The sequence below is a fragment of the Salipiger marinus genome (assembly GCF_900100085.1).
Classification (GTDB): domain Bacteria; phylum Pseudomonadota; class Alphaproteobacteria; order Rhodobacterales; family Rhodobacteraceae; genus Salipiger; species Salipiger marinus.
Map to the genome: position 1 here is coordinate 56,898 of NZ_FNEJ01000008.1, position 55,336 is coordinate 112,233.

A 55,336-nucleotide genomic window follows, 5' to 3' on the forward strand; every position below is an offset into this window, starting at 1 on the left:
AAGCGGGGGCAGGGGACGATCCCGCCGCCGCCATCACCTATCTGGGCCATGGCACCACGGTGGCCACCAATGCGCTCATCACCCATCGCGGCGCCAAGGTCGGGCTGCTGACCACCGGCGGCTTCCGCGACCTGCTGGAAATCGGGCGGCAGAAGCGCCCCGATCTTTATGATCTGTTTGCCGCCAAGCCGCCGGTGCTGGTGCCGCGTGACCTGCGCTTCGAGGTGGCCGAACGGCTGAGCCATGACGGCGCCGTGGTCACGCCGCTGGACGAGGACGCGGTGCGCCGCGCCGCCCGTGCGCTGGCAGAGGCGGGGGTGCAGGCGGTGGCGGTCTGTTTCCTGTATGCCTTCGTCAATCCGGCCCATGAACAGGCGGCCAAGCGCATTCTGGCAGAGGAACTGCCGGGCGTGTTCCTGTGCGCCAGCCACGAGATCGCGCCGGAATTCCGCGAATTCGAACGGCTGTCGACCGCCACGGTCAATGCCTATCTTGGCCCGATCATGCACCGCTACATCAGCCGCCTGTCGCCGCGCCTTGCCGATCTGGGCCTGCCGGTGGCGCCGCATCTGACCCAGTCCAATGGCGGGGTGGTGCGGTTCGAGGTGGCGGCGGAAACCCCTGTGCGCGCGGTGCTCTCCGGCCCCTCCACCGGGGTGGTGGCGGCGCAGGCCATCGGGCAGCGCTCGGGCTTTCCCGACATCATCACCTTCGACATGGGCGGCACCTCGTCGGATGTGGCGCTGATGGCGGGCGGGCAGACCGCGCAGACCAATGAAAGCGTGGTGCATGGCTACCCGATCAAGGCGCCGATGCTCGACATTCACACCGTGGGGGCGGGGGGCGGCTCCATCGCGTCGATCGACAGTGGCGGGCTGCTGAAGGTCGGACCCGAAAGCGCCGGTGCCGATCCGGGGCCGGTCTGTTACGGGCGTGGCGCGACCGAGCCCACCGTGACCGATGCCAATATCGTGCTGCAGGTGCTGAACCCCACCCATCTGCTCAATGGCCGGATGAAGGTGAACCGCGATCTGGCGGTGGCCGCCATCGGCCAGATGGCCGACCGGCTGGAGATGGGCGCCATGGACGTGGCGCAGGGCATCATCTCCGTCGTCACCGCCAACATGGCCAAGGCGATCCGGGTGATCTCGGTCCAGCGTGGCCATGATCCGCGCGATTACGCGCTGATGGCCTTTGGCGGGGCGGGGCCGCTGCATGCGGTGCGGCTGGCGCAGGAACTGGGCATGTCCACCGTGATCGTGCCGCGCAGCCCCGGCATCCTCTGCGCCATGGGCCTGCTGCTGACCGACCTGCGCGCCGATTTCGCCACCACGCGGCTCGCCCCGCTGGAAAGCGCAGAGCGCGCCACGCTGGCCGAGACGCTGGCCCGGGTCGAGGCCGAGGCGAATGGCTGGTTCGAAGCCGAAGCCATCGCCGCCGACCAGCGCCGCCTGACCCGCCGCATCGACATGCGCTACGAGGGGCAGAATTACGAACTGTCCATCCCGGTGCCCGAGGGCCCGGTGACCGAGACGACGCTGGAGACCCTGCGCGCCGGCTTCACCGAGGCGCACCGCCGCATGTATGGCTTTGCCGTCCCCGAGGAACGCATCCTCTGTGTCACCTTCCGGGCCGAGGCACTGGGGCTGGTGCAGAAGGCCGAACTGCCCGAACGCCCGCTAGGGGCAGAGGACGCGTCAGGCGCCATCACCGGCAGCCGCGAGGTCTGGTTCCCCGAAACCCGCGCCTTCACCGAAACGCAGCTTTACGCCCGCGACCTGCTGGCACCGGGCATGCGCTTTGCCGGGCCTGCCATCGTCGAACAGATGGACACCACCACGCTGATCCCGCCCGGCGTCACCGCCCGGGTGGACGAGATCGACACCCTGATTCTGGAGCTGCCGCGATGACCCGACCCGCCCTTGACCCGATCACGGTGGAGGTGATCGGCGCCGCCCTGTCCTCGATCGTCGAGGAGACCGGCGAGGCGCTGGTGCGCGCCTCCTATTCCACCAACATCAAGGAACGCCGCGACTGTTCCACGGCGCTGTTCGACCGCGAGGGCCGGACGCTGTGTCAGGCCGAACATATCCCGGTGCATCTGGGCAGCTTTCTGGATTTCATCCCCTTCGTGCTGGCCAGCCACGATCCCGCCGACATGCGCCCCGGCGACGTGTTTGTGGGCAATGACGCCTATTGCGGCGGCGGCACCCATCTGCCCGACATCGTGCTGGCCGAGCCGATCTTTGTCGACGGCACGCTGGCCGCATGGACGGTGAACCTTGCGCATCATTCGGATTTTGTCGACCGCGCCCATGCCCATATCTACCAGGAGGGGCTGCGCATCCCGCCGATCCGGCTCTATCGGGCGGGGGAGCTGCAGAAGGACGTGCAGGATCTGATCCTGCTCAACTGTCAGGTGCCGCGCGAGCGTTTGTCCGACCTGCGCGCGCAGATGGCGGCGAACCGGGTGGGGGTGCAGCGGTTTCAGGATCTCTGCGCGCGGCACGGGGTCGACACGGTGCTGGCCTCGGGCGAGGCGCTGCTGGATTATGCCGAACGCAAGATGCGCGCGGGGCTTGCAGCACTGCCGGACGGGTGCTGGCGGTTCGAGGACGTGTTCGACACGCTGGATTTTGACGAGCCCATCCCGCTGGCCGTCACTGTGACCATCACCGGCGAGGACATCGCGCTGGATTTCGAAGCACCGCCGCAGGTGCGCTCCGGCATCAACATGACGCGCACAGCACTGCTGGCCACCGCCTATTACATCGTGAAATCCGTGGTCGATCCCAGCGTGCTGCCCAATGCGGGGCTGGCGCGGCCCATCACCGTGACCGCCCCGGACGGATCCATCGTCAGCTGCGCCCATCCGGCGGCGGTCAATGGCCGGGTGCAGACCTGCCAGCGCGTCGCCGACCTGATCCTTGGCGCGCTGGCGCAGGCGGTGCCTGACCGTGTCTCGGCCTGCACCAATTCCACCTGCACCGTGGCGCTGTTTTCCGGCACGCGGCAGAGCGGCCCGCAGAAGGGGCTTTACTGGGTCTATCTGGAAACCATCGGCGGCGGCGGCGGCGCGCGCCCCGATGCCGACGGGCTCGACGGCATCCATGTTCATGCCACCAACACCTCCAACCTGCCGGTGGAGGCGCTGGAGGTGGAATATCCGCTGATCCTTGAACGCTACGAACTGGTGGACGGATCGGCAGGGGCGGGGCGGTTCCGCGGCGGCATGGGCCTGCGCCGGGTCTATCGCGCCACCGAAGAGTGCATGGTCCGCGTCGACATCTCGCGCAACCTGTCGCGGTCCTGGGGCCTTTTGGGCGGCGGTCCGGGCGGGCATGGCGGCTTTGTCACCAGCCCCGGCACCGCCCCGTTCCATCGTGGCCATGGCAGCCTGCGCCCCGGCGAATGGCTGGAGGTCATCACCCCCGGTGGCGGCGGCTACGGCCCCGCCGAGGAGGACCCGTCAAAAGAGACAGCGCTGGCCGCCGAATAGCCGCCCGCCGCATCCCATTCCCCCGCAAGGGCCGACAAGAGCCCCCACCCAGCAAGGAGACATCACATGACCAATGGACTGAACCGCCGGGGCTTTCTGGCCTCCACCGCCGCCGCCGCGGGCACGCTGGCCTTTCTGGGGCCGCGCAGGCTTCATGCGCAGGAGGGCGGCACGCTGCGCTTTGCGCTCTCCGCCTATCCGCCCAGCTTTGACGCATGGGCCTCGACCGGCACGGCGGCGGGCACCATCAAGCTCATGATGCATCGCGGGCTGGTCAGCTACGGCCCCGATGGCGCGCTGCGCGGCGAACTGGCCGAAAGCTGGGAAGCCGATGACGAGGGCGCATGGGTGTTCAAGCTGCGCGAGGCCACATGGCACGATGGCAGCCCGGTGACCGCCGCCGATGTGGCATGGACCGTGGCCGAGGTGGCCAAGCCCGACAGCGCCGCCTTCCGTCAGGGCCAGCTGTCGCTGATCACCGCCGTGGAAACCCCTGACGACCGCACCGTGCGCATGGTCACCGCCGAACCGCTGGCGGTGCTGCCCGGCTGGTTCGCCCATTACCACATGCCCATCCTCAAGGAGGGAGAGCCGCGCGACACCACCATCGGCGCGGGCCCCTTCACGCTGGAGTCCACCGAACGCGGCGTGTCGCTGAGCCTCAAGGCCTTTGACGGCTATTACAAGGAAGGCCTGCCCAAGCTCGCCGGGATCGAGGCCACGGTCTATGCCGATGAGAACCTGCGCGTCGCCGCGCTGGAAGCCGGCGATGTGGATCTGTCGGAATATGTGCCGTGGCAGGCCATGGCGCAGGTGGAAGAGAGTGACGCGCTGAAACTCGACAGCGTGGACGGTCCCTTCATGTATCTGACCTTCAACGCCAGCCGCCCGCCCTTCGACAACCCGCTGGTGCGCCGCGCCGTGGCCCATGCCATCAAGCGCGAGGATATCGTGGCCGCCGCCTTCTACAACCGGGGCGGCGCGCTGGCGCATCTGCCCATTGCCGAGGAGTCGGAATTCTACAATCCCGAATTCGCCGATGCATGGGCCTATGATCCCGAAAAGGCGCAGGCGCTGCTGGCCGAGGCGGGCTATCCCGACGGGTTTGACTGCACGCTGCTGTCGACCGCGCAATACGGCATGCACCAGTCCACCGCCGAGGTCTGTCAGGCCTATCTGTCCATGGTGGGCATCAACGCGCAGCTTGACCTGCCGGAATGGTCGAGCCGGGTGCAGAAGGGCAACGAGGGCAGCTATGATCTGGCGGTCATGGGCACCACCGCCGACAACAATGACCCCGACGGGCTGGTCAATGTGCTCGACGGCTCGCTGCCCGAAAGTTTCGTGCGCAGCTACGGCATCGACACGCCGGAGATCAGCGCGCTTTTCGCCAAGGGCCGCGCCACCTTCGATCCCGAGGAACGCCGCGCCATCTACCGCGAAATGGAACAGGTGGCCATCGACACCGCCCCCATCGCCGGGCTTGCATGGCGCGCGCAGGGCTATGGCATGAAGTCCAATGTCGAGGGCTTCACCAACATGCCCGGCCAGCTGACCTTCTATTCCGGCATCACGCTGGAAGAGACGTTCTTCGGCTGATCCGGTCCAGACATGCTCAGATACATCGCATACCGGAGCCTGATCGCGCTCTTTCTGGTCTGGCTCGTCGTCAGTCTGGTGTTCCTGCTGCTGCACCTGATCCCCGGCGATCCGGCGGAACTGCTGCTCAGTCAGGGCAACATCGCCGCCGATCCGCAGGCGGTGGCGGCGCTGCGCGAGAAGATGGGGCTGAACGCGCCGCTCTGGCAGCAATATATCGAGCATGTCACCGGGGTTCTGACCGGGGATCTGGGCGCGTCGTTCCGCGACCGCGCGCCCGTGATGGAACAGATCCTGCTGCGCCTGCCGCGCACGCTGGAGGTGATCCTTGCCGCCGCCTTCCTTGCCGCGCTGTTCGGCGTGCCCTTGGGCACCTATGCGGCGATCCGCGCCGACGGCAAGATCGATGCCTTTGTCTCGCTCCTGTCCTCGGTGGCGCTGTCCACCCCGGTCTTCGTCGTGGGCTCGGTGGTCATCCTGATCTTCGCGCAGCAGCTGCAATGGCTGCCCGCAGGCGGCTTCGTGCCGTTTTCCGAGGATCCGGTGCAGCATCTGAAGCTGCTGATCCTGCCGGCGGGGGCGGTGGGGCTCAGCGTCTGGGCGGTCATCACCCGCATGACCCGCGCCTCCGTGCTGGAGGTGCTGCAACGCGACTATGTGCGCACCGCCCGGGCCAAGGGCCTGCCCCGCGGGCCGATCCTGCGCCGCCATGTGGTGCGCAACGCGCTGATCCCGGTGCTGACCGTGCTGGGGCTGGAAATGGGCACGCTGATCGGCGGCACGGTGCTGGTGGAATTCGTGTTCAACTGGCCGGGCCTGTCGGGCTATCTGGTCGCCGCCGTCGATGCCCGCGACTACCCCGAGGTGGTGGGCATCGTCATGGTCATCTCCGTGCTCTTCGTCTTTCTCAACCTGCTGGTCGATGTGGTGAACGCGCTGCTTGACCCGCGCATCTCGCTGGGGGCGTCATGAGCCGGGCCGCGCGCAAGCTGATCCTGCCGGGGATCCTCGTGGGGCTTCTGGTGGCGGTGGTGCTGCTGGCCCCGGTGCTGCCCTTGGCCGATGTCCGGATGATGGATGTGCCGGGGCGCTTTTCCGGCCCCTCGGCAGAGCACTGGCTGGGGCAGGACGAATTTGGCCGCGACGTGCTGGCGCGGCTGATCTGGGGCGGGCGCGCCTCGCTGTTCATCGCGGTGGGATCGGCGCTGGCCGCCGCCGTGCTGGGCACCACGCTGGGCCTGCTGGGCGGCTATTTCCGCGGCGTGGTGGAACTGGTCACCGTCCGCGCCTCCGAAGTGATCCTGTGCCTGCCGCCGCTCCTGCTGGCGCTGCTGGTGGTCACCCTGCTGGGCGCGGGGACCGGGCCGCTGATCCTTGCGCTGACGCTGCTTTACACGCCCAACTATGCCCGCGTGGTCTATGCCGCCACGCTGCAGGTCCGCTCTCTGGATTTTGTCACCGCGCAGCGCGCCATGGGGGCGCATCCGCTGGCGATCCTGACCCGCACCATCCTGCCCAACGTGCTGCCGCCGCTTCTGGTGCAGATGTCGCTGGTGGTGGCCTCGGCCATGGTGATCGAAAGCGGGCTCAGCTTTCTGGGGCTGGGCGTGGTGCCGCCCACGCCGTCCTGGGGCCTGATGATCCGCGCCGCGCGCGGTGCGATGGAGGTGGCGCCGATGCTGCTGGTCTGGCCGTCGCTGGCGCTGGCGGGCACCATCCTGTCGTTCAACCTGCTGTGTGACCGGCTGCAGTCGGTGCTGGATCCGCGCCAGATCACGGCGGGCGGCGCGCTGTGGCTGCACCGCCCCGCGCGGAAAGCGGCCGCCGCGCCGCAGCCTGCCGCCCCCGACGCGCCGCTGCTGCGGATCCGCGATCTGGCCATCGCGGTCGAAGGGCCGCGCCACGGGCTTGATCTGGTGCGCCGCGCCGATGTCACCGTGCTGCCCGGGCAGACCGTGGCGCTGGTGGGGGAATCCGGCTCCGGCAAGACCCTGACCAGCCTCGCGCTGATGGGGCTGCTGCCCGACCGGCTGGCGGTCACCGGCGGAGAGGCGCTTTACACCACGCGCGAGGGCACCACCGTCGATCTGGCGCAGCTCGATGACGAAGGCTTCCGCCGCCTGCGCAGCACCGAGATCTCCATGGTGTTTCAGGATGCCGCCGCCGCGCTGAACCCGGTGCTGCGCATCGGCGACCAGCTGGCCGAAACCCTGCGCGTGGCGGGCACGCCCGAGGCGGGCATCCCCGCGCGCGTCGTCGATCTTCTGCGGCAGGTGGGCATCCCCGACCCCGAGCGCCGCTGCCGCGCCTATCCGCATGAACTGTCGGGCGGGCAGCGCCAGCGCGCGATGATCGCGCTGGCGGTCGCCAACAGCCCCCGGCTGCTGCTGGCGGACGAGCCGACCACCGCGCTCGATCCCACCATTCAGGCGCAGATCCTGCAGCTGTTCCTGCAACTGAAACGCGACACGCCCGGCATGGGGCTGGTGTTCGTCACCCATGATCTGGCGGTGGTGGCGGAAATCGCCGACCGCGTCGTGGTGATGTATGCGGGCGAGGTGGTGGAACAGGGCCCGGTGGCCGAGGTGTTCGCCCGCCCGCGCCATCCCTATACCGCCGCGCTCATCGCCTCGGTCCCCGAAGGCGGGGCGGAGCGGCTGGTGGCGATCCCCGGTTCGGTGCCGCCGCCTCATGCCATGCCGCCCGGCTGCCGTTTCGCGCCGCGCTGCGATTTTGCCCGCCCGCTCTGCGAGGCAGCAGCCCCCGTGGCCAGCGCCCCCGCAGAGGGCCGCAGCACCCGCTGCATCCGCTGGAAGGAGGTCACCTGATGTTCGATCTGGGCACATCCCCCGCCCCGCTGGTGGAGGCGCAGGCCCTTGGCCGCAACTTCCCGCAGCGGCAGGGGCTTCTGGGACGGGCGCGCGACATCTGGGCGGTGCGCGACGTGACGCTGGCCATCGCGCGCGGCGAAACCGTGGGCGTTGTTGGGGAATCGGGCTGCGGCAAGTCCACGCTGGGCCGCATGATGATGGGGCTTGATGCGCCCACCACCGGCGCCGTGCGCTTTGACGGGCGCGACCTTGATACGGTGCGCGGGCCGGACCGGCGCAGGCTGGCGCGGCGGATGCAGATGGTGTTTCAGGATCCCTTCGGCTCGCTTGATCCGCGCCGCAGCGTCGGCGCGCAGGTGGGCGACGGGCTGCGCATCCATGGCATCGTCCCGCCCGCCGACATCGGTGCCGAGGTGGCGCGGCTGCTGGATCAGGTCGGTCTGCCCGCCAGCGCTGCGTCGCGCCGTCCGCATGAATTTTCCGGCGGCCAGCGCCAGCGCGTCGCCGTGGCCCGTGCCCTGTCGACCCGCCCGGATTTTATCGTGGCCGACGAGCCGGTTTCGGCGCTGGACGTCTCCATTCAGGCGCAGGTGGTGAACCTGCTGATGGATCTGCGCCGCGATCTGGATCTTGCCATGCTGTTCATCAGCCATGACCTGCATGTGGTGCGCCATCTCTGCACCCGCATCGTGGTCATGTATCTGGGCCGCATCGTCGAGGAAGGCCCCGCCGCGCAGGTGTTCGGCACGCCCGCCCATCCCTATACCCGTGCGCTGCTGACCGCCACGCCCTCGCTGCAGCCGCGCAGGCGCGAGGCGGGGTTCGACGTGCTGCCCGGCGAACTGCCCAGCCCCGCCAATCCGCCCTCGGGCTGTCCGTTCCGCACCCGCTGTCCGCTGGCCGAAGCCGCCTGCGCCGAGGCCGTGCCCGAGTTCCGCCAGACCGGGCCGGGCTGGCAGGCCGCCTGCATCAAGGCCCGCCCGGAGTCCGTGGCATGACCGCCCCCGTCGCCGTCCTGACCGGGGCAAGCCGGGGCATCGGCGCCGCCATCGCGCGCGAGCTTGCGGCGCGGGGGCATCAGCTGGTGCTGGGGCTGCGCGATCCCGACGCGCTGCCCGGGGATCTGGCGGCGCTGGATCCGCTGGTGGTGCGGTATGATGCGACCGACCCCGCCGCCGCCCGGGCGCTGGCCGGGGCCGCAGAGCAGCGGTTTGGCCGCCTCGACGTGCTGGTGCTGAGCGCGGGCATCAGCGGCCCGCTGGAACTGCGCCCCGATCCGCCACAGCCCGATGCCGAGATGGAGGAGATGCTGGAGCAGCTTCTGGCCGTCAACGTCAAGGCGCCGTTCCGGCTGGTGCGCGCGGCGCTGCCCGCGCTCTGCCGCTCGGGGCGGGGGCGGGTGGTGGTGCTGGCCTCGCTGTCGGGCAAGCGGGTGCTGGGGCTGAACGCGGGCTATCAGATGACCAAACATGCCGCCGTGGCGCTGGCCCATGCGGCGCGGCGCGCGGGCTGGGAGGAGGGCCTGCGCGCCTGCGCCGTCTGCCCCGGCTTTGTCGCCACCGACATGACGCTGCACCACGACCTGCCGCGCAGCGAAATCACCCAGCCAGAGGATCTGGCGCATCTGGTGGCCGAGGTGGTGGCGCTGCCCAACACCGCCAGCGTGCCGGAACTGCTGGTCAACTGGCGTTACGAGGCGGGCGCATGACCCGGCCTGTCGTGCAGGAGGTGGCGGGGGATGCCAGCCTGCCACGTGCGGTGGATCTGGTGGTGATCGGCGGCGGCATCCTTGGCGTGTCGGCGGCACTTTGGGCCGCCGAGCAGGGCCACAGCGTCGCCCTGCTGGAAAAGGGCCGGATCGCGGGCGAACAGTCCAGCCGCAACTGGGGCTGGGTGCGGCGCATGGGCCGGGCGGTGGCGGAATATCCGCTTGGCATCGAAAGCCTGCGGATCTGGCAGGGGCTCAACACGCGCATCGGGCAGGAGACCGGCTTTCGCCGCAGCGGCATCGTGTATTCCGGGCAGAGCGCGCGGCAGCTGGCATGGCTGGCGACTGTCGAACGGGACGCCGCGCAGTTCGGCCTTGCGGTGCGGCGGCTCAGCCGGGCCGAGCTTGCAGAGCAGTTTCCCGGCGCCCGCCTGCGCGACACCGAGGCCGTGATGACCGAGGAAGACGGGCGCGCCGAACCCGCCCTTGCCGCCCCCGCGCTGGCCGAGGCGGCGCGCCGCGCGGGGGCGCATGTGCTGACGGGCTGCGCCGCGCGGGCGCTTGATCTGTCCGCCGGGCGCGTCAGCGGGGTTGTCACCGAACGCGGGCGTATCGCCTGCGATGCGGTGATCCTTGCAGGCGGGGCATGGTCGCGGCTTTTTGCCGGCAATCACGGGCTTGATCTGCCGCAGCTCAGGGTGCGCAGTTCGGTGCTGGCCACGCGGCCACTGCCGGGCGGGCCCCGTCATGCCTTGGGCAATGGCGCGTTCGGCCTGCGGCCCCGGCTCGATGGCGGCTATACGCTCGCGCGGCGGGGCAGGGCGGCGGTGCAGATCACGCCCGACGCCTTTCGCCTGCTGCCCGATTTCCTGCCCGGCCTGCGCCGCAACCGGCACGAACTGGCGCTGACGCTGGATCACGGGCTGTGGCAGGGCGCCACCACCCCGCGCCGCTGGAGCGCGGAGGCGGTCACCCCCTTCGAGCGTTGCCGGGTGCTGGATCCCGAACCGCAGCAGCACGCGCTGGGGCAGGCGATGCGCGAGGTGCGCGCGGTCTTTCCGGTTTTTGCGCAGGCGCGGGTGGCGCAAAGCTGGGGCGGCATCATCGACGTGACCCCGGATGGCGTGCCGATCCTTGACCACGCCCCCGGCCTGCCCGGTCTGGTCATCGCCACCGGCTGTTCGGGGCACGGGTTCGGCATCGGCCCCGGCGCGGGGCAGCTTGCGGCGGAACTGGCCACCGGCGCCGCGCCGCTGGTCGATCCGGCGCCATTCCGGCTCGCCCGCTTCGGGCGCGGTGCCCCTGCCGGATGAGGGGGGCAAATTTTCTCTATCGCGGCACAAGCCGTTTGAATTGGACGCCCCCCGCCATGGCGCGCTTCACTGACCGCCACGACCGATACAGCAGGAGCGCGACATGACCCCCAAAATCCGCATGGCCGAACTGACCTCCGAAGAGGCCCGCCAGCATCTGACCTCTGACGCGGTGGTGCTGCTGCCCATGGGCTCGCTGGAGGATCAGGGCATCCATGCGCCCATGGGCGATTACATGGCCGCCGACCTGATGGCGCTGGAAATCGCCAAGGCGGCCCGCGCCCAAGGTGTTGCCACCTTCGTGGCGCCGGTCATTCCCTTTGGCGGCAAGGATTATTTCGACAGCAGCCATGGCGGCATCTCGATCAGCCATGCCACGCTCTGCGGCATTCTGGATGACATGTTCGGCTGTCTTGACCGTCACGGCATCCGCAAGCTGATGATCGTCAACGGCCATGGCGGCAACGTGCCCGCCATTACCGAGGTGGCGCTGCGCTGGCGGCAGAAGGCGGGGCTGTTCGTGCCGTCCATGTATCTGTGGCAGGTGGCCTATGGCGAGCTGCCGGGGCTGATCGGCGCCGACAAGGCCAAGGCCAGCTCTGGCCATGGCGGCGACCCGCTGACCTCGGTCGGCCTGCATTTCTATCCCGACCTGCTGCGCGCCGATCTGGTGCGCCCCGCCCCCACCGGCAGCACCGTGAAGGGGCTGAGCATTTCGGGCTTTTCCAGCATCACCTTTGACGGGGCCAAGATTCAGGTGCCGATCGAGGCGCTGGAGGCGACCGAAACCGGCGCCTATGGCTGCGATCCCACGCTCTGCTCTGCCGAAACCGGCGCCGTGCTGGTCGACCGGCTGGCCGCCATCGGCGCCGGGCTGGTGGTCGAACATGTGGCGCGCGGCCTGCACGACTGATCCTCACAGAACCGGAAAATCCGGCACCTCACCTCCATCAGGGAGACACCCCATGACCACGATGACCCGACTGACCCTTGCCACCGCCATGGCGCTTGCGCTTGGCAGCGCGGCGCAGGCCGAAACCACATGGCGCATGGCCACCAAGATGCCGGTGGACAGCCCCGAGGGGCAGGTCTTTGAAAAATTCGCCGATCTGACCGAAGAATACACCAACGGCGAGCTGAAGATCGACGTCTATCCCAACGAACAGCTGGGCAAGGAGGATGCCGTCCTTGAACAGCTTCAGGCCAATATCGTGCAGGTCTATGCCGAAGGCTTCGGCTATCTGAAGAAGTGGGAGCCGGCGCTGGCATGGGTCGCGGCGGCCTTCGCCTTTGACGATTTCGACCACTGGCAGCGCTTCATGACTTCGGACACGGTCAGCGGCTGGTTCGACACCGCCGCCGAACAGTCCGGCGTGCGCCCGCTTGGCGATCCCACGCAGGTGCTGCGGGGGCCGTTCCGGGTGATGGTGTCCAACGTGCCCGTCGAGACGGCGGCGGATATCGAGGGCATCAAGATCCGCATGCATGAAAACAAGGTCGCCATCGAGACATGGGACCATCTGGGCGCCGAGGTCATCACCCTACCATGGACCGAGGTCTATCAGGGCATTTCCAAGGGCATCGTCGAGGCGGTGAATTCCCCCGTGGCGCTGGTGGAATCCATGCGTTTCAACGAGGTGGCCCCCTACATCACCCGCCATGACGAATACTGGCAGTCCATCGGCTTCATGGTCAACGAAGAGGCGCTGGCGGCGCTGGACGAGGACACCCGCGCGGGCCTTTTGCGCGCCTATGAAGACACCGGCGCCTATTCGCAGGAGGTGATGTTCGGCGTGGCCGAAGAAAGCATCGCGCGGATGGAAGAGGCGGGCGCCACCTATACCGTGCTCGACACCGCGCCGCTGGTGGAAAAGATGCAGGGCTTCTACGAGGCGATGGCAGCATCGGGCGAGCTGCCCGAAGGCTTTATCGACGCCATCGAGGCCAGCCGGACGGCCAGCCAGTGACACCGCAGGACTATCACCCCCAGAGCCCGCTGACGCGGGCTCTGAACCGGCTGGACCGGGCAAGCTGGAGCTTGGGCGGCGCCTTCCTGTGGCTGTCCAATCTCTGCCTGCTGATCATGCTGGCGCTGACGGCGGCCACCATCGTGCTGCGGCCCTTGGGGCTTGCCGCCTACTGGATGTGGCCATGGACCATGGTGTTTTTCATCTGGCTCAGCTTTTTCGGCTTTTTCGCGCTGTATGCCCGGCTGAAGGACGTGCGCGTGGATTTTATCGCGGGGCTGTTCGGGCCCATGGGCATGGCCGTCACGCGGCTGGTCAGCGATCTGGCCACGCTGTCGGTGACCGGCGTGCTGCTGTGGCAGCTGCCCCGGGTCATCGCCACCTCACGCGGGGTCTATGACGGCGCGATCCTGCCCGCCGGGCTGGAACTGCCGCGGCTTGCGCTGTCGGTGCCGCTGTTCGTCTCGGCGGCGCTGATCCTGCTGACCGCGCTGCTCGATCTGGCCAAGATGGCCGCCGGCATGCCGGAAAACGTCACCGACCATCACCCGGAGATCTGACCTTGGCCTGGATCCTCATCGGCAGCTTCATCGCGCTGATCCTGCTGCGCGTGCCCATCTCCATCGCCATCGGCATGGCGACGGTGCTGACCTTTCTCACCTCGGATTTCTCCAACGCCCTGCAGATCATCCCCCAGCAGATGCTGGAGGGGGTCAACAAGGCCTCGCTGACCGCCGTGCCGTTTTTCATCATGGCGGGCAACCTGATGAACGTCACCGGCGTGACCGAACGCATCTTCGCCTTCGCCAACGCGCTGGTCGGGCATCTGAAGGCGGGGCTGGCGCAGGTCAACATCCTGTCGTCGATGATCTTCGCGGGCATTTCCGGCGCCGCCGTGGCCGATTGCGCAGGCCTTGGCGCCATCGAGATCAAGGCCATGCGCGAGGCGGGCTACAAGCCCGACTTCGCCGCCGCGATCACCGTCGCCTCCTCGGTGATCGGGCCGCTGATCCCGCCCTCCATCGGGCTGGTGATCTATGCCTTCCTTGCCCAGCAGTCGATCGAACGGATGTTCCTTGCCGGGCTGGTGCCCGGGATCCTCGTGGGGCTGGCGCTGATGATCTATGTGCGCCTGCGCGCCGGATTTCAGGATTTCCCGACCCAGCCGCGCGCCACGGTGCGCGAGGTGGCCCATACCGCGCAGCATGGCTTTGCCGCGCTGATGGCGCCCGCGATCATCCTTGGCTCCATCATGTTCGGCTTTGTCACCGCCACCGAAGCCGGGGTGCTGGCCTGTCTTTACTGCATCTTCCTTGGGGTGTGGTATCGCGAGCTGACGCTGGGCAAGTTCTTCAGCGCGTTGTCGGACACCGCGATGATGACGGCGGTCATCATGATCATCATCGCCTTTTCCATCGCCATGGGCTGGCTTCTGGCCATCGACCAGACGCCGCAGAAACTGGCCGACTGGACCTTCTCGCTGACCGAAAACCGCAACGTGTTTCTGGCCCTGCTGCTGGTCTTCATCATCCTTGTCGGCTGCGTGGTCGAAGGCGTGCCCGCCAAGCTGATCCTCGTGCCGACGCTGCTGCCGCTCATCGACGCCTATGGCATCGACCGGGTGCATTTCGGCATCATCATCCAGCTGGGCCTGCTGATCGGCATCGCGACCCCGCCCATGGGCATCGGCCTTTACATCGTGGCCGAGGTGGGCCGCGTGCGGTTCGAAAAGGTCACGCTGGCGGTGCTGCCGATGCTGCTGCCGCTTTTTGCGGTGCTGATCCTGCTCACCTACGTGCCGCAGACCGTGACCTTCCTTCCCGATCTCATCCTTGGCAAGCAATAAGGGGGACAGATGTCCAACCTCATCTACAAGCTGAACCCGATGCCCGCGCGCATCCCGCAGGACAAGCTGGACCGTCTGGCAAAGCTCGAAACCGCGACCATCGGGCATTTCTACCATTTCGGCTTTGCCGCGCCCGCGATCCAGCCGGTGCTGACCGGCAAGGTCGTGGCCTCGACCGTGGCGACGCTGGCCATTCCGGGGCTCGATTCCACCCTGCTGCACCACTGCCTCAGCTCGGTGGGTCCGGGCTATTTCCTCGCCGTCGACCGGCTGGGCGACACCAAATATGCCTGCTGGGGCGGCGGCGTCACCCGCATGGCGGCGATGATGGGGCTGGATGGCGGCTGCGTTGACGGCCCGCATACCGACACCGCCGAGATCGCCGAACAGGATTTCGCCATGTGGTCGCGCGGCGCCTCGCCGGTGACGACGCGGCTTTACAATTCCGGCGGCGGTTTCAACGTGCCGGTCAGCATCGGCGGCGCTGCGGTGCTGCCGGGCTATGCGGTGCTGGCCGATGACAGCGGCGTGCTGTTCATCGCCCCCGAGGATCTGGACGAGGTGCTGGCCGAGGGCGAGACCAAGACCGAACGCGGCCGCGTCAACGAGGCCAAGATCACCGGCGGCACCCATCTGGGCCAGATGTCCGGCGCCACCAAGATGGTGGAGGCCAAGCTGGGGCAGTAGCCTCAGCCGCCGTCGTGAAAGGAGGTATAGGCCGGATGCGCCGCGCACCAGTCCCGCGCCACCTCGCGCGCCAGTTCAAGCACAAGGCTGACCTGCTGGCGCCGGGCGCGGTTCACATGGGTGCAGGCCACGTCCAGCGGCGCGATCTGCTCGGTCACGGGGATCTGCATCAGGCGGCCTTCGGTGATGTCACGTTCCAGCGCGGTCAGCGACAGCGCCGAGGCGCCATAGCCCAGCCGGAGCATCTCGCAGATGGTGGCCAGCGAATTGCCGTAATGGCGCGGCGCGGGCTGGCTGCGCATCTCGTCGACATATTCGGCCACCGGATTGAACATCGGCGAGGTCTTTGGATACAGCACCAGCGGCAGGCGGCGCAGCGCCTCGGGGGTCATCGGCAGCGGCAGGCCTTTCACCACGTCGGGCCGTGCCACCCAGCCCACCTGATAGCGCGTGGTGAAGGCGGGCGCGCCCACCCGGTCGCCGCTGGCGGTAAAGGCCAGATCCAGCGTGCCCGCCTCGACAAAACGGCGCAATTGCAGGTCGGACCCGGCATAGATGTCCAGCATGATCTCGGGCTGTTCCGCCCGCATCCGGCCCAGCAGATCCGGCCCCCATGTGATCGCGGCCATGCCCGCCAGCCCCAGCGACAGGCGCTGCTTCTGCTTGTCCAGCAGGCGGGCATTCATCGTTTCGCGCAGGTTCAGGAACTGCAGCGCGAATTCCGCCACCTCCATCCCCTGATCGGTCAGCCGGAATCCCGGCGCGTCGCGGTCGATCAGGACCTTGCCCAGATCGTTTTCCAGCGACTGGATCCGCGCCGACACCGCAGGCTGCGTCAGTCCCAGCCGTTCGGCGGTCTGGCGGTAGTTCTGGATCTGGCTCAGCCAGTAAAACGCCTCCAGCTGCTTGAAATTCATCGCCTTCCCTGTCTCTTACTGTCTAAAAAGGATGCCCCATGACCGTTGCCGTTTACCTGCCCGCCGAGGACAAGACCCGCTGGTGGGTCGACATGCTGCAGGATCTGCTGCCCGGCTGGCAGGTCCAGTCCTTTGCCGAGGCCGCAGCCGATCCGGACGCGGTCGAGCATGCCGTGGTCTGGCGTCCGCGCAGCGGCGATCTGGCGCGGTTTCCGAACCTGCGCGCCATCGTCTCCATCGGCGCGGGCATCGACCATGTGCTGGAGGATGACCAGCTGCCGCAGGGCGTGCCGATCATCCGCACCGTGGGGCAGGATCTGACCCAGCGGATGCGCGAATATGTGGCGCTGCACGTGCTGCGCCATCACCGCGACATGCCGCGCCAGCTGCAGGCGCAGCGCGATCACGACTGGCACGCCATCGTGGTGCCGGTGGCGCCGAACCGGGTGGTGGGCGTGATGGGTCTGGGCAATCTTGGCGCCGAGGCCGCGCGCACGCTGGCGGGTCTGGGCTTTGCCACGCGCGGCTGGTCGAAATCCGAAAAGCAGGTCGAGGGGGTGGCGTGTTTTGCCGGGGCCGAGGGGCTGCCGGGCTTTCTGGACGGTTGCGAGATCCTCGTGAACCTGCTGCCCTTGACCGACAGCACCCGCGGCATCCTGAATGCCGGGCTGTTCGCGCGGCTGGCGCCCGGTGCCTGCGTCATCAACTGCGCGCGCGGCGCGCATCTGGTGGAGGAGGATCTGCTGGCCGCACTGGAGTCGGGGCAGATCAAGCAGGCGACGCTGGACGTGTTCCACATCGAACCGCTGCCCGCCGATCATGGTTTCTGGGGCCATCCGGCCATCACCGTCACCCCGCATGTCGCCTCGCAGATCGATGCGGCGACCGGCGGGCGGATCATCGCGCAGAACCTGCGGACCTTTGCCGAAACCGGCACCTGCGCCGATGTGGCGGACGCGGTGCGCGGCTACTGATCCCGGCAATCGGCAGGGGGCGGCGTGCCGCCCCCGCGCCTCAGGCATGCTGCCCGCCATTCACGTCGATCGAGGCGCCGTTGACGTAAGAGGCCTGTTCCGAACACAGGAACAGCACCACGCGCGCCACCTCGTCGGGCTTGCCCAGACGGCGCAGCGGGATGATCTGCGCCATGTCCTCGGTGCCGGGCGACAGGATTTCCGTCTCGATCTCGCCCGGGGTCACCATGTTGACGCGGATGCCACGCGGTCCCAGTTCCGCCGCCGCCTCGCGGGTCAGCGCCGCCAGCGCCGCCTTGGAACAGGCATAGGCCACGCCCGCGAAGGGATGCACCCGCGAGCCCACGATGGAGCCCACATTGACCACCGCGCCGCGCCCGCGCGCCAGCTCTGGCAGCAGGTCGCGCATCAGCGTGGCGGGCCCCACAAGGTTGACCGCCAGCACCTGCGCCCACAGATCGTCATCGCTGCCCGCGATGCCCATGCGTTCGCCCGCCGGACCCTTGGGAGAGATGCCGGCATTGTTGACGATGGCGTTCAGCCCCTGACCGCCCAGCGTCTCGCGCACGCGGGCGACCAGATCGGCGCGGGCCACCGGATCGGCCAGATCGCCCTGAAAATGGTCGGTATTGCCCGCATGCCACGGGCAGCGCGCGTCGAACGGGCTGCGCGAGACGGTCATGACCCGCCAGCCCGCCGCCTGAAACACCTTGACCGTGGCATGTCCGATCCCGCGGCTTGCGCCGGTCAGCAACAGCGTCTTCTGCTCCATGGAAGCCTCTCTCTCCGGGGATGTCCCGGGTCAGATATGGAAGGAAATTCCCGCCTCCGCCAGCCCGCCGCCCAGCACGGACACGGTTCCGTCAGCGCGCCAGCAGGCGGCGCCCGTCATTTCACCACCCGGCCCAAAGGCGATGGCGTTCATGCCGCCGCCCACATGCGGCACCAGCTGCACGTCATGGCCGCGCGCGCGCAGCGCCTCGGCGTGATGGGCATAGCCGGGCTCCAGTTCCAGATGCCCGCCCTCGGTCCAGAGCCGGGGCGCCTCCACCGCCTGCTGCGGGGTCATGCCATGGTCGATCAGGTTGACGATGGCCTGCAGGGCAGAGGGGAAGATGCGCAGCGCGCCCGGCAGACCCAGCGCAAAGGCGGGGGCGCCGTCCCTCAGCACGATCATCGGCGCCATGGAGGTGGGCACCCGCTTGCCCGGGGCGACCGACAGCGCCTTGCCCGGATGCGGGTCGAAATTATACATGTAATTGTTGGGGATGATGCCGGTGCCCGGCACCATGATGCGCGCGCCGAAAAGCCCGTTGATGGTGTGGGTGGCGCAGACGATGCCGCCGTCGCGGTCGGCCACGGTCACATGGGTGGTGTTGCGGCTTTCATAGCCCGGCGCCACGGCGCCCGCGCCGCCCACCTCGCGCAGCCGCGCCCGGCAGGCCTCGGCATAGGGTTTGGAGATCAGCTTTTCCACGGGGATGTCGACAAAATCCGGATCCCCGGACGCGGCGCGGCGGTCCTCGAACCCGACGCGGATCACCTCTGCCAGTAGGTGCAGCCGTTCGGGGCTGTCAAAACCCATGGCGGCCAGATCGTAGCCTTCGAGCATGTGCAGCATCTGCGCGACATGCACCCCCGAGGAGGCGGGCGGCGGCGGCCCGGCGATGTCAAAGCCGCGATAGCTGCCAAAGACCGCCTGGCGTTCGCGCGGGGTGTAGCCGCGCAGGTCGTCCAGCGTCAGATGGCCTGCGGCGCCCAGAAAATCGACCAGCGCCTGACCCAAGCTGCCGCCATGCAGCGCGCCCGCGCCCTGCTGCGCCACCAGCCGCAGGCTTTCGGCATAGGCGCTCTGCACCAGCCGGTGACCGGGCCGTGCCGGGGCGCCGCCGGGCAGGAACAGCGCCGCCATGCCCGGATCCTGCGCCAGATCCTCGGCATGGCGTTCGATGTTGCTGGTCAGATAGGCGGTGATGCGGAAGCCGTCGGCGGCATGGCGGATGGCGGCGGCGATGACCTCGGCAAAGGGCAGCACGCCATGCTCGGCCTGCATCGCGCACCAGCCCGCAAGGTTGCCCGGTACCGCCACGGCGCCGGGGCCGACCAGATTGGCGCGGCCTTCGGCCTCCATGTAATTGGGCAGCGCGTCAGAGACCGGGCGGAACATGTCAGGCGTGGCGGCGGCACCGGCCTGCGACAGGCAGTCATAGACCTTGTGCCGCCCGTCGGGCAGGCGCAGATGCGCCACGCCGCCGCCCGCGATGCCGACCATCATCGGCTCCACCACGGTCAGCGCCAGCAGCGCCGCCACCGCCGCATCCACGGCATTGCCGCCCGCTGCCAGCATCTCGTGGCCTGCGGCGGATCCCAGCGGGTGATTGGTGACCACCATGCCGCCCGATCCGGTGGCAGGCGCCTTGCGGCAGGTGAAGGGCAGGGCAGGGGACATGGCAGGCCTCTTTGGGTCAGGGCTGGGTCAGGGCGGGCACGGTCGTTTCCAGCGCCTCGACAAAGGCGCGGGCGGCTTCGGTCAGCGGGCGGCGGGCGGGTTCCAGCAGATGCAGCGTGCGCCACAGATCCAGCCCCGCCACCGGCACGAAGACGATGCCGGGATCGCGGAACAGCGCGACCGCGTTGCGCGGCAGCAGCGCCAGCCCCAGCCCGGCGCGGATCATGCACAGCTGCGCCACGGTGGAATGTGCCCGCAGCCGGGTCTGCAGAAAGGCGCGGGGGATTGCCTCACATCCGGCCAGCAGGTGCTGCGTGCCGGTTTCGGGGTCGAGCCCGATCAGATCCGCCGCCGGAATATCGGCCAGCGCCACCTCTCCGGCCTCGGCAAAGCCATGGCCCGCCGGACAGGCCAGCCCCACCGGATCGCGCAGGATGGCGCGCTGGCGCAGGTCGGGCGACTGCTGCGCGCGGCCCGCGATGGCCAGATCAAGCCGCCCGTCCGACACCATGCCCGCCAGCCGTTCGGCGATGTCGTCATGCAGGGTGCAGCGCAGCCCCGGACGGCCGCGCAGGAACTCCGCCAGCACCGGCGCCAGCAGTTCCGAGATGGCCGAGGGCGAAGCGCCAAGCAGAAGCTCGCCCTCTTCCAGCCCGGCGCTCTGCCGCAGCCGGGTCAGGGCGCGGTCCATCCCGTCCAGCAGCGGCGTGGTGTCATCCAGAAAATCCCGCGCGAGCGGCGTCAGCACCGGCGGACGGCTGCGCCGGTCAAACAGCGGCGCGCCGACCGAGGCTTCCAGCTGGCGCATCAGTTCCGACAGGGCCGAGGGCACGACGCCCAGGCTTTCGGCGGCGGCGGAAAACGATCCTTCGGCGGCCACCGCGTGCAGGGCGCGCAGATGTCGGAAGTTTATATTCTGTTTTTCCGCAATCATCTTCATGTTATTCGGATTTTATGACAAAATGCGGCAGAAATCAACAGAGTCCACCAGCCAGAGGTCGCCAGATGAAGGACAATGCCGAAATTCCGCACATGTCGCAGGCGCAGGTCTCTGATCTGGAAGCGGCGCTGGCCGGGGCCGGGTTCCGGGGCGAGGTCAGCCGCGACAGCGCGCTGCGCGAGGCGATGGCCACCGACAATTCCGTCTACCGCATCGCGCCGGATCTGGTGGTGGCACCCATGGATGCCGCCGACATGGTGACGCTGCTGCAGGTGATGGAGCAGCCCGCCTTTGCCCGGATGCCGGTGACGGCGCGCGGCGGCGGCACCGGCACCAATGGCCAGAGCCTGAATGCGGGCGTGATCGTGGACACGCGGCGGCATATGGCGGGGCTGATCGCGGTGGACGAGACCGAAGGCTGGGCCGAGGTGCAGCCGGGCATGGTGCTGGATGATCTCAACGCGCGGCTGCGCCCCTCGGGCTGGTTCTTCGCGCCGGAGGCCTCCACCTCCTCGCGCTGCACCATTGGCGGCATGGTCAGCACCGATGCCTCGGGCAAGGGCTCGCGCATCTATGGCAAGACTTCGGACAACCTGCTGGGGCTGGAGCTGGCGCGGCCCGAAGGTCTGCTGCGCAGCCTTGATCCCGCCCCGGACTGGGCGCAGCCGATGCTGGCGGCGGCGGAACAGGCGGGCCGGGCCGGGCGCGCGGCCTTCATCGCGGCGACCCCCCGCATCAACCGCCGCTTTACGGGCTATGATCTGGAGCGGGCCTGCCCCGAAAGCGGCGGGTTCGACTGGTGGCGGCTGTTTCCCGGATCCGAAGGCACGCTGGGGCTGATCTCCGCCATCCGGGTCAAGCTGCGGCGTATCGAGCCGGAAAAGCGGCTGATCGTGGCGGGGTTCGATGGCATCCGCGCGGCGCTGGCCTCGGCCATGCCGCTGCTGGCCGCCGATCCCACGGCGGTAGAGGTGATGGACGAACGCGTGCAGGCTCTGGCGCAGGAGGCGGGGCTGCTGACCCGGCTGCCGCCCGCGCTGCAGGAGGGGGCGGCGGGGCGCGTCGCCTTCGTGTTCATCGAAATCAACGGCACCGCCGCCGAGGTGGATCGCCGCATGGCCGACGGCCTGTCGATCCTGCGCGGCCTGCCCGGACTGGGCGCCGTGCATGTGGCGCAGGATGCCGAGGAGATCCGCGCGCTCTGGGCGGTGCGCTCGGCGGGGGTGGGGCTTCTGGGCAAGGTCGAGGGACGGGCGCGGCCCGTCGCCTTTGTCGAGGATACCGTGGTGCCGCCGGAAAACCTGCCCGCCTTTCTGGATGATTTTCTGGAGACGCTGCACACGCAGGGGCTGGAATTCGGGCTGTACGGCCATGTGGATGTGGGCTGCCTGCATATCCGCCCTGCGCTCGACATCGACAGCGCCACCGACCGCGCCCGGCTGAAGGCGGTGTCGGATGCGGTCTATGCGCTGACCCGCAAACATGGCGGCATCTTCTGGGGCGAACACGGCAAGGGGGTGCGCGGCGCCTATCTGCGCGACTGGATCGGCGCGGAGGCCTATGCCGCGCTGCAGGGCGTCAAGGCCGCTTTCGACCCGCAGGGGCGCTACAATCCGGGCAAGCTGGTGGGCGGCGAAGGCACGATCCTTGGCATCGACACCACGCCTTTCCGCCCGTTCAACGCGCCCAAGGGCGACCCGCTGACCCGCGCCTTCCGCTGCAACGGCAATGCGCAATGCCTGAGCTATGCCGCGACCACGCCGATGTGCCCGTCGTTCAAGGCCAGCGCCGATCTGCGCCACAGCCCCAAGGGCCGGGCCGACGCGCTGCGCGGCTGGCATCGCGCCCGCGCCGAAGGGGCGCCCGATCTGGCGCAGCGCGAAGCGGATCTGCTGGGTGTGCTCGACACCTGTCTGGGCTGCAAGGCCTGCGCCTCCAGCTGTCCGGTGCAGGTGGACATTCCCGCCATGCGCAGCGCCTTTCTGGCGGATTATCACGACCGCCACGCCCGCAGCCTGTCCGACCGGCTGGTGCTGGCCGCCGAGCGCGCTAGCCCGCTGACGATGCGGCTGGCGCCGCTCTTGCGTCCGGTCTGGCCCGCGCTGGTGCCGCTGGCCGAACGCCTGACCGGCAGCACCGATCTGCCGCGCCGTCTGGCCGCCGCGCAGCCGGGCGCGCTGCGGCTGCGCGCGCGCGATCTGTCGGGGCCCTTGCCCGAGGGCACGGTGATCCTTGTGCAGGACTGGTTTACCGCGCTGTTTGATGACCGGGTGCAGCGCGATGTGGTGGCGGGGCTGGCGGCGCTGGGATACCGGCCCCGGCTGCTGGAGATGCTGCCGGGCGGCAAGGCCGCGCATGGCGCGGGCGATCTGCGCGGCTTTCGCGCCATGGCGGGGCGGCTCGCCGCGCTCTTGCAGCGCGCGGCGGCCACAGGCGCGCCGCTGGTGGCGTTCGAGCCCGCCTTTGGCCTGATGCTGCGGCAGGAATATGCTCGGGACGGGATCGCCGTGCCGGACGTGCTGATGCCGCAGCAGTTCCTGCGCGCCGAACTGGCGGCGGGGCGGCGGTTTGCGCAGGCGAAACCTGGGCGCGCGCGGCTGCTGTCGCATTGCACCGAAGCCACCGCCGATCCGCAGGCGGCGGCGGACTGGGCCGGGATCTTTGCGGCGCTGGGGGTGGATCTGCAGACCCCGGCCACGGGCTGCTGCGGCATGGCGGGGCTGTTCGGCCATCAGACCCGGCACCAGCCGGTGTCGCGCAGGCTTTTTGACCTGTCATGGCGGGATCAGATGAGCCCCGATCTGCCGGTTCTGGCGACGGGGTTTTCCTGCCGCTGTCAGGCGGAGCGGCTGTCGGGCGACGCGCTGCGTCACCCGCTGGGCCATGTGGCCGATCTGCTGGGGCCGCTCTGACGGCCCCGGCAGCCCCGGCTCAGACCAGACGCGACACCGATTTGGCGGCGCGGACAAAATCCTTGAACAGCGGATGCGGATCGAAGGGCTTGGATTTCAGTTCGGGGTGGAACTGCACGCCGATGAACCACGGGTGATCCGGCCATTCCACGATCTCGGGCAGGCGGCCATCGGGGGACATGCCGGAAAAGCACAGGCCCGCCGTTTCCAGCGCCTTGCGATACTTGATGTCGACCTCGTAGCGGTGGCGGTGGCGTTCGTCGATGGTGGTGGTGCCATAGACGCCTGCCACCTTGGATCCATCGGTCAGCACCGCGTCATAGGCGCCAAGCCGCATGGTGCCGCCCTTGTCATCGGCGACGGTCCGGTTGACGCGCTGGTTGCCCTGCACCCATTCCTTGAGGTGATAGACCACCGGCTCGAAGCGCTTTTCGCCCTTTTCGTGGTCGAATTCCTCGGACCCGGCCTTGGCCACGCCCGCGACATTGCGCGCCGCCTCGATCACCGCCATCTGCATGCCCAGACAGATGCCCAGATAGGGCACCTTGTGTTCGCGGGCGAACTGCGCCGCCTTGATCTTGCCCTCGGTGCCGCGTTCGCCAAAACCGCCCGGCACCAGAATGGCATCATAGCCTTCCAGATAGGGGGCCGGATCCTCGCGTTCGAACAGCTCGGCATCGACCCAGCTGACCTTGACCTTGACCCGGTTGGCCATGCCGCCATGGGTCAGCGCCTCGGCGATGGATTTGTAGGCGTCTTCCAGCTGGGTGTATTTGCCCACGATGGCGACATTGACCTCGCCTTCGGGGTTGTGGATGCGTTCGGACACATCTTCCCATTTGGCAAGGTTGGGGCGCGGGGCAGGGGTGATCTGGAACGCGTCCAGCACTGCCTGATCCAGACCTTCGCGGTGATAGGCCAGCGGCGCGTCATAGATCGACGACAGATCCTGCGCCGCGATCACGCTGTCGGGGCGCACGTTGCAGAACAGCGCAAGCTTTTCGCGTTCCTTCTGCGGGATCGGCCCTTCGGAGCGGCACACGAGGATGTCGGGGGCGAGACCGATGCTGCGCAGTTCCTTGACCGAATGCTGCGTCGGCTTGGTCTTCAGCTCTCCGCTGGCCTTGATATAGGGCAGCAGCGTCAGATGCATGAAGATGCACTGGCCGCGCGGCTTGTCCTGCGCGAACTGGCGGATTGCTTCGAAGAAGGGCAGGCCCTCGATGTCGCCGACCGTGCCGCCGATTTCGCAGAGCATGAAATCCACCTCATCCTCGCCGATGCGGATGAAGTCCTTGATCTCGTCGGTGACGTGGGGAATGACCTGAATCGTCTTGCCCAGATAGTCGCCGCGCCGCTCCTTTTCGAGCACGTTCATGTAGATCCGGCCCGAAGAGATGGAATCGCTGCGCCGCGCCGGCACGCCGGTGAAGCGTTCGTAATGGCCAAGATCCAGATCGGTTTCCGCGCCGTCATCGGTCACGAAGACCTCGCCATGCTCGAACGGGCTCATCGTGCCCGGATCGACATTCAGGTAAGGATCAAGCTTGCGCAGCCGCACGGAAAACCCGCGGGCCTGCAGCAGGGCACCAAGGGCAGCCGAAGCGAGCCCCTTGCCCAGAGACGAAACGACACCGCCGGTGATGAAGATGAAACGTGCCATGGGCAAGGCAACCCCGTGATTTGTCTGCATGAATTGAACACCCGCGGCCTGATTTGACCGCAGCATCACGGGAGTCCACCTATAAAAGATTCGGACCGCCCTGTCCAGCCAACCGCAAGATGCTGTTGCGGCCGGGCAGCGGTCCTCAAGCTCTGGTGAGCGTATTCCGGCTCAGTCGGCGGCGCGGGGCACCAGCGGCGCATCCGCATCGCCCGTGTCACCAGCCGAAGGCGGCGGCAGCAGCGAGTCGGTGTCCAGCGGCGCGGTGCCATCCCCGGTTTCGGAGGCGGGCGCGCTGCCGCTCAGCCGGTCCATGACCGAAACGCCTGCGGCGTCACTGGCTGCCAGAACCGTCAGCGTGATCGAGGTCACGATGAAGGCTGCGGCAAGAATCCATGTGACTTTGCCAAGGGCGGTTGCTGCGCCGCGGGCGCTCATGGCACCGCCACCGCCCCCCATGCCCAGACCACCGCCTTCGGAGCGCTGCAGCAGCACCACGCCGATCAGCGAAAGCGCAAGAAGGAGGTGGACGATAAGGATCACGTTTTCCATGGGGCGTCTCGGGCTTTCGGGCGTTCGGGATGTTGCCGGGCTATGTAGGCGAAGGCTGCGGCACACGCAACCCGGCAAGGCACGACACGGCGCGAAGCCGGTCCGACCCTCCCGCAAGGAGTGTATTCCCTTTTGACCCTACGTGGCTAGGGTAGTGGGTTGAGGCGACCGAACAGGTAAGGCGGGCTTTTATGCAACAGGATCGACCCCTCCTTGGCATCTTGCTGATGCTCGGGTTCTGCGTCGTGGCCCCGATGGGGGATGCCATGGCGAAACTGCTGAGCGACCGGGTGTCGATCGGGGAACTGCTGTTCCTGCGTTTTGCCGTTCAGGCGTTGGTGCTGCTGCCGGTGATGGTGCTGACGCGGCGGGTCTGGCGGATGCGGCGCCGGGTCTTTGGCCTGACGCTGCTGCGCACCGCCATGCACATGCTGGGTGTGGCGCTGATGTTCTTTTCGCTGCGCTACCTGCCGCTGGCCGATGCCATCGCCATCGCCTTCGTGCTGCCCTTCCTGATGCTGCTGCTGGGGCATTACCTGCTGGGCGAAGAGGTGGGCATCCGCCGCATGGGCGCCTGCGCCGTGGGCTTCGTGGGCACGCTGATGGTGGTGCAGCCCGCCTTCCGCGAGGTGGGCTGGCCCGCGCTGCTGCCGCTGGGGGTGGCGGTGAACTTCGCCTTCTTCATGCTGGTGACGCGCCAGATCGCGCGCGAGGTCGATGCCATCTCGCTGCAGGCGGTGTCGGGGCTGGTGGCCATGGCGGTCGTGGCCCCGGTGCTGTGGCTGCTGCCCGGCAGCGCCGTGCCGGGCTTCGGCTGGCAGCCGCCGGAGCCGGGGCTTTGGGGCATGATCCTCGGCATCGGGCTTTTCGGCACGCTGGCGCATCTGCTGATGACGTGGTCGCTGCGGTTCGCACCGGGGGCCACTCTGGCGCCGCTGCAATATCTGGAACTGCCCATCGCCACAGCGCTTGGCTTCTTCATCTTTGGCGATCTGCCCAACGGCTTGGCCACGCTGGGCATCTTCATCATCATGGCGGCGGGGCTTTATATCCTCATGCGGGAGCGGGCCACCGCGCGTCCGAGCGTTCCAGCGCCCGTTCCAGTTCCGGAAACGCCGCCACCGGCAGAATAAGCAGCATGCGCGGCGCGTCGAGCCACAGATCCACCCGAGGCGCCGCCACCTCGTTGGAGGTGCTGGTCATCCGGTCGGGCGCAAAGTCCAGACCGTCGATGTTCCAGCGCAGCCCGGTGCTGCGCCCGGTGACCGGACCCAGCGGATAAAGCGAAAACCGCGCGCCCGGCTCCAGATCCAGCGACAGGCGCGGCGGGGCCAGCATCACCACATCCTCCGCCCCGATCAGCACGCAGCGCCGGTCGGGATGGCGGGCCAGCACGGTCATCGCCGCAAGCTGGTGATCCAGCCGCGCGCCCAGAAACCCCGCGCCCCAGACCAGCGGCGCCTCGATGCTGCGCAGGCATTTGTCGAAATCGGTGCTGTCCTGTTCCGAAATCTCGTGCAGCCGGTCCGCAGGCAGGCGCGCGCGCGCCGCGTCGGACAGGGAATCCATGTCGCCGATCACGGCATCGGGAAAGTGACCGGAGCTTAACAAAACCTCCGCGCCGCCATCCGCCGCCACCACCGCACCCGCCCGGCGGACCAGCGGTCCCAGCTGATCCGGGGCGCAGTCGCCGCCTCCGACCAGTAGAACCGGCGTCAGACTGTGAACAATGCTATGTTTCATCCGGTATTATTCGCCTCAAAGGAAACAGGCCACATTCAGGTCACAAAATGATACCCTGAACACCGCAGATTCGGTCGGCTTTGGTCTTGGTAAACGTGGTAGACGACCAGTTACGAGAGCGATTGAAAGTGAGCAGATGATGGCGAGTTCAAGCAAGATCCTCACGGTTTCCTACGGCACCTTTTCCTGTACCGCGGAAGGGTTCGAGGATCCGCTGGCAGTGGTCAAGGACACGACGCACTTCTTTCGCGGGGTGGTTCGGGAAGACCGGTTCTTTGGTGCCGAACCGCCACAATTCGATCCCGAACTGGCTGCGGATCTGATGCAGGCGCAGATCCGCGCCGAAACCGAAGACGGGTCGCTGACCCTGCGCGGTCCGCTGGCGGCGGGGGGTGCCTCCTCGGCGCAGGCGCTGAGTGCGGCGCTGGCCGCCGGGCCCACGATCCAGCGCGCCGCCCCGCGGATGCCGGAGCCCGCCGTGGCCGAGGCCGAGCTTGCCGACGATGATGACGGTGCCGAAGAGGCCGCCCGCCAGTCCGCGCTGGATGCGCAGATGCAGGCGGCGCTGGCACAGGCGGAACGCCGGGCCGCAGAGCTTGCCGCCGAAGAGGCGGCAGAGGCGCTGGCCGCCTCCGCCGCAGCGCGTGCCGCAGCCGAGCAGGCCGCGCCGGAAAGCCGCCCGCTGGTCCTGTCCGATCCCGCGCCGCTGCTGCTCGACATGCCGGTGGAGATGTCGGCGGGCGATGACAGTCTGGAAGCCGAGGCCGCGTTTTTTGGCGATGTCTCCGCCGGGCCGGAAACGGGCCACAGATCCGCAGGTGCCGAGAGCGTGGCCGAAAAGCTGAGCCGCATCCGTGCCGTGGTGGCAGGTGGTGCGGCACCCGAGGCGGCGCTGCGCGACGAGGACGAAGACGAGGACGAGGACACCATCGCCTCCGTCTCCGCCCTGCTGGGCACGCTGGCGGAGAAAACCGCCGCCGCCGAGGCGGCGCTGATCGCCGAGCCTGATGCGCCCGAGGCCGAGCTTGTGGCGCCCGAACCCGCCGAAGCCGCGCCCGCACCGCAGCCCGCCGCCCCCCGCCGCGTGCGCGTGGTGCAGGTCAAGCGCTCCGCCTTCGAGGCTGCGGCGGCAGAGCCCGCGCCCGCCCCGCAAAGCAGCCTCAGCCCCGAAGACGAGGCCGAGCTTGCCCGCGAGCTTGCCGCCGTAAAGGCGGAGCTGCGCGCCGATATGGACGGTGCGTGGCAGGAAGATGACGACGCGGATGACTGGGACATGGTCGATGCGCCCGCGCCCCTGCGTGCCAGCGCGCCCGCAGCGGTGGCCGCTCAGCCGCAGCCCGCGCCCGCAGCCTCGGATTGGGACGAGGACGAGTGGGAGGAGGACGAATGGGAAGATGCCCCCGCCGCGACGCTCCCTGCCGCTGCCGCTGCCGCTCCGGCAGCCGTGGCCGCCGCCGCCGCGACCTCGGAGGAGGAGGACGAGATCGATCTGGACCAGCTTGCCCATGACGACGTGCGCAAGGCGGTCAAGATGTCGAGCCCGGCGCGGGTCATGCTGACCGAGCAGAGCGTGGGCGACACCGATGCCTCGCGCATTCTGGACGAGACCAACACCCAGATGCAGGAGCCCGAGGGCAACCGCCGCCGCAGCGCCATCGCGCATCTGCGCGCCGCCGTCGCCGCCACCCGCGCCGACCGGCTGCTGGGCCGCCGCCGCGACAGCGAGGAGGATTTTGAACCCTATCGCGAGGATCTGGCCAATGCGGTGCGCCCGCGCCGCCCGCAGCTGTCGGTCAGCCCGACCGAACGTCCCGCCGAGCCGCTGCGCCCCGCCCCGCTGAAGCTGGTGGCCGAACAGCGCGTGGAGCCCGAGCCCGTGGCGGCAGAGGCCCCGGCCCGGCCCCGGCGGGTGACGCTGGCCGATCTGGAGGCCGATTTGCCCGTGGATGCCGCAGAGCCCGAGGGCGATTTTGCCGCCTATGCCGACAGCGTCGGCGCCCGCGATCTGCCGGAGCTTCTGGAGGCCGCCGCCGCCTATCTGTCCTTTGTCGAGGGCCGCGACCAGTTCTCGCGCCCGCAGCTGATGACCAAGGTGCGTCAGGTGGAGGCCCGGGAATCGAGCCGCGAAGACCGGCTGCGCAGCTTTGGCCAGCTGCTGCGCGAGGGCAAGATCGAGAAGACCCAAGGCGGACGCTTCACCGTGTCCGAGCGCATCAGCTTCAGACCCAGCCGCGCGGCGGGCTGACCCCGTCGCAGTGCAAACAGGTGAGGGCGGCGGAGCAGGGCTCCGCCGCTTTTGTCATGTGGGCAGACGGGGGACGGGTTGGGGGGGGAGAGCGGGGGCGCTGCCCCCGTCCGCCACAGGCGGAAAATACAGGGGAAGGGGGCTCTGCCCCCGTCCGCCACAGGCGGACAAAGGTAGCAAGAGGGGGCTCTGCCCCCGTCCGCGTGCCGCGGACTCCCCCGGGATATTTGTGGTCAGAAGAGGCGGGTCGGGAGACGACGGTGGGGAAAGGTCTATGCGCGGCGCGGTGGGTCAGTGGGCGATTTCGGCGAGAAGCCAGCGGCGGAAGGCGTCGACCTGCGGCATGTCGCGGCTGCGTTCCGGCACGATCAGCGCGTAGCTTTCACCGGTGCCGAAGCGGCGCGGCGCGGCGAGGCACAGCGTGCCTGCGGCCAGCGCCGGGCGGGCGACAATCTCTGGCACGAGCCCCACGCCCAGACCCGCCTGCGCCGCATCCAGCACCATGTCGAAATGGTCGAACCGCGCGCCGCGCAGGATGCGCCGGGCATCGGTGGCGCTGTCGCGGAACCAGTCGAGCCAGAGCGTGGGGCGGGTCGACTGCTGCAGCAGCGGCAGATCCAGCAGGTCGGTCTCTGACAGCTGGGCGCGTCCGGCCATCAGCACGGGGGCCGCGACCACAACCAGATCCTCGGCCAGCACGGGTTCGGCATGGGTTCCGGCACTTTCATGCTGGCTGCGCATAAGCGCCAGATCGAACGGGTCGCGGGCAAAATCCACAGGATCAAGCCGGGCGGAGACATCGAGGCTGGTCTCGGGCGCTGCCTGCGCAAATCCCGGCAGCCGCGGGATCAGCCAGCTGCGGGCGAAGCTGGGCAGCACCGCCAGCCGCAGCACCGTGTCGCGCCCGCCAAAGGCCATGATGCCCATGGCCGCGCTATCAAGCTGCTGCAGCAGCGATTCCGCCTGCGGCAGAAAGGCGTGACCGGCGGCAGACAGCACCAGCCGCTGCCGCACCCGCAGGAACAGCGCCACGCCCAGCCGGTCCTCCAGCGCGGTCAGAGAGCGGGAGATCGCGCTTTGCGTCAGGTTCAGGCTTTCGGCGGCCATGGTGGTGCTGCCGCGCCGGGCGCAGGCGACAAAGGCGTCAAGCTCGCCGACGCTGGGGGTATAGGGTTTGCGCATGCTGAGGGCTCCTTGCCGCCGATTATGAGTTTTCCGCATGATGTGCGCAAATTAAATCGTTTCCGTCGGAGGGCGCGCGCGGCTAGGCTGCGGGCAAATCCAGCAAGGAGCCTGCCATGACCGATCTCACGCATCTCAAGCCCAAGGAACGGCCCGACCTCTCTTCTTTTTCGTGGGAGGATCCGTTCCTGATCGACAGCCAGCTTGAGGAAGAAGAGCGGATGATCCGCGACAGCGCCTTTGCCTTTGCGCAGGAGAAGCTGCTGCCGCGCGTCCAGCAGGCCTATATGAGCGAGGAAACCGACCCCGCCATCTTTGCGGAGATGGGCGAGCTGGGCCTGCTGGGATCGACCATCCCCGAGGAATATGGCGGCATCGGCGCGGGCTATGTGGCCTATGGTCTGGTCGCGCGCGAGGTGGAGCGGGTCGACAGCGGCTACCGGTCGATGATGTCGGTGCAGTCCAGCCTCGTGATGTATCCGATCTATGCCTATGGCACCGAGGCGCAGCGGATGAAATACCTGCCCAAGCTTGCCTCCGGCGAATGGATCGGCTGTTTCGGGCTGACCGAGCCCGATGCGGGCAGCGATCCGGCGGGGATGAAGACCCGCGCCATCAAGACCGAGGGCGGCTATGTGCTGAAGGGATCCAAGATGTGGATCTCGAACGCGCCGATTGCCGATGTCTTCGTGGTCTGGGCCAAGTCCGAGGCGCATGGCGGCAAGATCCGCGGCTTCGTGCTGGAAAAGGGCATGAAGGGCCTGTCGGCGCCGAAAATCGGCGGCAAGCTGTCGCTGCGCGCCTCCATCACCGGCGAGATCGTGATGGAGGATGTGGAAGTGGGCGAAGACGCGCTGCTGCCCAATGTCGAGGGGCTGAAAGGCCCGTTCGGCTGTCTGAACCGCGCGCGTTATGGCATCGCCTGGGGCGTGATGGGGTCGGCGGAATTCTGCTGGCATCAGGCGCGCAGCTACGGGCTTGACCGCAAGCAGTTCAACAAGCCGCTGGCCGGCACGCAGCTTTACCAGAAAAAGCTCGCCGACATGCAGACCGAGATCACGCTGGGCCTGCAGGCGGCGCTGCGCGTGGGTCGGCTGATGGACGAGGGCCGCGCCGCGCCCGAGATGGTGTCGCTGATCAAGCGCAATAACTGCGGCAAGGCGCTGGATATCGCGCGCATGGCGCGGGACATGCATGGCGGCAACGGCATCCAGATCGAATATGGCGTGATGCGCCATGCCGCCAACCTTGAGACGGTGAACACCTATGAGGGCACGCATGACGTGCATGCGCTGATCCTTGGCCGTGCGCAGACCGGCCTGCAGGCGTTTTTCTGATGCAGCTGCCGCCGATGCAGGGGGTGCGCGTCATCGAGCTGGCGCGCATCCTCGCCGGCCCCTGGGCGGGTCAGGTGCTGGCCGATCTGGGCTGCGAGGTCATCAAGGTGGAATCGCCCGACGGCGATGACACACGGCGCTGGGGTCCGCCCTTCATCGAGCGCGAGGGCGACCGGTCTGCGGCCTATTTCCACGCCACCAATCGCGGCAAGCGGTCGGTGGTGGTGGATTTCCGCACGCCGGAAGGTCAGGCGCAGGTGCGCGAGCTGGTGGCCGGGGCCGATGTGGTCATCGAGAATTTCAAGCTGGGCGGCCTGCGCAAATACGGGCTGGATTATGACAGCCTGCGCGAGGTCAATCCGGGGCTGGTCTACTGTTCCATCACTGGCTTCGGGCAGGACGGGCCCTATGCCGAACGGGCGGGTTATGATTTCCTGATTCAGGGCATGGCGGGCTGGATGGATCTGACCGGCGATCCGGCGGGCGATCCGCAGAAGGTGGGCGTGGCCTTTGCCGATATCTTCACCGGGCTTTATGCGGTGATCGGCATTCAGGCGGCGCTGGCCGCGCGGGCGCGCACCGGGCGCGGCCAGCTGGTCGACATGGCGCTGCTGGACGTGGCGGTGGGGGTGCTGGCCAATCAGGGCATGAATTACCTCGCCACCGGGCGGGCGCCGCGCCGTCTGGGCAATGCCCATCCCAATATCGCGCCCTATGAGGTGCTGCCGACCGGAACCGGCGAGATCATTCTGGCGGTGGGCAATGACGGGCAGTTCGCCCGGCTCTGCGGGGTGCTGGGGCTGGATCTGGCCACGGATCCGCGCTTTGTCACCAACGAGGCGCGGGTGGCGCATCGCGATCTGCTGCGCCCGGCGCTGGTGACGGCGCTTGCAGGCTGGGAGCGCGAGGCGCTGCTGGCGGCGCTGGAGGCGGCGACCGTGCCTGCAGGGCCGATCAACGCGCTGGATCAGGTCTTTGCCGATCCGCAGGTGGTGGCGCGCGGCATGGCGATCGAGGCCGAGGGCGTGCCGGGCATCCGCACGCCGATCCGGTTTTCCGACACGCCGCTGGCGCCCTTGCGCGCGGCGCCCAAGCTGGGCGCGGGCTGACCGGAGCCCGTCTGCGAAAGGCAGCCAAGAGGCAAGGGAGGGGGCTCTGCCCCCCGCCTGCCACAGGCAGGCAATAAGGTAAGGGAGGGGGCTCTGCCCCCGCCTGCCACAGGCAGGCTATAAGGTAAGGGAGGGGGCTCTGCCCCCGCCTGCGCTGGCGCGCAGGCTCCCCCGGAGTTTAGGGGCAAGATGAAGGGTCAGTGCGTCTGCGTCACGAGGATCACCGCGACGTAATGCGCGGTGGCGGCGGCCAGCACGTGCAGGTGCCAGATGGCGCGGGCATAGGGCAGCCCGTCGCGGTGGTAGAAGACCGTGCCTACCGTATAGGTGAGCCCCCCTGCCAGCAGCAGCGCCAGTGCAAGGGGTGGCAGGCTGTGGACCAGCGGCCAGATGGCAAGCAGGCCCAGCCAGCCCTGTCCGAGATAGAGCACGAACCCCGCCCGGTCCCAGCGCGGGAAAAAGCATAGCTTCATCACGAGGCCGATCAGGGCCAGCCCCCATGTGGCCAGTGTCAGCGCCGTGCCCTGCCAGCCGCCGAGCCCGAGCAGCGCCAGCGGCGTATAGGTGCCCGCGATCAGCAGGAAGATCGCCGCATGGTCGAGGCGGCGCAGGATGGCGCGGCTGGGGGCGTGCAGCGTGAGGTTGTAGGCGGCGGACAGGGAAAAGGACGCAATCAGCCCCAGCGCGTAAAGCGCCAGCGGCCAGAAGCTGTCGCCGCGCCCGGTGAGGCTGGCCCAGACCAGAAGGCCGGTGACCCCGGCGATGGCTGCCGCCACGCCGAGCACGAGCAGGACGCCATCGGCGATCTGTTCGCGCAGGCTGTGCTGCAGGATGTAACGGGTCATCGGCGGGTGTCCTGACGGGGGCGGAAGGCCCTCTGCCCTCCCAACGCGGAGACCCGCCACAGCGGCGGCGGTGCTGCGGTCAAAACCGCGCGAGCCGCCGCGAGCGGGCCGGGCTCAGGCGGCCTGATCCTCCTGGGCGGGGTAGAAGCGGCGCCCGTCCTCGGCCATGTCGCGCAGCAGCGCCGGGCAGGCGAAACGCGGGCCATGGCGGGCCGCCAGAGCCTCGCACCGCTCTGCCGCATAGGGCGCGCCCAGCATGTCGAGCCAGCCGAAGGGGCCGCCCGACCATGGCGCGAAGCCCCAGCCAAGGATCGCGCCCACATCGCCTTCGCGGATGTCGGTCAGCACGCCGTCCTGCAGCGCGCGCACCGCTTCCAGCCCCTGCACGAAGAGCAGCCGTTCCTGCACCTCCTGCAGGTCGGGCTGGTGGTCTGCCAGCGGCCAGTGCTGGCCCAGCCCCTCCCAGAGGCCGAGCCGCTTGCCGGTTTCGTCATAGCCGTAGAACCCCGCCTTGGCCTTGCGGCCCAGACGCCCCGCTTCGGCCATGCGGGCCAGCACCGCCTCGACCTCGGCATCGGGATAGGCGTCGCCCAGGGCGGCGCGGGTGGCCTTGGCGATCTTCAGGCCAAGGTCGATGGAGGTTTCGTCCACCAGCTGCAGCGGGCCGAGCGGCATGCCGACCAGTTTTGCGGCGTTTTCGATCAGGGCGGGGGCCGTGCCTTCGCGCAGCAGCCGCAGGCCTTCGTTGAGATAGGGCAGGATGCAGCGGTTGGCGTAGAAGAACCGCGCGTCATTGACCACGATCGGGGTCTTGCGGATCTGGCGGACAAAATCCAGCGCCTTGGCCACGGCATGTTCGCCGGTGGCCTTGCCCCGGATGATCTCCACCAGTGCCATCTTGTCCACCGGCGAGAAGAAATGGAGGCCGATGAACCGCTCCGGCGCGTCGGAGGCGCGGGCCAGATCGGTGATCGGCAGGGTCGAGGTGTTGGTGGCAAAGATGCAGTCCGGACCAAGGTGGGCGAGGACGGCGCGCGTCACCTCGGCCTTGATCTGCGGATCCTCGAACACCGCCTCGATCACCAGATCGCAGCCCGCAAGCAGGGCATGATCGGCGCCGGTCGTGAGGCGGGCCAGCACGGCGTCTTTCTGGTCGGGCGTGGTCCTGCGGCGGGCGATGCCCTTGTCGAGCGTGGCTGCGGCATAAGCGCGGCCCTTCTCTGCCGCCTCGGGCGTGCGGTCGAGCAGCACCACCTCGATCCCCGCCTGTGCCGCGACCAGCGCGATGCCCGCGCCCATCATGCCCGCGCCGATCACGCCCAGCTTCGCCACCGCCTGATCGGGCAGGGCGGGACGGCTGGCGCCTTTTTCCAGCGCCTGCTTGCTGAGAAACAGCGACCGGATCATCGCGGTGGAGGAGGGGTTGAGCAGCACATGGGTGAACCAGCGCGCCTCGATCTTCAGCGCGGTGTCGAACGGCACCAGCGCGCCTTCATAGACCGCCGAGAGCAGCGCCTTTGCGGCGGGATAGACCCCCTTGGTCTTGCCCATGACCATGGCAGAGGCGCCCACGAAGGTCATGAACCCCGCCGGGTGATAGGGCGCGCCGCCGGGCATCCGGTAGCCTTTCTGATCCCACGGCTTCACCAGATCGGCCTCCTTGGCCGTCAGCACCCAGTCGCGGGCGGCGGCGACCGGATCGGAGACCACCTCGTCGATCAGGCCTGCCGCCTTGGCCCGGGCGGGATCCAGCAGCTTGCCCTCCAGCAGATAGGGGGCGGCGGCCATGGCGCCGAGCCTGCGCACCAGCCGCGTGGTGCCGCCCGCGCCGGGGAAGATGCCGACCCTGATTTCGGGCAGCCCGATCTTGGCCTTGGGCTGATCGGCGGCAAAGATGCGGTGGCAGGCCAGCGGCAGTTCGAAGCCAAGCCCGAGGGCGGTGCCGGGCAGGGCGCAGGCGACGGGTTTGCCGCCCTTGCCCCGTGGATCCATCCCGGCGCGTTCGATGCGGCGCAGCACGGCATGGATCCGCATCACCCCGTCGAACAGCCCACGCGCGGGGTCGTCCCCGCCGCCGTCGCGCATCGCCGCGATCACGCCCAGATCCATGCCCCCCGCAAAGCTGTCCGGCTTGCCGGACGTGATCACGATTCCCCGGATGGCGGGATCCGCCAGCGCCTGCGCGATCAGCGCGTCAAGCTCGGCAAAGCCGTCAAGGCTCATCACGTTCATGGATCTGCCGGGCGTGTCCCAGACGATCAGCGCCACGCCCTCGGCATCTGGGATCAGGGTGAAATCGGTCATGTCTTGCCCTCGCGTGTGGGATGGGTGCCGGTCCAGCTGTGATGGCCAAGCGCGTTGAGGATCGACGACATGCGCCAGCCCTCCGGGGTGGCATGGATCAGCGCGGAGGAGATATAGGGCGGCGTCACGCGCTGGCCCCGGCACAGCAGCTGCGTTTCATAGGTGCCGATCCATGTGCCGTCGCGGCAGTCTTCCAGCGAGATCGGGCGGCGATACACCTCGTCGACGCAGAGGATGCGTTCGGACTCGAGATAAAGCTCGAAATTCCGCGCCAAGGCCGCCTCGTCGGGCAGCAGCACCGGGCCGTCCCGGGTGACCAGCGAAAAGGGCAGCAGGATCCGCGACCGCCACAGGGCGAAATCGAACCGCGTGAAGCAGGCCGAGATGTCGTCCAGAAAGGCGCGGAACTCTGCCTCGGTCATGGTCAGACCCGTTCGAGGATGGTGGCGGCCCCCATGCCGGAGGCGACGCAGAGCGTGACAAGCCCGGTCTGCTGGCCGGTCCGCTCCAGCTCGTCGAGCAGGGTGCCGATCAGCATGGCGCCGGTGGCGCCCAGCGGATGGCCCATGGCGATGGCGCCGCCATTGACATTGACCCGGGCGGGATCGACCGCGAAGGCCTGCAGAAAACGCAGCACCACGGCGGAAAACGCCTCGTTCACCTCGAAAAGGTCGATGTCGCGGACCGTCATTCCCGCCTCGCGCAGGATTTTCTCGGTCACCGGCACCGGGCCCGTCAGCATGAGCGTGGGATCGGTGCCGATCTTGGCGGTGGCGCGGATGCGGGCGCGGGGGCGCAGGCCATGGGCCTCGCCAAAGGCGCGCGAGCCCACCAGCACCGCCGCCGCCCCGTCCACGATGCCGGAACTGTTGCCCGCGTGGTGGATGTGGTGGATGCGCTCCAGATCGGGGTATTTCATCAGGGCCACGGCATCAAAGCCGGGCATGGCCTCGCCCATCTCGCGGAAGGCGGGCTTCAGCTGAGACAGCGCCGCCATGTCGGTGCCGGGGCGCAGGGCCTCGTCGTGGTCGAGCAGGGTCAGGCCGTTGATGTCGGTGACCGGCACCACCGACCGGGCAAACCGCCCCTCGGCCCAGGCCTGCGCGGCGCGGCGCTGGCTTTCCACCGCCAGCGCGTCGGCCTCGTCGCGGGAAAACCCGTAGCGGGTGGCGATGAGGTCGGCAGAGATGCCCTGCGGCACAAAATGGCTGGCCATGGCAAGGCTCGGATCGGCGGCGATGGCGGCCCCGTCCGAGCCCATGGCCACGCGGCTCATCATCTCGACCCCGCCCGCGATATAGGCCGTCCCCGCGCCGCCACGGATCTGGTTGGCGGCAAGGTTCACCGCCTCCAGCCCCGAGGCGCAGAACCGGTTGATCGACAGGCCGGGGATGGCCTCGTCAAGCCCGGCGGCCAGCACGGCAGAGCGGGCAAGGCAGCCGCCCTGTTCGCCCACCTGCGTGACATTGCCCCAGATCACATCTTCCACCGCCGCACCGTCCAGCCCGTTGCGCCGCGCCAGCGTCTCCAGCATCAGGGCCGACAGCCGCAGACTGGTGACCTCGTGCAGCGCCCCGTCGGCACGGCCCCGGCCCCGCGGGCTGCGCAGCGCGTCATAGATATAGGCGTCGGTCATGGCATGGGATCCCTCAGACGGTCGCGGATACCCCGGTGTGGCGGCGGAGCCCCCTCTGGATCAAGGGTGACGTGACGGCGCGTTCAGGTAAAGCGGAACCTGCGCGCCAGTCGCGGCCTGCTCAGGCGCGGCGCCCTAGGGAACCGCGCCAGCCATCGCCCCCGGGGTTCAGGCCCGGTCGGCCGGAGAGCCGGGCATCAGGTCATAGGGATGTTGCCAGCCGGGCAGGGCTTCGATCCCCGACAGCCAGCGGTCGATCTGCGGCCAGTCGGCGCGGGCAAAGCCAAAGGGCTCGGGGTAGAACAGATAGCCGCAGCAGGAGAAATCGGCATTGCTGGGGCCGCTGCCGACGATCCAGTCCCGCCCGGCCAGATGGCTGTCCAGCACCTGATAGGCGGCGCGCAGACGGCCCTGCATGAAGGCGATTACCTCGGCGGGCCGCTTGTCCTCGGGCAGGAAGTTCATCAGGAAGCGGGTCATCCCGGCCTGAGAGCTGAGCTTGTGATTGTCCCAGAGCATCCAGCGCAGCACCTCGCGCCTTTCCTCCGCCGTCTCGCCGCCAAACCGGCCCGATTTTTCGGTGACATAGAACTGGATCACGCCAGACTGGCTCAGCCGCAGCGCCCCGTCCACCAGCACCGGCACTTCGCCCATCTCGTTGACCTCGGCGCGGTATTCCGGCGCGCGGGTCGCGCCGCCAAAGAAATCGACCTTCACCGGGGTCCAGTCCAGACCCGACAGCGCCAGCGGCAGGGCCGCCTTGTAGGCGTTGCCGGATTCTCCGAAGCAGTAAAGTTGCATGGTCATGATGCGGTCCTTGTGTTGCGCATGTGGCGCGGGCAGCGGTGGGGGCTTCGCGCCCCCACACCCCCGCGGGATATTTTTACCAAGAAGAAGGGGCGGCCTGTTCTGGGTAACAGCATGTTAACCACTTCGAGCGTATGATTGTTTTGCGGTACAGGCTGGGAAGCCGATGACCGCCCAAGGAGAAGCTTCGCCATTCCGTCTGTCACGCGTCTTGTGGCCGGACAGGATGGCGAAGCGGACCGAGTGCAGCCCAGATCTGGCCGGGTTCGATGTGCGGTCCTGCAACTTCTTCTTGGTAAAAATATCCCACGGGGGTCCGGGGGTGTGAAACCCCCGGCCTTCCGCTCTCGCAAGGCGAGGCGCCGGGGCGCTGGTCTCAGAACATCCCATGCGTTGCATCACTCCCGCTTGCGGTCGGTCGCCTGCCTATTCTCTTCAGCGTTTGCGTTCTTCCAGCTCGCTGTTGAACAGGCGCAGCCGGTGGGTCAGCAGCTCCGTGTCGGTGACGCTGTCGAAGTTCTCGAACAGAAACGACAGCGCCTCGCCTTCGTCCAGACCGGCGGAGGCTGCAAAACTCCTGAGCCGACGGTAGGCGTCTTCGGTCAGGGCGACCGGAATGCGGCGGGTCAGTCGGAAACGTCTGGGCATGAGGGCACTCCGGCGGTCCGGTGGCGGCAAAGGATGCTGCTATCGTTCCATCAGAAGGCCGTGGCGTCCAGTGCCATGACCGGGGACGCGCCGCTTTTGATCCGGGCGAGGTGGGCGCGGGTCAGGGGCAGCTGGCGGGCCATGTAATACCGCCCCGTGGCGAGTTTTGCTGTCAGGAACTCCGGATCCCCCCGTCCCGCCGCGAGCGCCTCCCGCGCGGCCTGCGCCATGCGCAGCCACATGTAGCCCAAACCCACATGCCCCGCGAGATGCAGGAAATCGGTGGAGCCGGCCAGAACCTCTTCCGGGGCGGTGGCGGCATGGTCCAGAAAGAACAGCGCCGCCGCGCGCAGATCCGCCGTGGCCGTCTGCAGGGGGATCAGAAACTCCGCATCCCATGCCGCGTCCTGGCCTATCTGCGGGACCACCAGCCGGTCGATGCGGTCGAACAGCGCCCTGATCGGCCTGCCGCCTTCGGCGCCAAGCTTGCGGCTCACCAGATCCAGCGCCTGCACGCCATTGGTGCCTTCGTAGATCATCGCGATGCGGGCATCGCGGACAAATTGCGGCATGCCGCTGTCCTCGATATAGCCATGGCCGCCGAACACCTGCTGCGCGGCCACCGTGGCGTCGAAGCCGCGATCGGTCAGGAAGCCCTTGATCACCGGCGTCAGCAGCGAGACCAGCCCCTGCGCCGCCGGGTCGGGGAGGCGCTCCGCCTCGTCGATCAGCTGCGCGCCCCAGAAGGTGAAGGCCCGCGCGCCCTCGACAAAGCTCTTCTGGTCCATCAGCAGGCGGCGGATGTCGGGATGTACGATCAGCGGGTCGGCGGCGCCCTGCAGATTCGCGGCCCCCCGGGGCGCCCGGCCCTGCAGGCGCTCGCGCGCATAGGCCACGGCGGCCTGGCTTGCCACCGCCGCCTGCGCATAGCCCTGCAGCCCCACGCCGATCCGGGCCTCGTTCATCATGGTGAACATGGCGCGCATGCCCTTATGCGCCTCGCCCAGCAGAAAGCCGGTGGCGCCGTCGTAATCCATGACGCAGGTGGCATTGCCGTGAATGCCCATCTTCTCTTCCAGCTTGCCCACCGACAGCGCGTTGCGGGCGCCAGGGCGTCCCTCCGCGTCGGGCAGAAACTTGGGAACGATGAACAGCGACACGCCTCTGGTGCCCTCCGGGCCGCCGGGGATCTTGGCCAGCACCAGATGCACCACGTTTTCGGCCAGATCGTGATCCCCGGCAGAGATGAAGATCTTCTGCCCGGTGATCCGGTAGCTGCCATCGGCCTGCGGATCCGCCCGCGTGCGCATCAGGCCCAGATCGGTGCCGCATTGCGGCTCGGTCAGGTTCATGGTGCCGGTCCAGTCGCAGCGCACCAGCCGGGGCAGATACAGCGCCTTCTGCGCCTCGGTGCCATGGGCATGGATGGCCGAGCAGGCGCCGTGGGTCAGGCCCTGATACATGTTGAACGCCATGTTGGCGGAGGAAAACATCTCGCCCACTGCGGTGGCCAGCAGATAGGGCAGGCCCTGTCCGCCATAAGCCGGGTCGCAGTCGAGCGCGGGCCAGCCGCCCGCGCGCAGCTGGTCAAAGGCGGCGCGGAACCCGTCGGGCGTGCGCACCATGCCCTTGTCCAGCACGCAGCCCTGCCGGTCGCCGGTCCGGTTCAGCGGGGCCAGCACCTCTTGCGCCAGCTTGGCCGCCTCGCCGAGAATGGCCGCCGTGGTGTCGCGGTCCAGATCCTCGTAGCCGGGAACGGCCCCCGTCCCCAGCGACAGGACGTCATGCAGGACAAAAAGCATGTCCGCGACGGGGGCCTTGTAGGTTGGCATCGGATCTCCTCCTCTCCTCTGCCGGTCCTTGCTCTGCCGGTCCTCCCTGCCAGCCCCGGCTCAGCCCGCCTTGCGCTGCTGGGTCTGCTGGCTCTGGGACAGCATCCGCTCGGCCCAGGCAAGCTGCTCTTTCAGCTCGTCGATGGCACCGGACAACTCGTCGCGCTGGCGCTGCATTTCGGCCAGCCGCTCCTGTGCGATGTCATAGGTCCGGGCCAGCTGGACCTGCTGCCCCTCGCCAGTGTCATAAAGCTCCAGAAGCTGGCGGATGTCTTCGAGGCTGAAGCCGAAGCGCTTGCCGCGCAGGATCAGCTTCAGCCGTGCCCGGTCGCGCCGGGTAAAGAGCCGCTTCTGGCCGTCGCGCAGGGGGAACAGCAGTTCCTTCTGCTCGTAGAATCTCAGGGTCCGGGGGGTGACTTCGAAAAGATCACACATCTCTCGGATGGTCATGGTGGTGTCGGGGTTCATGTGGTGTGTGCCTCACTCTGCGTAAGCTGCAGGGGGAGGTGCGGTCTTGCCTGCCATCATACAATGGGATTTTCAGACCAAACCATCGGGACGCGGCGTCACTTGCAAGTTTACGTAACTTCCTTTCGCGTCACCTGAAGGAGCAGGAATTTTCTTTCTGGTCGATTTGATCAAATTGACGGAGGCGCGCCGGATCCCGGCCGGAACAGAGGCCCCAAAGGGCTTCGGGCCGCCTCAGCTGCTCGAATCGTCGGCCTTTTTCAGATAGGCGGCGGTCTGGTCGCGCAGATCCACCAGCTCGGTCAGCGCCTCGTCGATGAGGCGGCGCTGGCTGCGCAGCTCTTCCATCTGCGCATCGGCCATGGTGACCCAAGCGCGCATCTGCGCCTCGGTGCCTTCGCGCTCGTAGATCAGCAGCCACTGCCGGATGTCTTCCAGCGGAAAGCCGAACCTGCGCCCGCGCAGGATCAGCGTCATCCGCGCCACCTCGCGCGCGCCATACCAGCGGGCGCGGCCCTCGCGCGCGGGGCTCAGCAGCTCGATATACTCGTAATAGCGCAGCGTCCGTGGCGTGACCTCGAAGCGCTCGCACATCTCCTTGAAGCTCAGTCGGGTCTCGCGCATCGCGTCCTCCTTGCGGGCGAGACCCTAGTGCGGGGACATGCAGGTGGCAATGCTTGCCGCCCGGCGCTTGCAGCCCGACCGGGCGCGGCCCATAAAGAGCCGTCCGAACGGAGACCATGCCATGACCAGCGACCGGATCGCGCACGCCCGCAGCTTCATCGACCAGATCCCGCAGGCCCGCGCGCTGGGGCTGGAAATCCTGTCGATCGGCGAGGGGCGGGCGGAAATCCGCATGCCGTGGTCGGCGGATCTGGTGGGCGATCCGGAAACGGGCGTGATCCATGGCGGCGCCGTCTCCACGCTGATGGACACCTGCGGCGGGGCGGCGACGCTGGCCCATCCCGCGGCCCCCGCCGCCACCGCCACCATGAGCCTGCGCATCGATTACCTGCGCGGGGCCACGCCCGGACAGGCGATCACCGCGCAGGCCGAATGCCACCACGTCACCCGGTCGGTGGCCTTTGTCCGCGCCGTGGCGCTGGACGAGGACACCCGGCGCCCGGTCGCCACCGCCACCGGCACCTTCACCATGGAGCCCTCCGCATGAGCCGTCCGCGCCCCGATCCCGTGCAGGTGGTCAAGCAGCGCCGCGACACCGCGCTGCGCGCGCTGGCCAGCGGCGTGCCCTATGTGCGGTTTCTGGACATCAATTTCGACCGGCGCGGCGACGAGCTGACCGCCGTGATGAGCTATGACGACAAGCTGATCGGCAATCCGCATCTGCCCGCGCTGCATGGCGGGGTGACGGCGGCGCTGCTGGAGGTCACCTCGATCATCACGCTGGGCTGGACGGTGATCTGGGAGGATCTGGAAAGCGGCGCGCTGTCGCTTGACGCGCTGGAGGCGGGGCGGCTGCCGCGCCTGCCCAAGACCATCGATTTCACCGTGGATTACCTGCGTTCCGGCCTGCCGCGCGATGCCTATGCCCGCGCCCGCGTCACCCGGCAGGGCCGCCGCTATGCCAGCGTGCATGCCGAGGCGTGGCAGGACAACCGCGCCCGCCCCATCGCGCAGGCGGTGGCGCATTTCCTGATGCCGCGCGGCCAGACCTGACCCTTCATCTTGCCTGAAAAACTCCGGGGGAAAGCTGCGGCACGCAGCTTGGGGGCAGAGCCCCCTGCAGCCCCGCCCTGAGGAGCCCCCGATGACCGCCTCGGATCCCCGCCTGAGCCATGGCCGCGTGCTCAAGATCGCGCTGCCGATCCTGCTGTCCAATGTCACCGTGCCGATCCTTGGCGCGGTGGACACGGCGGTGGTGGGGCAGATCCCCGCACCCGAACCCATCGCGGCGGTGGGGGTGGGGGCCATCGTGCTGTCGGCGATCTACTGGACCTTCGGCTTCCTGCGCATGGGCACGGTGGGGCTGACCGCGCAGGCCGCCGGCACCGGCGACCGGGCCGAGGTGCAGGCGCTGCTGCTGCGCGCGCTGCTGCTGGGGCTGGCGGGGGGCGTACTGCTGATCCTGCTGCAGGGGCTGATCTTTCGCGCGGCCTTCGCCGTCTCGCCCGCCAGCGCCGAGGTCGAGGCCATGGCGCGCAGCTATATGGGCATCCGCGTCTGGTCGGCGCCCGCCGCCATCGGGCTTTACGGCATCACCGGCTGGCTGATCGCGCAGGAGCGCACGCGGGCGGTGCTGGTGCTGCAGCTGTGGATGAACGGCGTGAACGTGGTGCTGGATCTGGCGCTGGTGCTGGGCTTCGGCATGGGGGTGGAGGGCGTGGCCATCGCCACCTTCGTGGCGGAATGGTCGGGGCTCGCCATGGGGCTGTGGCTCTGCCGGGCGGGGCTTGGCGGCGCACGCCGCCTGAGCGCCGCGCAGGTGCTGGATCCGCGGCGGCTGCGGCACATGGCGGCGGTCAATGGCGACATCCTGATCCGCTCGCTGCTGCTGGAGGCGATCCTTGTCTCCTTCCTGCTGGTGGGGGGGCGGTTCGGCGACGTGACGCTGGCCGCCAATCAGGTGCTGCTGCAGTTCCTGATGATCACCGCCCATGCGCTGGACGGCTTCGCCTTTGCCGCCGAGGCGCTGGTGGGGCAGGCGGTGGGGGCGCGCAATCTGGCGCGGCTGCGGCGCGGCGCGGGGCTCGCGGCACTCTGGTGCGGGGTGGTGGCGGCGGTGCTGGGGCTGGTGTTCTGGCTGGGCGGCGCGGGGCTGGTGCGGCTGATGAGCGCCGATCCGCAGGTGCAGGCCATGGCGCTGACCTATCTGCCCTGGGTGATGCTGACGCCGCTTTTTCAGGTGGCGGCGATGATGTTCGACGGCATCTTCATCGGCGCCACCCGGTCGGGGGACATGCGCAACATGATGGCGGTGTCGGCGCTGATCTATGCGGGCGTGCTGGCGCTGGCACTGGCGCCTCTGGGCAATCACGGGCTGTGGCTGGCCTTTCAGGTGTCGTTTCTGGCGCGCGGGCTGACGCTGGCGCTGCGCTATCCGGCGCTGGAACGGTCGGTGATGGCGTAAGGGGGGCGCTGCCCCCCTGTGACCCCCCGGGATATTTGAGGCCGAAGGAAGCGCAGGGCGCTTCGGCTCTGGCCAATGACGCCCTGCGTGGATTAGACAGGGAAAACTTCCGCAGGAGAGGCGCAATGGACGATCTGGTCAATTCCTTCATGACGGGCCCGGACGAGCAGGGCCGCTTCGGCATCTATGGCGGGCGCTTCGTGTCCGAGACGCTGATGCCGCTCATTCTGGAGCTTGAGGCGCAGTATGAGCGGGCCAAGACCGATGACAGCTTCTGGTCGGAGATGGATTTCCTCTGGAAGCACTATGTGGGCCGTCCCTCGCCGCTCTATCATGCCGAGCGGCTGAGCGCGCAGCTGGGCGGCGCCAAGGTCTATTTCAAGCGTGACGAGCTGAACCATACCGGCGCGCACAAGATCAACAACGTGCTGGGCCAGATCATTCTGGCGCGGCGCATGGGCAAGACCCGCATCATCGCCGAAACCGGCGCGGGCCAGCATGGCGTGGCGACCGCCACGGTCTGCGCCAAGTTCGGGCTGAAATGCGTGGTCTATATGGGCGCGCATGACGTGGAGCGGCAGCAGCCCAACGTGTTCCGCATGCGTCTGCTGGGCGCCGAGGTGATCCCGGTGACCTCTGGCCGCGGCACGCTGAAGGATGCGATGAACGACGCGCTGCGCGACTGGGTGACCAATGTGCGCGACACCTTCTACTGCATCGGCACGGTGGCGGGGCCGCATCCCTATCCGGCCATGGTGCGCGATTTCCAGTCGATCATCGGCAAGGAAACCCGCGAGCAGATGATGGAGGCCGAGGGCCGTCTGCCCGACACGCTGGTGGCGGCGATCGGCGGCGGGTCCAACGCCATGGGCCTGTTCTATCCGTTCCTTGACGATCCGGAGGTGCGGATCATCGGTGTCGAGGCGGGCGGCAAGGGCGTGAACGAGAAGATGGAGCATTGCGCGAGCCTGACCGGCGGGCGTCCCGGCGTGCTGCATGGCAACCGCACCTATCTGCTGCAGGACGATGACGGGCAGATCCTTGAAGGCTTCTCGATCTCGGCGGGGCTGGATTATCCGGGCATCGGGCCGGAACATGCATGGCTGCATGACACGGGCCGGGCGGAATATGTCTCGATCACCGACCGCGAGGCGCTGGAGGCGTTCCAGCTGTCCTGCGCCACCGAAGGCATCATCCCCGCGCTGGAGCCCAGCCATGCGCTGGCGCATGTGACGAAGATCGCGCCGAGCCTGCCCAAGGATCACCTGATCGTCATGAACATGTGCGGGCGGGGCGACAAGGACATCTTTGCCGTGGCCAAGCATCTGGGCGTCGATCTGGGCTGATCCGGCAGGCCTGACCCGCGGCGGCCGCCCCCTGGGGCGGCCGCTGGCATGTCGGGGTAAAGGTTTGGAGCGCGGTCTGGCTGCCGCGTGCCGGGGTCCTCAGTCGACCCTGTGCAGCTCGAGGGTTTCCAGCGGCACCACGTCCAGCGCCTTGAGATGGGTGGAATCGAGCCGCACGCCCGGGGCGCAGCCTTCTTCATGGGCCTGCAGGAAGCGCAGCGCGCAGAGGCACCACTGGTCGCCCGGCTTCAGCCCCGGAAAGCGCAGCCCGGGGCGCGCCGTGCTGAGGTCATTGCCGACATATTTGGAATAGGCGAGGAATTCCTTGGTCATCACGGCGCAGACCGTGTGGCTGCCGCTGTCCTCGACGCAGCTGTTGCAGTGCCCGTCGCGGAAATAGCCGGTGAGCGGATCGACCGAACAGGGGTGAAGCGGCTGTCCCATCACGTTGTGGGCGGGATATTTCTGCATCGCAGTCTCCTTGGGCCGGGCGGCGCTAGCGGAAGCGGTCCGCGAGCCTTTGCAGCGGGTTGCGGGTGTCGGGCGCGGGCTCTGCCTGCGGGGCGGGACGCTCCGGCGCGGGAGCGGGCGCGGCGGGGGCCGGGGTGGCGGTCTTGGAGGAGCGGGCGGGGGCGACGCGCAGCGCCACGGCGTTTTGGAACCGGCCCGTATCGCCCGCCGCCAGTGCCGGGGCACCATCGGAGATGCCGCGCAGCAGATCGTCAAGCCAGTCTTCTTCGGCCTTGGCGAAGTCGTGCAGCACATAGCCCGCCACCGCCTCCTTGCGGCCGGGATGGCCGATGCCGAGCCGGACGCGGTGATAGGCCTCGCCGATATGGGCATGCAGCGAGCGCAGGCCGTTATGGCCCGCATGGCCGCCGCCGGTCTTCACCCGGCATTTGCCGGGGGCCAGATCCAGCTCGTCATGAAAGACGGTGATCTCGGCGGGGGTCAGCTTGAAAAAGCGCATGGCCTCGCCCACCGACTGGCCGGAATTGTTCATGAAGGTCTGCGGCTTGAGCAGCAGCACCTTTTCCTGCCCCAGCCGTCCCTCGGCCACCTCGCCCTGAAACCGGGCCCGCCACGGGGTGAAGCCGTGATCCTCGGCAATGCGGTCCAGAGCCATGAAGCCGATATTGTGCCGGGTCCGGGCGTATTTGCCGCCGGGATTGCCGAGCCCTGCCAGAATCTGCACTGTCGCGTCTCCGTTCTGCGCCCATACCGCCCTAGATAGGGTGGGACAGGCGATAACACAGAGACAAAGGAGAGGCCATGTATCTGACCATGAACCGGTTCCGGGTGGTGCCCGACCGCGCCGCGGAGTTCGAGGAGATGTGGAAAAGCCGCGACAGCCATCTGAAATCCGTGCCGGGATTCCGCAGCTTCGCGCTGCTGCGCGGCCCCGACCGCGGGGATCACGTGCTTTACGCCTCGCACACCGTGTGGGCGGACGAGGAAAGCTTTGCCGCATGGACCCGGTCGGAGGCATTTCGGGCCGCACATCGCGGCGCCAAGTCCAGCGACGGCATGTATCTGGGCCCGCCCGAGCTGGAGCTGTTCGACGCGGTGCAGGTTCTGGAGTGAGCAAATGCAAACGGCCCCGCCAAGGCGGGGCCGTAAATCGTCCGGACCGGGAGGATTATTCCTCGGCGGCCTCTTCTTCGTCCGCGTCATCGGCCAGCAGGCCGCGCGGGGCGGAGATGTTGGCGATCACGAAGTCACGCTCCACGGTGGGCGTCACGCCTTCGGGCAGGGTCACGTCGCTGATGTGGATGACGTCGCCCATCTTGCGGCCATCCAGATCCACGGTGATGTGGTCCGGAATCTCGGCTGCCAGCACGTTGAGTTCCACCTCGGGGCGAACCACGGTCAGCACGCCGCCGCGCTTCAGGCCGGGGCTCTTGTCCTCGTTGATGAAATCGACGTGGATGAACAGGTTGATCCGCGTGGTGCGGCGCAGGCGCATCAGGTCGACATGGGTCGGCAGGTCCTTCACCACGTCGCGCTGCACGTCGCGGCAGATCACGCGCACGTCGTCATGGCCTTCGACCTTCAGGTTGAAGAGCGTCGACTTGAACCGACCGGCCTTCAGGCGCTTCAGCAGCGCGTTGAACGGGATCTGGATTGCAAGCGGCTCTTTTTCGCCACCAAAGACAATCCCCGGAACCATGCCGTCACGACGGGCCTGCCGAGCGGCGCCCTTGCCCGTCCCCGACCGTTCCAGGGCTTCGAGATCAGGAATCTCACCAGCCATATTATTTCTCCACAGATAAGGGCAGGGTGCCTCCAAGGCTGTCACCCCGCGATGAAGGCTGCCCCTTAGACCGAAACGCCGCGTCGGGCAAGAGCCCGCGCGCGGAATCTGCGCCGGGCGGGGGCGCGGGTTCTGGACGCGGGGCGCGCGGCGTGCAAGGTCGGCGCCATGACCCTGCTGCATGACCTTCGCCTGATCCGCCGCCCCGTTGCCGCCTTTGCCGCCATCGGCGTGTGCTGGGGCGCCTTTGCGGGGGTGGTGCCCGCGCTGAAGCTGCAGGCGGGCATGTCGGACGGGGCGCTGGGGGCGGCCATGCTGGTGGCGACCTTCGGTGCGGTGGCCGCCATGTGGCTGGCACCGCAGGCCGAGGCCCGGCTGGGCCGTCAGGCCATGCCGGTCTTTGCGCTGCTGCTGGGGCTGGGGTTCTCGCTGCCGGGGCTGGCGGGATCCACCGCGCAGTTCGCGGCGGCGATGCTGGTCTGTGCCGCGGCGGCGGGCACGCTGGACGTGGCGATGAACACGCATCTGGCGGGGCTGGAGGCGCGGTCGGGCCGTCCGCTGATGAACCTTGCCCATGCCAGCTATTCGCTGGTCTATGCCGGGGCGGCGCTGGCGGCGGGGATCGCGCGCGGCGCGGGCCTGCCGGTCTGGGCGATCTTTCTGGGCGCGGGGGCGGTCACGCTGCTGCTGGCGCTGGCGACGCGCGGCGCCAAGGCCGCCGCCGAGCCCGAGACGGCCCCCGCCGGATCCGCCGCCGTGCCATGGCTGCTGGTGCTGCCCGCCGGTCTGGTGATCTGCGTGGGCTTTCTGTCGGAACAGGCGACAGAGGCTTGGTCGGCGCTGCATCTGGAACGCAATCTGGGCGCCGATGCGGTGGGCGGCGCGCTGGCGCCGACGCTGCTGGGGCTGACCATGGGCCTCGGGCGGCTGACCGGGCAGGGGCTGGTGCAGCGGCTGGATGTGGGCCGGGTCATGGCCGCAGGCGCCACGCTGGCGGCAGCGGGGGCCGTGCTGGCGGCGCTGGCGCCCACGGCGCTGATGGGCTGGGCGGGCTTTGCGGTGCTGGGGCTTGGCGTGTCGGTGCTGGCGCCCATGGGCTATGCGTGGCTGGGGGTGCGGCTGCAGCCTGCGGCCCGGGCGCGGGCGATTTCGCGCGCGACGGTGGTGGGCTATGCCGGGTTCTTCCTTGGCCCGCCGCTGATGGGCGGCCTGTCGGAACTCTTTGGCCTGCGCGTGGCCTTTGGTGCGGTGGCGCTGCTGCTGCTGGTGCTGCCGCTGGTCCTGCTGCCTGTGATGGCGCGGCGCTAGGGCCGCGCCACCACTGGTTCCGGCTCAATCCTCCCAGTCGCCGGAAAACCCCTTGGGGATCATCAGAATGTCGCGGTCGACCGTGTCAAGCTGGGTGCGCCCGCACAGCGCCATGGAGGTATCAAGCTCCTTGTGGATCACCTCCAGCGCGCGGGTCACGCCCGCCTCGCCCATGGCGCCCAGCCCGTAGATATAGGCGCGCCCGATCCAGCAGCCCTTGGCCCCCATGGCCACCGCTTTCAGCACATCCTGCCCCGAGCGCACGCCGCTATCAAGATGCACCTCGATGCGGTCGCCCACCGCGTCCATGATCGGCGCCAGCGCCCGGATCGAGCTCAGCGCCCCGTCCAGCTGCCGCCCGCCATGGTTGCTGACCACGATGGCATCGGCGCCGACATTGCAGGCCTCCAGCGCGTCGCGCGGGTCGATGATGCCCTTGATGATCAGCGGGCCGTCCCACATGCGGCGGAATTCGCGGATGCGGTCCCAGTCCAGCGCCTGATCGAAGCTCTGCGCGGTCCATGTGGTCAGCGAGGACGGATCGTTCACGCCCTTGGCATGGCCCACGATATTGCCGAAGAACCGCCGCTTGGTCTGCAGCATCTCCAGGCCCCATGGCACCTTGGTCATCATGTTGGCCACGGATTTCGGCGTCAGCTTGGGCGGGGCGGACAGGCCGTTCTTCAGATCCTTGTGGCGCTGGCCCAGAATCTGCAGGTCGACCGTGATCACGGCGGCAGAGCATTTTGCCGCCTTCGCCCGGTCGAACAGGCGCTTCATGTAATCGTCGTCCTTCAGCGTGTAGACCTGCATCCAGAACGGCTTGTCGGTGTTTTCGGCCACATCCTCGATCGAACAGATCGACATGGTGGACAGGCAGTAGGGCACGCCGAACCGGGCGGCGGCACGGGCGGCGAGGATCTCGCCATCGGCATGCTGCATCCCGGTCATGCCCACGGGGGCCAGCGCCACCGGCATCGCCACGTCCTGCCCGATCATCCGGCTTTTGGTGGACCGCCCGGTCATGTCCATCGCCACCCGCTGCCGCAGGTAGAGCTTGCTGAAATCCGAGCAGTTCTCGCGGAAGGTCTGTTCGGTCCAGCTGCCCGATTCGCAGTAGTCGTAGAACATCTTCGGCACCCGGCGCCGGTACAGGCGCTTGAGGTCCGCGATTTCGGTGATTACGGGCATGTTTGGTCCGTCCTCCGCAATGTGGTCAGGATTCCTTACCGCCTGAGGCGCGGTGACGCAATGATCCGCGCTTGCCCCTGCGGCGTAAGCGGAGTCTGCTGCGGCAAAACAGGCAGGAGGCGGCATGCTGGACATCCTCTGGGGCACAGGCGGCGGCGCGGTGGCGGCGCTGGCCACGACATTGGGCGCGCTGCCCGCCGTGGTGGGGCGGCGCATGTCGCAGGGCACGCAGGACATGATGCTGGGCTTTGCGGCGGGGGTGATGCTGTCGGCGGCCTATTTCTCGCTGATCCTGCCGGGGATCGAGGTGGCCGAGGCGCGCAGCGGTTCGGTCTGGATCGCGGCGGGGATCGCGGCGGCGGGCATCGCACTGGGGGCGGCCTTTGTCGGCTGGCTGAATGCGTCGATCCCGCACGAGCATTTCCGCACCGGCCCCGAAGGGGGCGCGGATCAGGCAAAGCTTGCGCGGATCTGGCTTTTCGTGCTGGCCATCGCCATCCACAACTTCCCCGAGGGCCTGTCCATCGGCGTGGCCTTCGGGCTGGACCGGGCCAATGGCATTTCGGTGATGACCGGGATTTCGCTGCAGGACATTCCCGAAGGGCTGGCCGTGGCGGTGGCGCTGGTGGGTCTGGGCTATTCCCGGCGCAAGGCGCTGGCCTATACCGCGCTGACCGGGATGGTCGAGGTGCTGGGGGCGTTTGTGGGGGTGATCGCGGTTTCGGTCAGCGCGGCGCTGCTGCCTTGGGGGCTGACCTTCGCGGCGGGGGCGATGCTCTATATCATCAGCCACGAGATCGTGCCCGAAACCCATCGCAACGGCCATCAGATGCGGGCGACCACGGGGCTGATCTTTGGCCTGATCCTGATGATGTTTCTGGACGTGACACTGGGCTAAGCGCGGTTCCCAACGGGTGCGCGCTCTGCTATGCGGGGCGCGTCCCGGTCCAAGGAGCAAAGCCCATGGCACACAAGGTTTTTATCGACGGCGAGGCAGGCACCACCGGCCTGCAGATCCGCGAGCGGCTGGAAGGCCGCGCCGACATCGCGCTGGTGCAGGTTGACCCTGCGCGCCGCAAGGATGCGGGCGCGCGCGCCGAGGCGCTGGCCGAGGCCGAGGTCGCCATCCTGTGCCTGCCCGACGATGCCGCGCGCGAGACCGTGGATCTGGCCCGGGCGCATGGCACCCGGATCATCGATGCCTCCACCGCGCATCGCGTCGCCGAAGGCTGGGTCTTCGGCTTTGCCGAAATGGCGCAAGGCCAGCGCGCGGCTATTGCCGGGGCGCAGTATGTGTCGAACCCCGGCTGCTGGTCCACCTGCGCCATCGCGCTGATCCGGCCACTGGTGGCGGCGGGGGTCATCGACGCGGGCCAGCCGCTGTCGATTTCCGGCGTGTCGGGCTATACCGGCGGCGGCAAGTCGATGATCGCGGAGTATGAATCCGGCGAGGCGTCGGGGTCGTTCCTTTATGCCGCGGCGCAGGGCCACAAGCACCTGCCGGAGATCCTCAAGCACGGGCTGCTGACGGCGCTGCCAAGCTTCGTGCCTTCGGTCGGCGCCTATGCGCAGGGCATGGCGGTGGCGCTGCATCTGCCCGCCCTTGGACCCGAGGGTTTCGCCCGCGCCGAGGCGGCGCTGCGCGCGGCCTATGAGGGCGAGCGTTTCGTGTCGGTGGTCGCGGCCTCCGAAAACGAGCCGCGCGTGATGCCGCAGCGGCTGAACGGCACCAACCGGCTGGATCTGTCGGTGCATGGCAATCCGGAGACCGGGTCGGCGGTGCTGCTCGCGGTGCTGGACAATCTGGGCAAGGGCGCCTCTGGCGCTGCCGTGCAGAACCTCAACATCATGCTGGGCGTCGACGAGGGCGCCGGGCTGTGACAGCAGGGGCGGGCGCCGGATCCCGGCGCCTGCCCATGCCGCCTATCGGGCGAGGCCCTGCGCCTCCAGCCAGTCGCGCGAGGGCAGGATGCCCGCCGCATCGCGCAGTTCCATGATCAGACGCGGGCGCGAGGTGAGCGGGGCGAGGGCCGCAAACACCGCGTGCCAGTTCACCGTGCCCTGACCGATGGCCCAGTGCCGGTCGGCATAGCCATCGGCATCCTGCAGGTGGATGTGCCGCAGCCGGTTGCCCGCGCGGTGCACGTAATAATCCACGGGCGGTGCGCCGGTGCTGCCATGGGCGTACTGCGCGTGGCCTGTGTCGATGGACACCGCCACGGCGGGGCTGCTGAAGCTGTCGGCCAGCAGGCAGCGGGCATCGGGATCCTTGTCCTCGATATTCTCCAGCACCATGGTCACGCCCGCATCTTCGGCCTGCGCGATCACCGGATCCAGCGTGTCATGCACCAGCGCCACCATGCGGTCGCGGGCATCGGGATAATTGTCGAGGTTGTTGTAATCCCATGTGCTGTAGGGGCTGTGGATGACCATCTGCGTGGCGCCAAGCGCGGCGCAGACCGACAGGCCCTGACCCATGCGCCGGGTCACCAGCGCGCGCAGGTCGGGATCGGGATTGGCAAGGGACAGGCCCCAGAACGGCCCGTGGATGCCAAGCCGTCCTTCATAGCCGTCCAGCAGGCTGCGGGCGCGGTCCACCTGCGGCTGCCAGTCGCCGTTCAGCACCTCGGCATCGATAAAATCCTGCAGTTCCAGATCGCGGTGATCGGCAAGGATCCAGTCGCGCAGGCTGTCCAGCGTGTCGAGCGGCATCGCCGCTCCCAGCAGGGGAAGGTCGGTCATGGCGGAGGCTCCTGTGTCGGGTGCAGTGGGCATGTCTGCCCGCGCAGCTACCCGCCACGGATGACACCGCCATGACAGCGGGTCAGGCGCGGTGCGCGCCGTCCGACAGCGATTTCACGAAGGCCAGCACCTCGTCCACCGGCTTGCCCGAGGCGATGGCGCCGACGATGGCCGAGCCCACCACGCAGCCATCCGCGACCGAGGCGATGGCCTCTGCCGTCTCGGGGGTGCGCACGCCGAAGCCCACGATGATCGGCAGGTCGGTCTGCGCCTTGATCCGCGCCACTTCGGGGGCGACATCGCCCGCCTCCGCCGCCGCAGCCCCGGTGATCCCGGTGATGGAGACGTAATAGACAAAGCCCGAGGTGTTCTGCAGCACCTTGGGCAGGCGCTTGTCATCGGTGGTGGGGGTGGCGAGCCGGATGAAGTTCAGTCCGGCCTTCTGCGCGGGGATGCACAGTTCGTCATCCTCTTCGGGGGGCAGGTCGACCACGATCAGCCCGTCGATCCCCGCCTCGCGCGCATCGGCCAGAAACTTGTCGACGCCGCGGCTGTAGATCGGGTTGTAATAGCCCATCAGCACGATGGGGGTGGTGTCGTCGCCCGCGCGAAAATCCCGCACCAGCTGCAGCGTGCGCTCCAGCGTCATGCCGCCCGCCAGCGCGCGCTGTCCGGCAAGCTGGATGGTTTCGCCATCCGCCATGGGATCGGTGAAGGGCAGGCCCAGTTCGATGATGTCGACCCCGGCGCCGGGCAGGCCTTTGACCACCGCCAGCGAGGCGTCATAGTCGGGATCCCCCGCCATCACATAGGACACGAAAGCCTTTTTCCCCGCAGCGCGGAGGTCGGCGAATTTGGCGTCGATGCGAGTCATGGCGTCCCTTTCCCTTGGTCCCGGTCGGTCTGCCGGAACGGCGGGGGAAAATCAATCCGTGACAGGCGCTGCGGCGCGGGTGGTCAAAGATGCGTGGCGAGCCAGTCCTGCACCGGGTCAAGCCGGGCATAGGCCTCAAGCAGCGCCGCCACCGGATCGGCGTCCAGCGCCTCCTCCAGCCCGTCGATCCAGACCACCAGCCCGACGCGATCCGCCAGCGGCCCGCCGGAGGAGTCGCGGTCCAGCGGCGGCGCGGGGCGCAGCCCGGAGGCTGCCAGCCGGTCCAGCAGATCCGCGCCCGCAGGCCCCGCCACCGCCCGCGCCCATGCGGCGCGCTGGCCGGGATCAAAGGACATGATGCCCGCCCCGGCGGTGGCGTAATCGAGCGCCAGCCCGAAAAACCACGCCCGCCCGTCACCTGCGGACCAGAGCGCGTGCAGATGGGTGTGATAGGGGGTCTTGTCCTCGCTGTGGCGCACATCGCGATGCGGGCGGAACAGCTTGGCGCGCAGCGCCTCGC

51 protein-coding genes (2 of these 51 only partly in view) are annotated in these 55,336 nt (G+C 68.4%); 27 read left to right on the top strand and 24 right to left on the bottom strand.

The window, feature by feature from the left end; all coding sequences use genetic code 11:
• The 13 genes from BLR51_RS10615 to BLR51_RS10675 all read left to right on the top strand — a co-directional run.
• A protein-coding gene (locus BLR51_RS10615; RefSeq protein WP_089846695.1) for a hydantoinase/oxoprolinase family protein crosses the window boundary here: on the top strand, nt 1-1,910 show its 3' portion. It extends 190 nt beyond the left edge of the window; only the last 1,910 of its 2,100 coding nucleotides appear in the window; the start codon falls outside the window, past its left edge; it ends in the stop codon at nt 1,908-1,910.
• Entirely contained in the window at nt 1,907-3,499 is a 1,593-nt protein-coding gene (locus BLR51_RS10620) for a hydantoinase B/oxoprolinase family protein (protein ID WP_089846697.1), read from the top strand. Before BLR51_RS10615 ends, BLR51_RS10620 begins: the two co-directional genes overlap by 4 nt.
• A gap of 66 nt (nt 3,500-3,565) precedes the next feature.
• Nucleotides 3,566-5,098 (top strand): ABC transporter substrate-binding protein, encoded by a 1,533-nt coding sequence (locus BLR51_RS10625; RefSeq protein ID WP_089846699.1) that lies wholly within the window; start codon nt 3,566-3,568, stop codon nt 5,096-5,098.
• A gap of 12 nt (nt 5,099-5,110) precedes the next feature.
• Entirely contained in the window at nt 5,111-6,070 is a 960-nt protein-coding gene (locus BLR51_RS10630) for an ABC transporter permease (RefSeq protein ID WP_089846701.1), read from the top strand.
• Nucleotides 6,067-7,926 carry a dipeptide/oligopeptide/nickel ABC transporter permease/ATP-binding protein gene (locus BLR51_RS10635; protein WP_089846703.1) on the top strand — a complete coding sequence of 620 codons (1,860 nt, stop codon included), beginning with the start codon at nt 6,067-6,069 and terminating at the stop codon, nt 7,924-7,926. Before BLR51_RS10630 ends, BLR51_RS10635 begins: the two co-directional genes overlap by 4 nt.
• On the top strand, nt 7,926-8,927 hold the full coding sequence (locus BLR51_RS10640; RefSeq protein WP_089846704.1) for an ABC transporter ATP-binding protein: 1,002 nt from the start codon (nt 7,926-7,928) through the stop codon (nt 8,925-8,927). Before BLR51_RS10635 ends, BLR51_RS10640 begins: the two co-directional genes overlap by 1 nt.
• Nucleotides 8,924-9,637, top strand: a complete 714-nt coding sequence (locus tag BLR51_RS10645) for an SDR family NAD(P)-dependent oxidoreductase (protein ID WP_089846706.1) — start codon at nt 8,924-8,926, stop codon at nt 9,635-9,637. The genes BLR51_RS10640 and BLR51_RS10645 overlap by 4 nt, the downstream gene beginning before the upstream one ends.
• On the top strand, nt 9,634-10,950 hold the full coding sequence (locus BLR51_RS10650) for an NAD(P)/FAD-dependent oxidoreductase (protein ID WP_089846707.1): 1,317 nt from the start codon (nt 9,634-9,636) through the stop codon (nt 10,948-10,950). Before BLR51_RS10645 ends, BLR51_RS10650 begins: the two co-directional genes overlap by 4 nt.
• A gap of 103 nt (nt 10,951-11,053) precedes the next feature.
• On the top strand, nt 11,054-11,863 hold the full coding sequence (locus BLR51_RS10655) for a creatininase family protein (protein ID WP_089846708.1): 810 nt from the start codon (nt 11,054-11,056) through the stop codon (nt 11,861-11,863).
• A 52-nt stretch (nt 11,864-11,915) separates the two neighbouring features.
• A complete protein-coding gene (locus BLR51_RS10660; RefSeq protein WP_089846710.1) occupies nt 11,916-12,917 on the top strand; it encodes a TRAP transporter substrate-binding protein in 1,002 nt (333 codons plus the stop codon).
• A complete protein-coding gene (locus BLR51_RS10665; RefSeq protein WP_242656710.1) occupies nt 12,914-13,477 on the top strand; it encodes a TRAP transporter small permease in 564 nt (187 codons plus the stop codon). Before BLR51_RS10660 ends, BLR51_RS10665 begins: the two co-directional genes overlap by 4 nt.
• A gap of 2 nt (nt 13,478-13,479) precedes the next feature.
• Nucleotides 13,480-14,763 (top strand): TRAP transporter large permease, encoded by a 1,284-nt coding sequence (locus BLR51_RS10670; RefSeq protein ID WP_089846711.1) that lies wholly within the window; start codon nt 13,480-13,482, stop codon nt 14,761-14,763.
• A 9-nt stretch (nt 14,764-14,772) separates the two neighbouring features.
• Nucleotides 14,773-15,450 carry an RraA family protein gene (locus BLR51_RS10675; RefSeq protein WP_089846713.1) on the top strand — a complete coding sequence of 226 codons (678 nt, stop codon included), beginning with the start codon at nt 14,773-14,775 and terminating at the stop codon, nt 15,448-15,450.
• 2 nt (nt 15,451-15,452) lie between these two features.
• Here BLR51_RS10675 and BLR51_RS10680 read toward each other — a convergent pair whose 3' ends face one another.
• Nucleotides 15,453-16,367 (bottom strand): LysR family transcriptional regulator, encoded by a 915-nt coding sequence (locus BLR51_RS10680; RefSeq protein WP_089846715.1) that lies wholly within the window; start codon nt 16,365-16,367, stop codon nt 15,453-15,455.
• Nucleotides 16,368-16,405: 38 nt separating this feature from the next.
• Between BLR51_RS10680 and BLR51_RS10685 the strand changes: the two genes are divergently transcribed.
• Nucleotides 16,406-17,341: a 2-hydroxyacid dehydrogenase gene (locus tag BLR51_RS10685; RefSeq protein WP_089846718.1), complete on the top strand. Its 936-nt coding sequence runs from the start codon at nt 16,406-16,408 to the stop codon at nt 17,339-17,341.
• 40 nt (nt 17,342-17,381) lie between these two features.
• Here BLR51_RS10685 and BLR51_RS10690 read toward each other — a convergent pair whose 3' ends face one another.
• Genes BLR51_RS10690 through BLR51_RS10700 form a run of 3 tightly spaced genes read right to left on the bottom strand, consistent with a single transcriptional unit; the run spans nt 17,382 to nt 20,730 of the window.
• Entirely contained in the window at nt 17,382-18,113 is a 732-nt protein-coding gene (locus BLR51_RS10690) for an SDR family NAD(P)-dependent oxidoreductase (protein WP_089846720.1), read from the bottom strand.
• A 30-nt stretch (nt 18,114-18,143) separates the two neighbouring features.
• Nucleotides 18,144-19,790, bottom strand: coding sequence for a gamma-glutamyltransferase (gene ggt / locus BLR51_RS10695; RefSeq protein ID WP_089846722.1), 1,647 nt, complete (start codon nt 19,788-19,790; stop codon nt 18,144-18,146).
• Nucleotides 19,791-19,806: 16 nt separating this feature from the next.
• Complete coding sequence (locus BLR51_RS10700; RefSeq protein ID WP_089846724.1) at nt 19,807-20,730, bottom strand: LysR family transcriptional regulator; 924 nt, start codon at nt 20,728-20,730, stop codon at nt 19,807-19,809.
• A 65-nt stretch (nt 20,731-20,795) separates the two neighbouring features.
• Between BLR51_RS10700 and BLR51_RS10705 the strand changes: the two genes are divergently transcribed.
• On the top strand, nt 20,796-23,642 hold the full coding sequence (locus tag BLR51_RS10705; RefSeq protein ID WP_242656711.1) for an FAD-binding and (Fe-S)-binding domain-containing protein: 2,847 nt from the start codon (nt 20,796-20,798) through the stop codon (nt 23,640-23,642).
• 19 nt (nt 23,643-23,661) lie between these two features.
• Here the strand turns inward: BLR51_RS10705 and pyrG are convergent, their stop codons facing one another.
• Together pyrG and secG are read right to left on the bottom strand one after the other, a co-directional pair.
• The gene (pyrG, locus tag BLR51_RS10710; protein ID WP_089846726.1) at nt 23,662-25,305 is read right to left on the bottom strand and encodes a CTP synthase; all 1,644 of its coding nucleotides are present in this window, start codon (nt 25,303-25,305) and stop codon (nt 23,662-23,664) included.
• 171 nt (nt 25,306-25,476) lie between these two features.
• Nucleotides 25,477-25,857, bottom strand: a complete 381-nt coding sequence (gene secG, locus BLR51_RS10715) for a preprotein translocase subunit SecG (RefSeq protein ID WP_089846728.1) — start codon at nt 25,855-25,857, stop codon at nt 25,477-25,479.
• 191 nt (nt 25,858-26,048) lie between these two features.
• On the opposite strand from secG, the gene BLR51_RS10720 reads away from it, so the two are divergent.
• Nucleotides 26,049-26,990: a DMT family transporter gene (locus BLR51_RS10720; RefSeq protein WP_089846730.1), complete on the top strand. Its 942-nt coding sequence runs from the start codon at nt 26,049-26,051 to the stop codon at nt 26,988-26,990.
• Here BLR51_RS10720 and BLR51_RS10725 read toward each other — a convergent pair.
• Nucleotides 26,911-27,600, bottom strand: coding sequence for a thiamine diphosphokinase (locus BLR51_RS10725; RefSeq protein ID WP_089846731.1), 690 nt, complete (start codon nt 27,598-27,600; stop codon nt 26,911-26,913). The two genes, BLR51_RS10720 and BLR51_RS10725, sit on opposite strands and share 80 nt — an antisense overlap.
• A 139-nt stretch (nt 27,601-27,739) precedes the next feature.
• Here BLR51_RS10725 and BLR51_RS10730 point away from each other — a divergent pair, with 139 nt between their 5' ends.
• Nucleotides 27,740-29,845 carry a hypothetical protein gene (locus tag BLR51_RS10730; protein WP_242656712.1) on the top strand — a complete coding sequence of 702 codons (2,106 nt, stop codon included), beginning with the start codon at nt 27,740-27,742 and terminating at the stop codon, nt 29,843-29,845.
• 291 nt (nt 29,846-30,136) lie between these two features.
• Here BLR51_RS10730 and BLR51_RS10735 read toward each other — a convergent pair whose 3' ends face one another.
• Nucleotides 30,137-31,027, bottom strand: a complete 891-nt coding sequence (locus BLR51_RS10735) for a LysR substrate-binding domain-containing protein (RefSeq protein ID WP_089846732.1) — start codon at nt 31,025-31,027, stop codon at nt 30,137-30,139.
• A 116-nt stretch (nt 31,028-31,143) separates the two neighbouring features.
• Between BLR51_RS10735 and BLR51_RS10740 the strand changes: the two genes are divergently transcribed.
• Nucleotides 31,144-32,364: an acyl-CoA dehydrogenase gene (locus BLR51_RS10740; RefSeq protein WP_089846735.1), complete on the top strand. Its 1,221-nt coding sequence runs from the start codon at nt 31,144-31,146 to the stop codon at nt 32,362-32,364.
• The gene (locus BLR51_RS10745) at nt 32,364-33,473 is read left to right on the top strand and encodes a CaiB/BaiF CoA transferase family protein (protein ID WP_089846737.1); all 1,110 of its coding nucleotides are present in this window, start codon (nt 32,364-32,366) and stop codon (nt 33,471-33,473) included. The genes BLR51_RS10740 and BLR51_RS10745 overlap by 1 nt, the downstream gene beginning before the upstream one ends.
• Nucleotides 33,474-33,670: 197 nt before the next feature.
• Here the strand turns inward: BLR51_RS10745 and trhA are convergent, their stop codons facing one another.
• The 9 genes from trhA to BLR51_RS10790 all read right to left on the bottom strand — a co-directional run bounded on the left by trhA (nt 33,671) and on the right by BLR51_RS10790 (nt 42,637).
• Nucleotides 33,671-34,318: a PAQR family membrane homeostasis protein TrhA gene (trhA, locus tag BLR51_RS10750; RefSeq protein WP_089846739.1), complete on the bottom strand. Its 648-nt coding sequence runs from the start codon at nt 34,316-34,318 to the stop codon at nt 33,671-33,673.
• 114 nt (nt 34,319-34,432) lie between these two features.
• Nucleotides 34,433-36,622 (bottom strand): FAD-dependent oxidoreductase, encoded by a 2,190-nt coding sequence (locus tag BLR51_RS10755; RefSeq protein WP_089846741.1) that lies wholly within the window; start codon nt 36,620-36,622, stop codon nt 34,433-34,435.
• Complete coding sequence (locus BLR51_RS10760; protein WP_089846743.1) at nt 36,619-37,044, bottom strand: hypothetical protein; 426 nt, start codon at nt 37,042-37,044, stop codon at nt 36,619-36,621. The genes BLR51_RS10755 and BLR51_RS10760 overlap by 4 nt, the downstream gene beginning before the upstream one ends.
• A gap of 2 nt (nt 37,045-37,046) precedes the next feature.
• Nucleotides 37,047-38,258: an acetyl-CoA C-acetyltransferase gene (locus tag BLR51_RS10765; protein ID WP_089846745.1), complete on the bottom strand. Its 1,212-nt coding sequence runs from the start codon at nt 38,256-38,258 to the stop codon at nt 37,047-37,049.
• A gap of 168 nt (nt 38,259-38,426) precedes the next feature.
• Complete coding sequence (locus BLR51_RS10770; RefSeq protein WP_089846747.1) at nt 38,427-39,065, bottom strand: glutathione S-transferase family protein; 639 nt, start codon at nt 39,063-39,065, stop codon at nt 38,427-38,429.
• Between the two features lie 435 nt (nt 39,066-39,500).
• A complete protein-coding gene (locus BLR51_RS10775; protein WP_089846749.1) occupies nt 39,501-39,713 on the bottom strand; it encodes a hypothetical protein in 213 nt (70 codons plus the stop codon).
• Nucleotides 39,714-39,763: 50 nt separating this feature from the next.
• Nucleotides 39,764-41,545 (bottom strand): acyl-CoA dehydrogenase C-terminal domain-containing protein, encoded by a 1,782-nt coding sequence (locus BLR51_RS10780; RefSeq protein ID WP_089846751.1) that lies wholly within the window; start codon nt 41,543-41,545, stop codon nt 39,764-39,766.
• 60 nt (nt 41,546-41,605) lie between these two features.
• Nucleotides 41,606-42,013, bottom strand: a complete 408-nt coding sequence (locus BLR51_RS10785; RefSeq protein ID WP_089846753.1) for a MerR family transcriptional regulator — start codon at nt 42,011-42,013, stop codon at nt 41,606-41,608.
• Nucleotides 42,014-42,247: 234 nt separating this feature from the next.
• A complete protein-coding gene (locus tag BLR51_RS10790) occupies nt 42,248-42,637 on the bottom strand; it encodes a MerR family transcriptional regulator (protein WP_089846755.1) in 390 nt (129 codons plus the stop codon).
• Between the two features lie 121 nt (nt 42,638-42,758).
• Between BLR51_RS10790 and BLR51_RS10795 the strand changes: the two genes are divergently transcribed.
• The 4 genes from BLR51_RS10795 to trpB all read left to right on the top strand — a co-directional run bounded on the left by BLR51_RS10795 (nt 42,759) and on the right by trpB (nt 46,447).
• On the top strand, nt 42,759-43,184 hold the full coding sequence (locus BLR51_RS10795) for a PaaI family thioesterase (protein ID WP_089846757.1): 426 nt from the start codon (nt 42,759-42,761) through the stop codon (nt 43,182-43,184).
• The gene (locus BLR51_RS10800; RefSeq protein WP_089846759.1) at nt 43,181-43,690 is read left to right on the top strand and encodes a PaaI family thioesterase; all 510 of its coding nucleotides are present in this window, start codon (nt 43,181-43,183) and stop codon (nt 43,688-43,690) included. Before BLR51_RS10795 ends, BLR51_RS10800 begins: the two co-directional genes overlap by 4 nt.
• A 91-nt stretch (nt 43,691-43,781) precedes the next feature.
• Nucleotides 43,782-45,101: an MATE family efflux transporter gene (locus tag BLR51_RS10805; RefSeq protein WP_089846761.1), complete on the top strand. Its 1,320-nt coding sequence runs from the start codon at nt 43,782-43,784 to the stop codon at nt 45,099-45,101.
• A gap of 125 nt (nt 45,102-45,226) precedes the next feature.
• A complete protein-coding gene (gene trpB / locus BLR51_RS10810) occupies nt 45,227-46,447 on the top strand; it encodes a tryptophan synthase subunit beta (RefSeq protein WP_089846764.1) in 1,221 nt (406 codons plus the stop codon).
• Between the two features lie 99 nt (nt 46,448-46,546).
• Here trpB and BLR51_RS10815 read toward each other — a convergent pair whose 3' ends face one another.
• Both BLR51_RS10815 and pth read right to left on the bottom strand, forming a co-directional pair.
• Nucleotides 46,547-46,918 carry a DUF2237 family protein gene (locus BLR51_RS10815; protein WP_089846766.1) on the bottom strand — a complete coding sequence of 124 codons (372 nt, stop codon included), beginning with the start codon at nt 46,916-46,918 and terminating at the stop codon, nt 46,547-46,549.
• A gap of 25 nt (nt 46,919-46,943) precedes the next feature.
• On the bottom strand, nt 46,944-47,642 hold the full coding sequence (gene pth, locus BLR51_RS10820; protein WP_089846768.1) for an aminoacyl-tRNA hydrolase: 699 nt from the start codon (nt 47,640-47,642) through the stop codon (nt 46,944-46,946).
• 77 nt (nt 47,643-47,719) lie between these two features.
• Between pth and hmuQ the strand changes: the two genes are divergently transcribed.
• A complete protein-coding gene (gene hmuQ, locus BLR51_RS10825) occupies nt 47,720-48,031 on the top strand; it encodes a heme-degrading protein HmuQ (RefSeq protein WP_089846770.1) in 312 nt (103 codons plus the stop codon).
• A 55-nt stretch (nt 48,032-48,086) separates the two neighbouring features.
• Here the strand turns inward: hmuQ and BLR51_RS10830 are convergent, their stop codons facing one another.
• Entirely contained in the window at nt 48,087-48,701 is a 615-nt protein-coding gene (locus BLR51_RS10830) for a 50S ribosomal protein L25/general stress protein Ctc (protein WP_089846772.1), read from the bottom strand.
• A 168-nt stretch (nt 48,702-48,869) separates the two neighbouring features.
• On the opposite strand from BLR51_RS10830, the gene BLR51_RS10835 reads away from it, so the two are divergent.
• Complete coding sequence (locus tag BLR51_RS10835) at nt 48,870-50,009, top strand: MFS transporter (RefSeq protein WP_089846774.1); 1,140 nt, start codon at nt 48,870-48,872, stop codon at nt 50,007-50,009.
• A 24-nt stretch (nt 50,010-50,033) separates the two neighbouring features.
• Here the strand turns inward: BLR51_RS10835 and BLR51_RS10840 are convergent, their stop codons facing one another.
• A complete protein-coding gene (locus BLR51_RS10840) occupies nt 50,034-51,200 on the bottom strand; it encodes an alpha-hydroxy acid oxidase (protein ID WP_089846776.1) in 1,167 nt (388 codons plus the stop codon).
• Nucleotides 51,201-51,324: 124 nt separating this feature from the next.
• Between BLR51_RS10840 and BLR51_RS10845 the strand changes: the two genes are divergently transcribed.
• Together BLR51_RS10845 and argC are read left to right on the top strand one after the other, a co-directional pair.
• Complete coding sequence (locus tag BLR51_RS10845) at nt 51,325-52,098, top strand: ZIP family metal transporter (RefSeq protein WP_089846778.1); 774 nt, start codon at nt 51,325-51,327, stop codon at nt 52,096-52,098.
• A 65-nt stretch (nt 52,099-52,163) separates the two neighbouring features.
• Nucleotides 52,164-53,081, top strand: coding sequence for an N-acetyl-gamma-glutamyl-phosphate reductase (gene argC / locus BLR51_RS10850; protein WP_089846780.1), 918 nt, complete (start codon nt 52,164-52,166; stop codon nt 53,079-53,081).
• Between the two features lie 42 nt (nt 53,082-53,123).
• Here the strand turns inward: argC and BLR51_RS10855 are convergent, their stop codons facing one another.
• The 3 genes from BLR51_RS10855 to BLR51_RS10865 all read right to left on the bottom strand — a co-directional run.
• A complete protein-coding gene (locus BLR51_RS10855; RefSeq protein ID WP_089846782.1) occupies nt 53,124-53,942 on the bottom strand; it encodes a sugar phosphate isomerase/epimerase family protein in 819 nt (272 codons plus the stop codon).
• Between the two features lie 82 nt (nt 53,943-54,024).
• Nucleotides 54,025-54,816 (bottom strand): tryptophan synthase subunit alpha, encoded by a 792-nt coding sequence (gene trpA / locus BLR51_RS10860; RefSeq protein WP_089846784.1) that lies wholly within the window; start codon nt 54,814-54,816, stop codon nt 54,025-54,027.
• Nucleotides 54,817-54,899: 83 nt separating this feature from the next.
• On the bottom strand, nt 54,900-55,336 hold the 3' portion of the coding sequence (locus tag BLR51_RS10865) for a DUF2461 family protein (RefSeq protein ID WP_089846786.1). It continues 181 nt past the right edge of the window; only the last 437 of its 618 coding nucleotides appear in the window; its start codon lies beyond the right edge, outside the window; the stop codon is at nt 54,900-54,902.

What these genes read in the sequence shown, in the direction of transcription:
- BLR51_RS10700 (WP_089846724.1), bottom strand. Translation starts at nt 20,730, where the DNA reads ATGAAGATGATTGCGGAAAAACAGAATATAAACTTCCGACATCTGCGC.
- BLR51_RS10780 (WP_089846751.1), bottom strand. Translation starts at nt 41,545, where the DNA reads ATGCCAACCTACAAGGCCCCCGTCGCGGACATGCTTTTTGTCCTGCAT.
- BLR51_RS10805 (WP_089846761.1), top strand. Translation starts at nt 43,782, where the DNA reads ATGACCGCCTCGGATCCCCGCCTGAGCCATGGCCGCGTGCTCAAGATC.
- BLR51_RS10785 (WP_089846753.1), bottom strand. Translation starts at nt 42,013, where the DNA reads ATGAACCCCGACACCACCATGACCATCCGAGAGATGTGTGATCTTTTC.
- BLR51_RS10640 (WP_089846704.1), top strand. Translation starts at nt 7,926, where the DNA reads ATGTTCGATCTGGGCACATCCCCCGCCCCGCTGGTGGAGGCGCAGGCC.
- BLR51_RS10795 (WP_089846757.1), top strand. Translation starts at nt 42,759, where the DNA reads ATGACCAGCGACCGGATCGCGCACGCCCGCAGCTTCATCGACCAGATC.
- BLR51_RS10790 (WP_089846755.1), bottom strand. Translation starts at nt 42,637, where the DNA reads ATGCGCGAGACCCGACTGAGCTTCAAGGAGATGTGCGAGCGCTTCGAG.
- argC (WP_089846780.1), top strand. Translation starts at nt 52,164, where the DNA reads ATGGCACACAAGGTTTTTATCGACGGCGAGGCAGGCACCACCGGCCTG.
- BLR51_RS10735 (WP_089846732.1), bottom strand. Translation starts at nt 31,027, where the DNA reads ATGCGCAAACCCTATACCCCCAGCGTCGGCGAGCTTGACGCCTTTGTC.
- BLR51_RS10855 (WP_089846782.1), bottom strand. Translation starts at nt 53,942, where the DNA reads ATGACCGACCTTCCCCTGCTGGGAGCGGCGATGCCGCTCGACACGCTG.
- pyrG (WP_089846726.1), bottom strand. Translation starts at nt 25,305, where the DNA reads ATGGCACGTTTCATCTTCATCACCGGCGGTGTCGTTTCGTCTCTGGGC.
- BLR51_RS10655 (WP_089846708.1), top strand. Translation starts at nt 11,054, where the DNA reads ATGACCCCCAAAATCCGCATGGCCGAACTGACCTCCGAAGAGGCCCGC.
- BLR51_RS10845 (WP_089846778.1), top strand. Translation starts at nt 51,325, where the DNA reads ATGCTGGACATCCTCTGGGGCACAGGCGGCGGCGCGGTGGCGGCGCTG.
- trpB (WP_089846764.1), top strand. Translation starts at nt 45,227, where the DNA reads ATGGACGATCTGGTCAATTCCTTCATGACGGGCCCGGACGAGCAGGGC.
- BLR51_RS10755 (WP_089846741.1), bottom strand. Translation starts at nt 36,622, where the DNA reads ATGACCGATTTCACCCTGATCCCAGATGCCGAGGGCGTGGCGCTGATC.
- BLR51_RS10635 (WP_089846703.1), top strand. Translation starts at nt 6,067, where the DNA reads ATGAGCCGGGCCGCGCGCAAGCTGATCCTGCCGGGGATCCTCGTGGGG.
- BLR51_RS10720 (WP_089846730.1), top strand. Translation starts at nt 26,049, where the DNA reads ATGCAACAGGATCGACCCCTCCTTGGCATCTTGCTGATGCTCGGGTTC.
- BLR51_RS10725 (WP_089846731.1), bottom strand. Translation starts at nt 27,600, where the DNA reads ATGAAACATAGCATTGTTCACAGTCTGACGCCGGTTCTACTGGTCGGA.
- BLR51_RS10775 (WP_089846749.1), bottom strand. Translation starts at nt 39,713, where the DNA reads ATGCCCAGACGTTTCCGACTGACCCGCCGCATTCCGGTCGCCCTGACC.
- trpA (WP_089846784.1), bottom strand. Translation starts at nt 54,816, where the DNA reads ATGACTCGCATCGACGCCAAATTCGCCGACCTCCGCGCTGCGGGGAAA.
- BLR51_RS10840 (WP_089846776.1), bottom strand. Translation starts at nt 51,200, where the DNA reads ATGCCCGTAATCACCGAAATCGCGGACCTCAAGCGCCTGTACCGGCGC.
- BLR51_RS10625 (WP_089846699.1), top strand. Translation starts at nt 3,566, where the DNA reads ATGACCAATGGACTGAACCGCCGGGGCTTTCTGGCCTCCACCGCCGCC.
- BLR51_RS10830 (WP_089846772.1), bottom strand. Translation starts at nt 48,701, where the DNA reads ATGGCTGGTGAGATTCCTGATCTCGAAGCCCTGGAACGGTCGGGGACG.
- BLR51_RS10705 (WP_242656711.1), top strand. Translation starts at nt 20,796, where the DNA reads ATGAAGGACAATGCCGAAATTCCGCACATGTCGCAGGCGCAGGTCTCT.
- BLR51_RS10765 (WP_089846745.1), bottom strand. Translation starts at nt 38,258, where the DNA reads ATGACCGACGCCTATATCTATGACGCGCTGCGCAGCCCGCGGGGCCGG.
- BLR51_RS10630 (WP_089846701.1), top strand. Translation starts at nt 5,111, where the DNA reads ATGCTCAGATACATCGCATACCGGAGCCTGATCGCGCTCTTTCTGGTC.
- BLR51_RS10800 (WP_089846759.1), top strand. Translation starts at nt 43,181, where the DNA reads ATGAGCCGTCCGCGCCCCGATCCCGTGCAGGTGGTCAAGCAGCGCCGC.
- BLR51_RS10690 (WP_089846720.1), bottom strand. Translation starts at nt 18,113, where the DNA reads ATGGAGCAGAAGACGCTGTTGCTGACCGGCGCAAGCCGCGGGATCGGA.
- trhA (WP_089846739.1), bottom strand. Translation starts at nt 34,318, where the DNA reads ATGACCCGTTACATCCTGCAGCACAGCCTGCGCGAACAGATCGCCGAT.
- BLR51_RS10680 (WP_089846715.1), bottom strand. Translation starts at nt 16,367, where the DNA reads ATGAATTTCAAGCAGCTGGAGGCGTTTTACTGGCTGAGCCAGATCCAG.
- BLR51_RS10650 (WP_089846707.1), top strand. Translation starts at nt 9,634, where the DNA reads ATGACCCGGCCTGTCGTGCAGGAGGTGGCGGGGGATGCCAGCCTGCCA.
- BLR51_RS10770 (WP_089846747.1), bottom strand. Translation starts at nt 39,065, where the DNA reads ATGACCATGCAACTTTACTGCTTCGGAGAATCCGGCAACGCCTACAAG.
- ggt (WP_089846722.1), bottom strand. Translation starts at nt 19,790, where the DNA reads ATGTCCCCTGCCCTGCCCTTCACCTGCCGCAAGGCGCCTGCCACCGGA.
- BLR51_RS10740 (WP_089846735.1), top strand. Translation starts at nt 31,144, where the DNA reads ATGACCGATCTCACGCATCTCAAGCCCAAGGAACGGCCCGACCTCTCT.
- secG (WP_089846728.1), bottom strand. Translation starts at nt 25,857, where the DNA reads ATGGAAAACGTGATCCTTATCGTCCACCTCCTTCTTGCGCTTTCGCTG.
- BLR51_RS10745 (WP_089846737.1), top strand. Translation starts at nt 32,364, where the DNA reads ATGCAGCTGCCGCCGATGCAGGGGGTGCGCGTCATCGAGCTGGCGCGC.
- BLR51_RS10645 (WP_089846706.1), top strand. Translation starts at nt 8,924, where the DNA reads ATGACCGCCCCCGTCGCCGTCCTGACCGGGGCAAGCCGGGGCATCGGC.
- BLR51_RS10730 (WP_242656712.1), top strand. Translation starts at nt 27,740, where the DNA reads ATGGCGAGTTCAAGCAAGATCCTCACGGTTTCCTACGGCACCTTTTCC.
- BLR51_RS10835 (WP_089846774.1), top strand. Translation starts at nt 48,870, where the DNA reads ATGACCCTGCTGCATGACCTTCGCCTGATCCGCCGCCCCGTTGCCGCC.
- BLR51_RS10675 (WP_089846713.1), top strand. Translation starts at nt 14,773, where the DNA reads ATGTCCAACCTCATCTACAAGCTGAACCCGATGCCCGCGCGCATCCCG.
- BLR51_RS10815 (WP_089846766.1), bottom strand. Translation starts at nt 46,918, where the DNA reads ATGCAGAAATATCCCGCCCACAACGTGATGGGACAGCCGCTTCACCCC.
- BLR51_RS10685 (WP_089846718.1), top strand. Translation starts at nt 16,406, where the DNA reads ATGACCGTTGCCGTTTACCTGCCCGCCGAGGACAAGACCCGCTGGTGG.
- BLR51_RS10660 (WP_089846710.1), top strand. Translation starts at nt 11,916, where the DNA reads ATGACCACGATGACCCGACTGACCCTTGCCACCGCCATGGCGCTTGCG.
- hmuQ (WP_089846770.1), top strand. Translation starts at nt 47,720, where the DNA reads ATGTATCTGACCATGAACCGGTTCCGGGTGGTGCCCGACCGCGCCGCG.
- BLR51_RS10760 (WP_089846743.1), bottom strand. Translation starts at nt 37,044, where the DNA reads ATGACCGAGGCAGAGTTCCGCGCCTTTCTGGACGACATCTCGGCCTGC.
- BLR51_RS10620 (WP_089846697.1), top strand. Translation starts at nt 1,907, where the DNA reads ATGACCCGACCCGCCCTTGACCCGATCACGGTGGAGGTGATCGGCGCC.